The sequence below is a fragment of the Nonomuraea mesophila genome, assembly GCF_004352805.1.
Classification (GTDB): domain Bacteria; phylum Actinomycetota; class Actinomycetes; order Streptosporangiales; family Streptosporangiaceae; genus Nonomuraea; species Nonomuraea longispora.
The window spans coordinates 1-40555 of the sequence record NZ_SMLD01000083.1 but is presented as its reverse complement, the minus strand read 5'-3'; the positions used below and the strand labels follow the sequence as shown (position 1 = coordinate 40555).

Genomic DNA, 40555 nt, shown 5'->3' with positions numbered 1-40555 from the left:
GTGTGGGGGTCGGTGTGGGGTCACGGGCAACCTTTCGAACAAAGATGTCAAAAACATGGTGATCATCACATAAGAAGCCAATTAATGTAAAGATCGTTTCCAGTAACGGGAAGGGGGCCGTCCGCTAGGGAGCTGCCGTCCGTCTCGCTGCGTGGACAGGGGCATGTCCGTACATGAGGTGTCCAGGTGCCAGCGGGTTATGGATGTGGTCTCTGGCGACTGCCGGTGCGGGCCCGGCGGCGGCGTCTCACGTCACCCAGGTGGGGGTGAATGGCGATGACGGGCACTCAAGATCGTGACATGGTGTATCGGCGTTGTGGCTGTGTGGGCGCCGCGACGCGCAAGCGGTTGGGGAATCGCTGCGCCCGGCTGGCGGATCCCACGCATGGCAGCTGGTATTTCGCTGTCCAGGTGACGGATGTGTCCGGACGGCGGAAACGACTGCGCCGTGGCGGCTTTCCCACAGCCGTGGCGGCCCGGCAAGCCGCCCGTGACCTCACTCGGTCGCTGGAGGCGGCACCGGTGACCGGGTATTGCACGGTGGCCCAGTGGCTGCACTACTGGCTGTCGGTGGTTGAGCAGCGGATCCGGCCGACCACGTACAAGGCCTACCGTGATCACGTTCGGTTGTACCTGATACCGCATCTCGGCCTCGTGCCGCTTCGCCGGTTGTCGAGGCGGCACGTCGTCAGGATGTTCACCACGGTGGCCAGGCGCCGAACTCGGTACGGCAAGCCGATCAGCGCGGCCACTCTGGAAAGGATCCGGGCGACGCTGCGTGCTGCGTTGAACGAGGCCGTGCGCGAAGACGTGATCCGTGACAATCCGGCTCGCGGGCCACGGCTGCCGTCGCCACGTCACATCAGCCCTGTGGTGTGGACCCCGCGAAGGGTGGCCGCCTGGCGGCGGACCGGCGAGCACCCTGCCGTGGCAGTGTGGACCGTCGAGCAACTAACCGAGTTCCTCGCCTTCGTCCGTGATGACCGGTTGTTTGCGCTGTGGTGGCTGACTGCTCTACGAGGTCTGCGGCGTGCCGAGGTGGTCGGGTTGCGCTGGATCGATCTCGACACCGACCGGCGCGAACTCGCGATCGCTCGGCAGGTCGTCCACACCGACCATGGCCTGTTCCCATGCCCACCGAAAAGCGCCTCCAGCCAGCGTGGGATCGCTCTGGACCTCGACACCCTCCGGCTGCTGCACCACCAAGAACGAGCCCAGCGCGGCGAACTCGGCCACGATTGGTCGCCCTCGGCCGCGATGTTCACCCGCGAGAACGGCGAGGCGATCGATCCCAACTATCTCAGCTACCGCTTCCACAAGCTGGTCCTAGCCAGTGGCCTTCCCCCGGTGCGGCTGCACGACCTGAGGCATGGAGCGGCGACGCTGGCCCTGGCGGCAGGAGCGGACTTGCGTGTGGTGCAGGGCCTGCTCGGGCATGCCAGCATCGTCCTCACCGCCGACACCTACACCTCGGTGTTGCCGCAGCTGTATCACGACAGCGCCCGGGCCACCGCCCGGCTGGTCCTCCAAGCGGCTCGCAAGACGGCGCGGAAGGTCAACAACGCTCGCCCTGGTACGTGACTCACATGTGTCTCACTGTGACTCACGATCGGACGACTCGACTACAGAATCACGGGAAACCCCGGGTCGGAGTGGTAGGGCGCCCGGGGCTCGAACCCGGAACCTACGGATTAAAAGTCCGCAGCTCTGCCAATTGAGCTAACGCCCCCTTGCAACAGCAAGGGTACAGAGATTATCGCCCTGTCCGCGACGCCTGCATCACCGGTAGGCGGCGAGCCCGGTCAGTGCTTCCCCCAGCACCAGCGTGTGGATCTCCTGTGTACCCTCGTACGTCAGCACACTCTCCAGGTTGTTCATGTGCCTGATCACAGGGTACTCCAGGGTGATCCCGTTTCCGCCCAGGATGGAGCGGGCCTGGCGGGCGATGTCGAGGGCGGCGCGTACGTTGGCGAGCTTGCCGAAGCTGATCTGCCGGGGTTCGAGGTGGCCGGCGTCCTTGAGTTCACCCAGGTGCAGGGCGGTGAGCTGGGCCTGGGCGGCGCCCACGTACATCCAGGCGAGTTTTTCCTGCGTCAGCTGGAACGCGCCGATGGGTTTGTCGAACTGGACGCGGGTCTTGGCGTAGTCGACGGCCGCTTCGAGGCAGGCGCGGGCGGCGCCGACGACGCCCCAGACGATGCCGTAGCGGGCTTCCGACAGGCACGACAGCGGGCCCTTGAGGCCGGTGACTCCGGGCAGGGCGGCGGAGGCGGGCAGGCGGAGGTCGTCGAAGTAGAGGGAGGAGGTGACGGAGGCTCTCAGCGAGAGTTTTTTGTGGATCTCGGGGGCGCTGAAGCCGGGGGTGGAGGTGGGGACGACGAAGCCGCGGATGCCTTCGTCGGTCTGGGCCCAGACGACGGCGACGTCGGCGATGGAGCCGTTGGTGATCCACATCTTGGCGCCGTTCAGGATCCAGTCGGATCCGTCTTTCTTGGCGTACGTGCGCATGTTGGCGGGGTCGGAGCCGTGATCCGGTTCGGTGAGGCCGAAGCAGCCGATCGCCTCGCCGGCGGCCATCCGGGGCAGCCACTCCTGTTTCTGCTCGTCCGAGCCGTACCGCCAGATGGGGAACATCGCCAGCGAACCCTGGACGGACACGAACGACCTGAGCCCGGAGTCGCCGGCCTCCAGCTCGCGGCAGGCCACCCCGTATGACACGGCGTCCGTGCCGGCGCAGCCGTAGCCTTCCAGGTGCATGCCGAGCACGCCCAGCGACCCGAGCACGGGTGCGAGCTCGCGCGCGGGGAAGGTGGCCTCCTCGAACCAGTCGCCCACGTGCGGGAGGACGCGGTCGGACACGAAGGACTTGACCGTGTCGCGAATGAGCCGCTGATCTGCGGTGAGCCGGTCGTCCAGGCGCAGCAGGTCGTCCATCGCAAGGGTCCTCTCGTCGCGTAAGGGACTACCAGGGTTCATACCAGGGACAATCCCGATGTGCTAACACCGGCCCGCAGGGCAGTCTTGAGGCATGAGCGATTACGACAACGTCAAGAAGCTGCGCAGGACTCACAAAGGCCGGATCGTCGCGGGTGTCTGTGCGGGCGTCGGCGAGTATGTGGGGATCGACGCCAACATGGTACGGATCGCGCTGGCGATCGCGACGCTGTTCGGCGGGCTGGGCGTCGGCGTGTACGTGATCGGCTGGCTCCTGATCCCCGACGAGCAGGCCGAGACCTCGATCGTCCAGGACCTGGTCAACAAGCAGCAGAACCGCAGTACGAGTACGCACCACACCGACTGGAACAGCGGCGACCACAAGCCCCAGTCGTGATCATAAGGGTGCGCGGGCCTCATCAGGGGACTCGGTCCAGACCATGGCGAGCACGGCGGCGCTGATCAGCCCGGCGACCCCCGCCATCGCGACCACCGGCTCAGGGCCGAGTCTCTCCGCCGCGAACCCCCCGACCAGGATCCCGACCCCCTGTACGGCCATCAACCCCGACTGGACGAGGCCGAACGCCTGGGCACGCCGTTCGGCCGGTACGTTCTGCACGAAAGCGGCATTGGCCGCGAGCTGGTACGCCCCACCGATGCCCGACAACACCCATGCCGCGAGCACCACGGCGAGCGGTGGCCGCAGCGCGGTCACGATGAGGGGCGCGCAACTGAGCATGGCCATCCACCCCATGAGCCGCAGCCGCCGCGGCGGCGACACGAACCTGCTGAACAGGAACGCCCCCACGACCGTCCCGGTGGGCATGGCGGCCATGAGCAGCCCGGTGATCACGGGGATCGGCAGGGCGCCGGTGTGGAGGGTGGCCGCGTAGGGGACGGCGAGGCCCTCCGGCAGGATGTAGAAGCCGCACAGCCAGGCGAACAGGACGATCGTCCGCAGGTTCTTCGACCCGAAAACGAGCCGGGCCCCGGCTCTCGTCATGGTCCACAGGGACGGTTTGGCGTCGTCGTTGTGGGCGGCGGGGCGGCGGTGCACGCCGGTGACGAGGATCAACGCGGAGCCGAGGAACGTCGCGGCGTCGAGGGCGAGCGCGCGGTAGGGGCCCATGGCGGCGATCACCGCTCCGCCGGCCGCGAAACCGAGCATCTGCACGGCCTGGTTCGTCATGTTCTGCAGGGCCGAGCCGATGACGTACAGGTCGCCTTCGAGCACCTCGGGCAGCAGCGCCGCCCGCGCGGCCGAGAAGGGCGCGCTGAGCAGCACCACGATGAACACCAGCGCGCACAGCGCCCAGAACGGCACGCCGGGCACCGCCATCACGGCCACGAGCGAGGCCCTGATGAGGTCGCAGGTCAGCATGACGCCCCTGCGCGCGAAGCGGTCGGCCAGACCCGCCAGCAGCGGCCCGCCCACGATCGAGGGCAGGTAGGTCAGCGCGTAGACGGCAGCGGTGGCCAGCGCCGAGCCGGTGCGGTCGTAGACGAGCACCGCGAGCGCCACCTGGGCGAGCTGGTCCCCGAGGAGTGAGAGGCCCTGGCCGTACCAGAGGGCCCGAAACTCCTTGATCGCGATGACTTCTCGATATGTGGCTTGTTGTCCTTCGGCACGCCGATGCCGTCCTGGCAGCCGTCGCGCTCGCATGGCCCCCATTGGACTCCGCGGTGCCTGACTCACTGTGTTCGGTATGTCACCTAAGGTTGCCGAACACAATGGCAAGCCGCAACCCAAAGAAGTCAACCGGAAGCAAAGGGTTACCAGCCGAGCTCGTGCAGCCGCGCGTCGTCGATGCCGAAGTGGTGGCCGATCTCATGGACGACGGTGATGCGGACCTCCTCGATCACGTCCTCCTCTGTATCGCAGATCTGGCATATCGGATTGCGGTAGATCTCGATGCGGTCGGGAAGAACTGCCGAGTACCAGTCGCCACGTTCCGTCAGGGGGATGCCGGTGTACAGGCCGAGCAGGTTGGGCTCCGGCGGATCGTCGACGACGGTGACGACGATGTTGCTCATGGTGCCTGCGAGGTCTGAGGGGATCGTGTCCAATGCCTCGGCCACGAGTTCCTCGAACTTCTCCCGCGATACCTCGATCACACTTGCCATTGTGCCCCGCCTCTCAGGTATGCAAGAAACGGTATGAAGTTCGTCCAGTGGTCCAAGGCAGTCATCCGGTCGAGGATCTCGAAAGCCGCCGCGGTGCTCTTTGTCGCCGCGGTGGGCGCTTGGCTGGGCATTTTCTTCAGCGGCACCGTACGCGCCGAGATCGGTCCCGTGGAGACCGGCATGTCGCTGCGGCCGGCGTGGAGCGGCGAGACGGTCGTGGACGCCAGCCCGCTCGGCACGCTGACTTTCCGTACGCACGCGGCGCCGCTCAGGCTGCGCATCACCCTCGAGAACATCGACCAGGACCGCGCCCGCGCCCTCATCGAGGACCCCCGGCTGGCCGACCGCCTGCCGACGCTGATCGAGACCGACCTGCTGGACGGCGTGCGCGCGCTCGTCATCCGCTCGCTGCTGTGCGCGGGCGCGGGGGCGCTGCTGGCGGTCCTGATGGTGTTCAGGAGGCCGCGGGTGGCGCTGATGGGGCTGCTGGCCGCCTCGGTGGCGCTCGCCTGCACGGGAGCGCTCGCCGCGCTCACCTTCCGGCCCAACTCGCTCGTCGAGCCGCGCTATTCAGGCCTGGTCGCGGCGGCGCCGTCCCTGGTGGGCAGCGCGGAGTCGATCGTGACGCGGTTCGAGTCGTACAGGTCGCAGCTCACCAAACTCGTGACGAACGTCTCGAAGCTGTACGACACGGTCTCGACCCTGCCTCTGTACGACGCTGACCCGAAAACCATTCGTGTTCTCCACGTTTCGGATATCCATATCAATCCCATCGCCTGGAACGTCATCCGGTCGCTCAAGGACCAGTTCGCCGTGGACATGATCATCGACACGGGCGACATCTCCGACCATGGCACCAAGGCCGAGAACAAATTCGTCGACGAGATCGGCCGGCTCGAGCTCCCGTACGTCTTCGTCCGGGGCAACCACGACTCGATGACCACCCAGAAAGCGGTCGCCAAGCAGAAGAACGCCATCGTCCTCGACGACAAGGCCAAAACGGTCGAAGGGCTGAACATCTACGGCTTGGGCGATCCCCGCTTCACCCCGGACAAATCCGTACCCGTCTCCAACGAGCCCGGCACCCTCGACGAGTACGCCCGCTCCCACCTGCCCAACGTCGGCGAGCCGGACCTGATCGCCGTCCACGACCCCGACGTGGCCAAGGGCTTCTCCGGAGCCGCCCCCATGATCCTCGCCGGCCACACCCACGACCGCAGGACCACGATGTTCCGCTCCGGCACCCGCATGCTCGTCCAGGGCTCCACGGGAGGCGCCGGCCTGCGGGCGCTCGAACACGCCCAGCCGACCCCCGTCCAGGCCTCGGTCCTGTACTTCGACAAGGAGACGAAACGCCTGCAGGCCTGGGACGACATCACTCTCGGCGGGCTGGGGGAGCAGTCGGTTTACATCCAACGTCACGTGGAGTCCGACCCAGACCGTATGATTTCTCCAGAGCCAACGAACGCCCCGTCGCCAACGGGATCCGTCGATGGCACACAGACGCCGACCGCCGGTTCGCCGCTTTGGCATCAGGGGCAATCGTCCCCTATGCTTTAGAGGTCTCCGACGGAAGGCGACAGGGAATCCTGAGCCCCCATCGTCTAGCGGCCTAGGACACCGCCCTTTCAAGGCGGCGGCACGGGTTCGAATCCCGTTGGGGGCACAGCGAGCGCCTGGCAACACCGGAAAACGGCTGGTCGAGGATCACCGAAAAGCTGGTAAGCTAAGCGAGCGCAAACAGCAAGAAACGCAAGGTCCTGTAGAGCAGTTTGGAGTGCTCGCCACCCTGTCAAGGTGGAGGTCGCGGGTTCAAGTCCCGTCAGGACCGCTCTGGGTCAGGTAGCTCAGTTGGTACGAGCGTCCGCCTGAAAAGCGGAAGGTCGGCGGTTCGACCCCGCCCCTGACCACTTCATATGACCAGCAGGAACGCCCCGGACGGATCACCGTTCGGGGCTTTTTGATCTCCTGTGTACAGCAACGTCATAGAAGCATCCCAGACGATCACCCGCGCCTACGCCGTCGGCCGACCGGCGTCCCAGCGGCCCGGACGTGCGGACCGCTCCGTTGCTAGACGGAGGGCGGCACGTTCGGGCCGCCTCCACACCACCAGAAGGGCGATCATGCAGCCCTGGCCGTTGCGGCCCCACCGGCCCGGCATCGGCTGCCCGTTCAGGACGATCTGTGGGGTGATCATGGCGAGCATGAAACCCATCCAGTGCCGCTTCACGTCGAGGACGAGATGCGTCTGATCTCGCCGAGGCCGGCGGCTGGCCGGCTAGGGAACGCGTCGTCAGCCGGTCATGGGGTCCGGGTTGCCTGATGCGGCCCGCCGGAGCCGGGTTCGCCGGTGTTACGGGATGTGAGCTCGGCTCCGATCCTCGCCAGCTCGGCCCGCACGGATGGTGGGTCGATCACTTCGATCGCGGCGCCCCAGCCGGCGAGGGTGCGGGCGATGTCCAGCGGGGTCGGTGCGGCGAGGTGGACGCGGGCACGGCCGTGGTGGAGTGCGGCGTCCGTACGGCAGTGCCGGCCGAACTGGGTGCGCAGGACCGGTACGAACCTGGCCTCGATGAGGACGGTCGCCCAGGTGCGCGACCGCCGCTGCTCCACCTCGTCGACGACGTGATGCCAGGCGTCGTGGAGGGTGAAGTCGTCGGGGCGATCGGCGGGCTGGTCGGTCGGATCGGCTGTGATGATCCGGTCGACCCGAAAGGTGCGCTGCCCTCGTTCGGTTCCGGCGAGCAGGTTCCAGATGTCGTCCTTGTCGACGAGACCCCAGGGGTCGACCAGCCGTTCGGTCCGCTCTCGGGCGCCGTTCATGTAGACGAGCCGGACCTTGCACCGGCTGATGACGGCGGCCTGCAGCTGGTCGACCATCTGGGGGCGGTGGCGGGCACGGTCGCCCCACCGGACGGGGTCGATCATCGTGGCCCCGGCGGCGGCCTCGGCGGCGGCGCGGAAGGTTTGCGGCAGCGCCCGCAGAAGTTTGCGCAGCGCCGCCTTGGCCTCATCGGAGCCGGCCGCGGCCGGACCGACGAGCAGGAACAGTGCCTGGGCCTCGGTGGCGGAAAGGCCGGACAGGTCGGTGCGGGCACCGCCGAGCAGGGACCAACCTCCACCGCGTCCGGGCTGGGGATAGACCGGGATGCCCGCCGCGGACAGCGCCTCCAGGTCGCGGCGGGCGGTGGCGACCGACACCTCGAGCTCGTCGGCCAGCTCGGCGGCGGTCACCCTGCCGCGGGCTTGCATGATCAGCAGGGCGGCGACGAGGCGGTCAGCACGCATGTTGCTCCAGGAAAGTGCTCAGTTGGTGAGCACTTTAGGCGACAGACTCGTTCTCGTCACCGAGCGAAGGAAGGCGTAAGAGATGTTGCGAGGATTCGCCACGATCAGCTACTGGGCGGACGACCTGGAGGCGGCCACGCGGTGGTACACCGAACTGCTGGAGGTCGAGCCGTACTTCGTGCGCCCGATCGAGGGGCCGCCCGCCTACGTCGAGTTTCGCATCGGCGACCGCCAGGACGAACTGGGGCTGATCGACCGCCGGTACGCGCCGGCGGACGCGACTTGCGGTCCCGGCGGAGCCGTCATGCACTGGCACGTCGACGACGTCGAAGCGACGTTCCAGAAGCTCCTGTCGATGGGCGCCGAGGAGTACCAGCCGATCACTCCGAGGGGGTCGGGATTCGTGACCGCTTCTGTGGTCGACCCGTTCGGGAACGTGCTGGGCATCATGTACAACCCGCACTACCTGGAGGTCCTGGGGCGCTGACACACCCTCTGCCCGTGATCGTCCCCGCGGTAGGTCAGCCCATGGAAAGTGCCGTGATGAGGACCAGGAGGAGCAGGAGCAGCACGCCGCCGCCTCCCACCACCAGAAGGGCGATCATGCAGCCCTGGCCGTTCCAGGGTTGGGGGGCGGGGCCGAGGGCACCTCGGGAGTAGGCCCACACGGGGGCACGGTATTCGACCTCGTACGCCATCCCCGGCTGGAGCCAGACCGTCAGATCGGCGGGGCCGATCTGGGCGGGAAGCAGATAGGGCAGGTGGACGTGGACGTGGTGCTGCCCGGGAGGGAGGGGGATCACATTGCGGCCCCACTGGCCCGGCATCGGCCGCCCGTTCAGGACGATCCGCGGGGTGATCATGGCGAGCATGAACCCCATCCAGTGCCGCTTCACGTCGAGGACGAGATGCGCCTGAGCCCCTGGAGGGCCTGCCGGAGGACCGCCTGGGAACCCTGCGTGCGGGGCGGGCGGAGGTGGCTGGTTCCACGGGTTGTACGGGCCTGGCGCATGCATGGCGGCCATGTTAATGCGCTCTGATCTCCGTATGATCTCCCTTCGATAGGAGTGAAAATGATCCGCCGTGACGTGAGGAGCGCGGGCAGGCGGGTCCTGGTGTTGTCCGGGCCTCCGGCGGCGGGCAAGAGCACGTTGGGACGGCGGGTCGCAAGCACGCCCGACCGCTGCGCCTTCATCGACGTGGACGACGTGCGACAGCTCGTGCTCGCCGGGATGGCCGCTCCGTGGGACGGCGCCGAGGGGCGCAGGCAGCGGCGGCTCAGCGCGGTCAACGCGTGCGGCCTGGCGGGCAACTTCGTCGCCGCGGGCATGGACGTCGTGATCGCCGACGCGCTGAACGAGGAGACGCTCGCGGTGTACCGGGCGACTTTGAGGGACCTGCTGGTGGTGCGGCTGCGGGTGGCGTACGAGTGCGCGCGTGAGCGGGCCATGGGACGGCCGGTCCACCTCACCTGGGACGAGTTCGCGATGCTGCACCGGGAGCAGGAGTCGGTGGCCGGAGCGGATCTGTGGCTGGACACCACCGAACTGACCGTGGAGGAGGCGGCCGGGAGACTGCTGGCGTTGTGGGCGCCGGTGACATAGCCGTTTCGCAGGGCTGATCCGGACGATCAGCCGGCGCCCACGCCGGCCTTACGGTGGCCCGGACGTGCAGGCCGCTCCGTTGAGCTTGAAGACGGAGGGCAGCACGTTCGGGCCGCTGTAGTCGCCGACGAAGCCGATCGAGGTGGACGCGCCGGTGGCCAGCGTGCCGGCGCCGGGTTCGTTGACGACCTTGACCTCCCGCCCGTCCTCCGTCCACACGCCGCCCCAGCCACTGCCCAGGCTCTGCCACGACCTGGGCCAGGAGAAGGTCAGCGTCCAGCCGTTCACGGGGGCGCCGTCGTTGGTGATGTCGATGGCGCCGACGTAGCCGCTGGCCCAGTCGGACTGGACGCTCAGTCGCGCCGTGCAGGACCCGGTGGCCGGCGTCGTGGTGGTGAAGGTCAGTGGCGGTGACGACCAGGACAGGCCGCCCCCGCTGTCGCGGGCGATCACGTTGACGGTGTAGCGGGTGCCCGGTTCGAGGTTGTCCACGGTGAACGACGTGCCGCCGGTCTCGCCGAGCTGCTCGCTGACGGCTCCGTGCTGGCGGTGCAGCTCGTACTTGACGATGGGGCGCGAGCCCGGCGCGGCGCGCGGCCAGGTGATCGTGGCGGTGGTGGCGGTCACGTCCGAGGCGGCGGGCTGCCCGGGTGCGCCGGGACGACCGGCCTCGGACGTGGCCGGACGCAGGACGAGCGTGGTCAGCGAGAGCGGCGGGAGGGTCCGGGCGGTGGCGCTGCCGCTGGTCGAGGTGGTGATGGACGTGGCGCCGTTGGTGTGGGTCAGTACGGTGGCCGGCCCGGCGTCAGGGGTGTAGCCCTCGTAGTCGATGGTGACGGGCCGGGACGTGCCGGACGAGGTGTTGATCAGCAGGACGGCGAGCTCGCCGCCGGGGCGCCGGACGGCGTGCGCGGACACGGCCGGATCGCCGCTCGCGGCGCGTACGAACTGGTCGCCGGGCCGGGCGAACGCGCTCACCATCGTCAGCGCGTGGTAGGGCGCGAACGGCGTGTTCAGCGGCGGTTCGCAGACGCTGCCGTCGGCCGTGCACGCCGCGCTCGACAGCAGGCCGAAGTCGCCGTAGTCGGTGTGTCCCTCGACCTCGGTGACGGCGCCGATGCCGTTGCGGACGTTCCACCAGTCGACCGTGAACACCCCGTGGGCCAGCAGCGTCGCGTACGAGTCGGCGGCGGTCAGCGCGCCGGGCTGGGTGTTCGTGCCGTTGCTGCTCGACCCGGTGTTGAACTCGGTCATCGCGATGCCGATCCGGCCCGCGCGCGGGCCCACGTGCCTGGCGATCTGCTCGCGGGTGAGCCGGATCATGTCGGGTACGTGGCCCACCCGGTCGAGGGCGCCGGGGTACCAGTGCAGGACCACGAAGTCGATCTTGGAGCCGGCGGTCGACAGGACGACCTCGTTCCAGCTGCCGGCGTCGCCCTCGGCCACGATCGCGTCGGGCCAGCTGGCGGGCGTGGTCAGCACCGCGCCGACCTTGACGGACGGGTCGACGGCCTTCATGGCGTCGGCGTAGGCGACGACGTGACGGGCGTACTCGGCCGGGCTCTTGTCGGGGTGGTCGTCGGCCTCCCACGCGGCGCCGTAGTGGCCGTTGCCGTAGATCTCGTTCCCGATCTCCCAGTACGTGATGCCGTAGCCCTTGGTGACGTTGGCGTAGCGCACCCAGGCCGCGGCCTCCTCGGCCGTGCCCGTGCCGTAGTTGGCGGTCACCATCGCCTGGGCGCCGGTGCGCCGTACGCCGCTCATGAAGGTGTCGAAGTCAGTGCCGGGCGCGACGTAGCCGCCGGGGGCGGTGTGGTCGGCCCAGTGGTAGATGTCGGAGTAGGAGCCGCCGGGATAGCGCAGCAGCCCCACACCGGCGTCCCTGAGCAGGCCGGCGGTTTCGTCGGAGCCCAGGTGGGTGTCCCAGATGGCGTGGTTGGTGCCGATGCCTGTCTCGGGGACGGTGGCCAGGGCGGCGTGCGCGTTGACGGTCACCTCCACCGGGGCGGCGCCGGCGGCGTGGGCCGCGGGGATGTTGAGGGCGGTCAGCGTCAGCAGGAGCGCGGACGCGGCCCGCAGCAGGGTGGTCGGCATCGGTGCACCTCGCCCGTGGACAGTGGTCATCACTCGACGCCTCCTCCTGACCAGGAGGCAGCATGATCATGAGCGTCGGGCGGCGGGCTCGTCAACCGGCGATGAAACGTTCATCGCGCTCTGCGGCATATGTGGGCATATGTGCCTTTTGGTGTGCATGTCATCATGGGGGACATGCTGGAGGTTGCCGGGCTGGGCGAGGTGGAGGAACGGGCGTACCGGTTGCTCGTACGGGCCGGTGAGGCGGACCTGGCGGGGCTGGCCGAGGAACTGGACCTCACGCGGGAGGCCGCGGCCGCCGCGCTGGAGTCGATGGCGGGCATGGGGCTCGTCCGCGAGGTCGCGGGCAGCGCCGGGCGCAGGTTCGCACCGGTCGCGCCCGAGATCGCGCTCGGGCCGCGGCTGGTGCGCCGGCAGGAGACGATCGACTGGGCACGGCAGGCGGTCGACCAGCTCGCCGACGAATACCGCGCGAGCCTGCGCCGCAGCGACGCCGACCGGCTCATCGAGGTGCTGCCCAGCCGGGCCGCGCTGCGCGAGCAGGTACGCCACCTCCAGGACAGCGCCCGCGAGGAGGTCATGTACTTCTGCCGCGCCGGGCACGTCGTGATGCCCTCGACGGACAACACCGAGGAACTCGAGGCGCTCGGCCGCGGCGTGGCCTACCGGGTCATCTACGAGCGGGCCCTGCTGGAGGAGCCCGGCATGGTGGCCAACGTGGCCTTCGGCATCAAACTGGGCGAACAGGCGCGGGCCGTGCGTTCCCTGCCCGTGCGGATGATGATCGCCGACCGATCCACCGCCCTGCTGCCCCTCGTGCAGTACGCCGGCCGCATCACCGAGCCGACCGCCGCGCTCATACGGGGAAGCAGCCTGCTGGAGGCGCTCATCGCGTTGTTCGAGGCCCAGTGGGAGCGGGCCACGCCGATCAGGTTCCTGGAGGACGGCCAGGTCACCGACACCACGCCCGGCTGCCCGCTGGACGCCGACGAGCTCTACCTGCTCTCGCTGCTGGTCGCCGGGGTGCCGGAGAAGTCGATCGCCAGCCAGCTCGGGCTCAGCCTGCGTACGGTGCAGCGCCGCGTCTACCACCTGATGCGGCTCGCGGGCGCGCAGACCAGGATGCAACTGGCCTGGCATGCGGCCCGCGAGCGCTGGTTGTAGCTACTTCACCCCGTACGCCCGGGTGATGGTCTGCTCGAACCGCTCACCCGAGGCGCCGGTCGCGGTGACCCGCAGCGACACCCCGGTGTCCGTCCTGCGGTGGGAGACCAGCGCCTTGTACCGGCCCTGCCCCAGGGGGAGCAGCGCCAGCCTGCGCCAGGTCCTGCCGTCGTCGTACGACAGCTCCGCGGTCAGCTTCCTCGCCTCGCGGGCGGTGAAGCCCAGCGCGACCGGCAGCGTACGGTGCACCCTGCCCTCCAGGTCGGCGGGCACGTCGTAGTCCACGCCGAGCAGCGGCAGCCGCCGCGTGCCCTCCTGCCGGGCGGACCTGAACGTCCACGCGCTCTCCGTGGCCGTCGCGTAGCGCCACTCCTCCGAGGTGCGCGTCGTGGACAGCTCCAGGCGGTACTCGGCGTCGGCCTGGACGGCGGCGATGTCGCCCCGCAGGTTCTTGCGCTCCTCGACGAGTTCGCCGTCGCGGTAGACCTTGGCCGCGGTGGTGTCCTTGTCGTTGCTGTCGCCCGCGTAGCCGACGTGGCCGTCGGCGTCCACGAACTCCGGCACCCGCACCGACAGGACGTCGCCCGTGCGCGTGGCCTCCGTGGCGGCCGGGCGTACGACGGGGGCGAACCACCGTTCCCTGGCGATCTCGCCCGCCCGGTACGTCCTCGGCCGGTCGGTCAGGCCGCCGCGCAGCCGGCTCGACGACTCCCACGTGAGCGTGTGCTGGACCACGTGCTGCCACTGGGTGTCGCCGGAGCTGACGTACTCGGCCCTGCGCAGCGGCGTGCGCACCACGCGCTGGGTCTCCATCTGCCGGCCCAGGTCGTACGTCTGCCACGGCCGCCACCCGAACCGCTGGTCCTTGCCGTACGAGCCGCCGCCGGAGTCCTGGTAGCTCGTGTCGATCCTGGCGGTGTTGCGCCAGTTGACCTCGTGGACGATCCGGTCGGGCACCCGGCCGGAGGAGACCTGCATGACCTCGTACAGGTAGGGGGTCGCGAACTGGCCGGTCACGTCGAGCGTGGCACGGCCTGCGCGGGCCTTGTCGAGCAGCACCTGGCCGCGGTCGTGCGTGATCATGAGCGTGGGCAGCGGGTCGCGCTCGCCCACCGGCGTCCACGGCTGCCACATGGCCCGGCCGTCGGGCCCGACCACGACCACCGCCGCCGCGCCGGCCGCGGCGATGTCCTTCAGCTTGCCCGTCCAGTCGCCGAACGTCGCGCTGGTGATGACGACCGCCCTGCCCTTGACGTCGATCCCGCTCACGTCGCCCGTGCCGCCGTCGACCAGCTTCCAGCGCTTCCTGCCGTCGATCTCCGGCGAGCGGATCGTGGGACGCACCACCAGCGCGTCGCGGCCCAGCCGGGCGCTGACCCTGGGCGCCGCGAGCTGCCAGCGCGAGGAGAACTCGAAGGTGCCGTTGCGCACCGGTGCGGTGGGGGTGACCGCGAGCCCGTCGACCGAGGGGAAGTTCATCGCGCTCGACGTGATCTTGCGGGAGCCGTACGTGCGGTGGGTGAAGTAGGTGGAGATGCCCTCCTGCATCACCTCCTGTGAGGTCTTGATCTCGATCGGCACGGCGGTCCTGGCGTCGAGCACGACCTCCATGTCCGAGGTGACCGGCAGTTCGGGGTTGACGACGAGGGAGTCGACGGGCAGCTCGTCGTGCGTCTCGCCCATGATCGCCTGCATGTGGTACGTGCCCTCCGGCACCTCCACGGTCCAGCCCTCGTCCTCGCGCAGGATGAAACCGTAGGCGTCGTCCCTGGCGGCGGCGCCGTACACCGCGATCATGGGCACGCGGGCGGGGCTGCCGTCCCGTTCGATGCCGGTGAAGTGCACCTTGTGCATCTCGCCGCGCCGGGTCAGCGCGATCGTGGTGTGCGCGGCCACCGAGCCGTCGGCCGTGGTGGCGGTGACGTGGCCGACGTGCCTGCCGTGCACGAGCCTGGCCAGGTCCACGGTGGTCTCGACCGTGGCGCTCGCCCCGGCGTCCACGGTGAGGGTCGTCGCCGACAGGTTCACGGCGCCCTCTCCGGGGGCGTCGCCGTCCAGGTTGCCCAGGCTCGCGGCGACGGTCAGCGCGACCGGCTCCTGGCCGGTGTTGGTGTAGGTGATGGTGCCGCCGGGGGTGTCGGTGCCGCCGTCCTCGAACACCCCCATGCTGAGCGAGGCGGTGGCCGTGACCGCCTGCCGTACGGCGCGGGCCACGTCGAGCCGGCCGCCACCCTGCTCGTACGGCGTCTGCCCCTCGACGGTCTTCGCCGTCGACACCAGCGCGTCCTTGAGCTGCCCGGCCTTCCACTCGGGATGGCGCTGCGCCAGCACGGCCGCCGCGCCCGCCACATGCGGGGTGGCCATCGACGTGCCCGACAGCTTCGAGTAGCGGTCGTCGACGGGCGTCCCCAGCTCGGTGCCCGCCGCCCGCGCGGCGACGATGTCCACGCCCGGGGCGGTGATGTCCGGCTTGAGCGCCTCGTCCAGGCGCGGGCCGCGGCTGGAGAACGGCGCCAGCGCGTCGTTCGCGTCCACCGCCCCGACGGTCAGCGCGGAGTCGGCGGCTCCAGGCGAGCCCACCGTGTAGTCGTCGCCCTCGTTGCCCGCCGCGATGACGAAGAGGCTGCCGGTCTCCTCCGTCAGCACGTCCACCGCCTTGCTGAGCGGGTCGGTGCCGTCGGTGGGGCCGCCGCCGAGGCTCAGGTTGACGATGTCGGCCCCGCTCTCCCTGGCGGCCCACTCCATGCCCGCGAGCACCTGCGACTCGGCGCCGCGGCCGTCGGAGTCCAGCACCTTGCCGATGACCAGCTCCGCGCCGGGTGCGACGCCCTTGCGCCGCCCGCCGGACGCCTCGCCGGTGCCCGCCACGGTGGCGGCGACGTGCGTGCCGTGGCCGTGCTCGTCCTCGGCCGAGGGGTCGTCGGTGAAGTTGCGGGTCTCGGTGACCTTGGAGGCGACGTCGGGGTGGGTCTCGTCGATCCCGGTGTCGAGGACGGCGACCTTCACGCCCTTGCCGTCGTACCCGTCCTGCCAGGCCTGCGGCGCCCCCACCTGCGGGATGCTGTGCTCCAGCGACGCGGTGACCTTCCCGTCGAGCCAGATCTTGGCCAGCCCGTCGCGCAGCCGCGGCTCGTCACCGGAGCGCTCGGCTCCCCAGAGCACGGGCAGCGCGTCCTTGTCCGCCCGCAGGGCACGCGCGTTGACGCTCTTCAGCGTGACGGCCTGCCGGTTCTCCTTGTACGCGAGGATCAGCGGCAGGACGTCGCTGCTCTCGTCGTCGTACCCCTGCTCGATCAGGCCGCTGACCGAGAACAGCCGTTCGTCCATGAGCCCCCGCGAGAGGTAGGGGACCATGTCGGCGGGGGTGACCACCAGGTCCCCGTTCTCCTCCTTGGTGAAGAACCTGACGTCCTCGCGGCCCTTGCCGGGTCGTACGGTCGCCGCGCGCTTGCCGCCCGCGAATTCCTGGACCGTCACCACGTCACCGGTGATCAGCGTCACCCGGTGGGGGTCTGAACCCGGTGCCGGCTCCGCGGCGTGCGCGGGCACCGGTACGGCAATCATCGCCAATCCCGCGCCGATGGCGGCCAGGCGGGTGATCCATCGCATGAACGAACCGATCTGTCTGTGGGGGGGTGGCCCAGGCTTCACTCGTTCAAGAGAATGGAGCATCGTGCCTGCTCATAGGGGCTGGTTCGGGTGAGCAAACAACGACATGTCGTGAAAACGACAGCCGGTCAGGAACACTCCGTGCCACGCGGCGGGAGCTTTCCCGTGGTGACGTACGCGCTGACGTGACCGATGACGCAGGCGTTGGCCATCGCGGCGAACAGGTTGTGTCCAGGACCGTCGAACTTGATCATCCGGCTGCCCCTGACCTGCTCGACGAGCCGCGACGTCGGAGCATAGTCCAGCCACGTGCCCGCCCCCAGCATCGGCGGCAGTTTCCCGGGCAGCGGCGACGGCGGGTTGGCGACCTGCGCGGGCCAGCCCGCGCAGGTGAGCGGGGCGTGCCAGGCCAGCGGGAACGCCGCCCCCGTGTTGGGAGCGACCTGGCGCAGCCGCCTGACCGTGCGCGCCAGGCTGCGCCGGCTCTCGGTCCGCGGGAAGTCGAGGCACTCCTTCACGCCGCCGCCCATGATGCCCGGGTACGGGTCCTGCCCGCCGGGGGCGAACCCGGAGGCGTCGCCACCCTCCGCCACCCTGATCGCCGCGAGCAGGGCGTCCCACTCGGCGGGGCCGCGTACCGCCTTCTGACTGCCGAGCGCGCGCAACTGCGTGCCGTCGTAGCGGGCGTCCACCTCCGGTGCGGGGATCGGCTCCTTGGCGGCCCTGGCGACCAGCCTGCGCCAGCGCTGCTCCATGCCCTTGGGCGCCCAGGCGAAGAAGCGGTCCATCTGGCGTTCGCGGTCGCGGGCCATGGCGGTGAGCTCACGCTCCCAGTTCCCGGCGCTGTGGTTGCCGGTGCCGTCGACGTACATCGTGCGCACCCGTGCGGGGAACTGCCGGGCGTACGCCTGGGCGATGGTCCCGCCGTACGAGGTGCCGATGAAGTTCATCCGGTCCTCGCCCAATGCCCGCCGGATGGCCTCGGCGTCGCGGGCGTCGCTCGCGGAGTCCATGTGGTCGAAGAGTGCGGGGTCCGTGTCGCGGCATCGGTCGCCTCTGGCCTTGTTCGTGGCGGCGAGCCGGTCGAGCCCGGCCTGGTCACGCGGGAAGGCGGGGGTGCGCAGCGGGCCCCAGTCGCACTGGAGCACCGGCGTGCTGAGCCCGGGGTAGCCGCGCGGGTCCCACGTCACGACGTCCATCGACTGCCGGATCTTCGTGAAGATCTTCGCCACGGACCGCATGATGGCGATCTGGTCGCCCTGCGGACCACCGAAGTTGACCATCACGGTGCCCTTCTTCTTCCCGGTCGCGGGCAGGCGGGCCACCTTGAGCGTGAGCTTCCTGTCGCTGCCGGGAGCGAGCGCGACGGGCACGTCCGCGCATCGGAGCTCGGAGGCGGTGTCCCCGGGGCAGGCCGCCCACGTGAGGTCGGGCGCGGACGGGGTGGGTGTGGTGAGCACGGTCAGTGCCAGGAATGTTCGGATCACGCGGGCACGCTACGGAGCGGCCGGCCCGCCCGTCTGCCGCCGGAAGTCGCGGGAAACTGTTCTCCAAAGTTGACCCGGGCCGTGAGTAGGGTGAGGCGTATGGCCTGGGTTGTGGCGGTCGCGGCCGCCGATACGGCGCTGTTGTGGCTGGACCGGGCGGAGGGCTGGGCGCTGGCCGTGTACGCCGTGGCGACCGCCCTCGCCATGGCGGTGTCCCCGCGCAGGCCGCTCGCCGCGTTCCTGGTCGCTCTGACCCTGGCCCTGCAGACCGGCGGCTCGTACGCGTTGCTCGTCTGCACTGGCTACCAGGCCGGTCACGGCATCTCCGCGCGGCGGGACATGATCCTGGCGTCCCTCGCGAGCGTCGTCCACCTCGGGGTGCTCCTGACGATCGCGCAGCGGGCCTCGCTCGCGGCCGAGCCGTTCGTGGTACTGGCCCGCGTCGTGGTCCTGACCGCGCTGCCCGTCCTGGCCGGCCGCTACCTCGCCCGGCAGCGCGAGCACCAGCGCAGGGAACGGGAGCTCACCGCCGAGCGTGAGCGGCTGCGCGAACGGCTGCGCATCGCCCGCGACATGCACGACTCGCTCGGCCACCTCCTCGGCCTGGTCTCGGTGCAGGCGGCCGCGCTGGAGGTCGCCGACCTGCCGGCCGAGCAGCGCGGCGCCGTACGCGGGCTGGCGGGCACGGCCCGCACGGCGATGGCGGAGTTGCACGAGGTGGTCGGCGCGCTGCGCCACGCGGACCGGCCGGGCCTGACGGGCATCGACGAACTGGTGGCCAGGGCCAGAGCGGCAGGTCTCACGGTGACGGTCGAACGTACGGGCTCGGCCGCGCCGTTCGCGGAACCGGACGCCGGGCACGCCGCCCACCAGGTCGTCCAGGAAGGCCTGACGAACGCCGCCAAACACGCACCCGGCGCGCCCATCCGCGTGTCGCTCGACTGGCAGCCGGACGCCCTCCTCGTGGGCGTGGCCAACCCGGCCTCCGGCCCCGCCACGTCCGCGGCGCCCGGCCGGCCAGGAGGCGCCGGGCTGGCCGGCCTGTCCGAACGGGTGCGCGCGGCGGGCGGGCTGCTGCGCGTGCACGCGCAGCCGTACGAGTTCCGGCTGGTCGCGATGTTGCCGCTGGCGCAGGACACGGTGGGGGCGCCGGCATGATCAGCGTGCTGGTCGCCGACGACGAGCCGCTCATCACGGCCGGCATCCGCGCCGTCCTTGAGTCGGCGGGCGACATCGAGGTGGTGGAGTGCGTGGGCGACGGGCGGGCGGCCGTGCTCGCCGTGCGCCGCCGGCACGTGGACGTGGCGCTGCTCGACATCGCGATGCCGGTGCTCGACGGGCTGGCCGCGGCGGTGGAAATGGGGGAGACGCGGGTCGTTGTGCTGACCGCGTTCGGGGACGAGGAGAACGTACGGCGGGCGCTCCAGCGAAACGTTTCCGGATTTATTCTCAAAAACTGTGAGCCAGCGGAATTGATGAGGGCCGTCCGGGCCGTGCACGCGGGGCAGGCGTACCTGTCGCCCGAGGTCACCCGGCAGGTGCTCGGCATGGTCTCCTTCGGCGCGGGCGAACGCGGCCGCGACGCCGGGCGGTTGCTGGCCGCACTCACCCCGCGCGAGCTGGACGTGCTCCGGCAGGTGGCGGAGGGGTTGTCGAACGCCGAGGTCGGCAGGCGCGTCCACATGAGCGAGGCGACGGTCAAGACTTACGTCAGCCGCATCCTGACCAAGCTCGGCTGCGCCAACCGGGTCCAGGCGGCCCTGCTGCTCCGCGACGCCGCCCTCTAATGTTTCATCACTATTGCGGTGATTTCCGGCTCGCCATTCTCCGTCCCGGGGAAAACGCGGAAAATGCTGACCACATGTGCATCGCGTCTGGTGGCGAACCTGTTCCTCACGTTCCAGAGAATCTGGCAGAGTTCCTTCATGGCCTTCGATCACAATGATCACTATCACGGGATGCTCCTTCGGCTGGTCCCCCGTGAGAGCCGCACCGCGCTCGACGTCGGCTGCGGCACGGGACGCTTCGCACGGCGGCTCGCGGAGTTCGACATCGAGGTCGACGCCGTCGACCCGTCGGCTCAGGTGATCGAGTCCGCCGTCGCGGCGTCGCCGGGTCGCGGGGGGCCGCGGTTCCGCTGTGCCGACATCACGGAGACCGAGCTGCCCAAGGACCACTACGACTACATCTCGTGCCTGGCGAGCATCCATCACGTGCCGTTCGGCACGGTCGCCACGCTGCGCGACGCGCTCGCTCCCGGCGGCGTGCTCGCCATCCTGGGCTGCTACCGCGAGTCCACGCCCGCCGACCTGGCCTGGAGCCTGGCCGCCGTCCCCGCGAACCTGGTGGCCAGGCTCGCCATGACCGGCCGGGGCGAGCCGTCGCCCGCGCCCGTCGCGCAGCCCCGGATGACGCTGACCGAGATCCGCCAGGAGGCCGGCGTGCTGCTGCCCGGCTTCCGCCTGCGGCGGCTGCTGTTCTGGAGATACCTGCTCGCCTACCGCAAACCCTGACCTCGCCGGGTGGTTGGATGGCCGCTCATGGACCTTCTTCTCCACCGGCTGCGCGCGGCCGGGTTCGACGCGGTCACGGCGGAGGCCGCGCACGGCGGGGTAGTGGCGCTGGCCGGGCTGGCGACCCTGCGCGACGGCTCCCGCGTGTTCGCCAAGACGTTGCGCGCCGGTGCCGATGACCTGTTCGAGGTCGAGGCGGAGGGGTTGCGCGCGCTGAGCGTCGCCGGCCTCACCACGCCCGAGGTGCTGGCGGTGACGCCGCGGCTGCTCGTGCTGGAGCCGTTACCGCCGCGCCGCGACGACGACGAGCGGTTCTGGGAACAACTGGCCCGCGACGTCGCCCACCTGCACACGACCACGCGCGGCGACCGGTTCGGCTGGCACCGGGACGGCTGGCTCGGGCGCCTGCGGCAGGACAACACGTGGCACTCCGACGGTCACGCCTTCCTCGCGCAGCGCCGCATCCTGCGCTGGCTCCCCGAACCACTGGTGGAAGCCGCTTTCGACGCCGCGGAACGGCGCGCGCTCGAACGCCTCTGCGCCGCGCTGCCCGAGCTGCTGCCGCCCCGGCCGCCGGTGCTGACACACGGCGACCTGTGGCGCGAGAACATCCTGTCCGGCCGGGCCGGCGGCGCCGCGCTGATCGACCCCGCCGTCTCCTACAGCTGGGCGGAGGCCGACCTCAGCATGTTGTGGTGCTCGCCGCGCCCGCCCGACTCCGACCGCTTCTTCGAGGTGTACGCGGACGCGGCGGGTCTCGAGGCAGGCTGGCGCGACCGGCTGCCCCTGTTCCACCTGCGGGAGCTGCTGAGCAGCATCGCGCACGACGACTACGCCGCCGAGTGCGCAGAGGCCGTACGCGAGATCATCGCGCCGTTCGCCTAGCGGCGGCTCACTTCGCCGGCCGCCGGACCGTCGTGGCCAGCAGGAGCAGCAGCGCGCTCTGGGCGAGCATGCCGGGCGCGAGCGGAGGCGCGTTCCCGACCGACTTCGTCAGCGCCGACCACCACTGCGCCGGCGCCGACATGGAGTCCCATGCGGGGTCCATCGCGCCCATGCCGTGGTTGACGGACACGTGGGTGAACACGCCGTACGCCGCCGCGAGCAGCACGACCAGCGCGAGCACGCGGACCACGGTGCGCGTGCCGGTGGAGTCGCTGATCGCGACCAGCAGCAGCGCGACCGTCAGCAGCGTCAGCGTCACCCACGGGATCAGCTGCGTGGGGCTGCCCCAGTGGCGTTCGAAGGCGAGCTCGGCTGCCGCGCCCGCGATGCCGATCGCGACCAGGGCGAGCAGGCCGAGTCTGAGCATCGAGGATCCGGCAGGGGCACGCCGGCGGTGGGCCGACTGCACAGTGGTGTCTTCGGCGGGGGTGAAGGTCATACGGGACACCGTCCGATGCGAAGGAGTCTTCGGTCGACTCCAAACTCCCCAGGCATCCTGGGAGAAAAATGGATGGTTTCTGAAGATCTGGTGAGAAATGCCGCCGGGCCGGGCCGATCGGTACGGCGGCCCGCCGTACCGATCCTTGGCGGACCTACATGTTGATCATGTGTCCGGCGAGGCCGTGCACGGCCTCCTTGACCGCCTCGCCGAGCGTCGGGTGCGCGTGCACGTTGCGCGCCACCTCGTGCACCGTCAGGTCCCACTGCTGGGCCAGGGTGAGCTCGGGCAGCAACTCGGTCACGTCGGGCCCGATCAGGTGGGCGCCGATCAGCTCGCCGTGCGTGTTGTCACTGATGATCTTGACGAAGCCGGCGCTGTCGCCCAGCCCGTGCGCCTTGCCGTTCGCCGTGAACGGGAACTTCGAGACCTTCACGTCGTAGCCCAGCTCGCGCGCCTGCGCCTCGGTGTAGCCGAAGCTCGCCACCTGCGGCTGGCAGTAGGTCGCCCGCGGGATCATCACGTAGTCGAGCTCCATGGTCTCCGCGTCGCCGATCGTCTCGGCCGCGATGATGCCCATGGACTCGGCGGCGTGCGCCAGCATCAGCTTGGCGGTGACGTCGCCGATGGCGAAGATGTGCGGCACGTTCGTCCGGCAGCGCCCGTCGACGGCGATCGCTCCCCGGTCGGTCAGCGCCACACCCGTCTTCTCCAGCCCGTAGCCGTCGACGCGGGGCTGGAAGCCGATGGCCTGCATGACCTTGTCGGCCTCCAGCACCTGCGTCTGGCCGCCCTTGGTGACGGTGACCTTGACCGAGGAGCCGTCGTCCTCGATGCCGTCGACGCGGGTGGAGGTCATCACCTCGATGCCGAGCCGCTTGTACCGCTTGGCCAGCTCGGCCGACACCTCTTCGTCCTCCAGCGGCACGACCCGGTCGAGGAACTCGACGATCGTCACCTTGACGCCGTAGTTGTGCAGCACGTACGCGAACTCCACCCCGATCGCGCCCGCGCCCGCGATGATGATGCTGCCCGGCAGCTTCTCGGTCTGGATCTGCTCCTCGTACGTCACCACGCGCTCCGACAGCTGCGTGCCCGGGATGAGCCTGGTGGTGGCCCCGGCCGCGATGATGCAGTGGGAGAAGGTGATGGTCTCGCCGTTCACCTGGAGGGTGTTGGCGTCGAGGAACGTGCCGCGGCCGTCATATTCCGTGATGGCGTTCTTCTTCATCAGGTAGTGGACGCCCTTGACCCGCCCGTCCGCCACCTTGCGGCTGCGCTGGAAGGCCGCGCCGTAGTCGAAGCTGACCTCGCCGCTGATGCCGAAGGTCTTGGCCTCGTGGTTGAAGATGTGGGCGAGCTCCGCGTTGCGCAGCAGCGCCTTGGAGGGGATGCAGCCCACGTTCAGGCAGACGCCACCCCAGTATTTCTCCTCGACGACCGCGGTCCGCAGTCCGAGCTGGGCGGCGCGGACGGCGGCCGTATATCCTCCTGGACCCGCGCCGAGAACGACGACGTCATAGTGAGTGCTCATGAGTCGGACGATACCGTCCGGCCGCGGGCACCCCACACGTCAGACCTCCACGTTGTACGGCAGGGCGAGCTCATCGGCGGGAACTCCCCGGATGCCCCAGTTGACCTTGGGCATCTCGATGATGGTGATCTCGACGTCTTCAGGATCATAGCCGGATCGGGCGTAGAGCTCCCGGATCAGCGCCCGCTTGGCGTCGTCACTGCGGCCGGTGAAGCAGATCACCTCGATGATGAGATAGCTCTCACCGCGCTGCGGGCAGACGAAGTCGTCGGCGTCCAGCAGCAGGAACCGGTGGAACCTCTTGTTCTCGGGCAGCCCCCAGGCGCTCACCAGACACGACTGGATCAGATCCGACACCTCTTGCTGCCGGCCCGCCCACACGTCCCTGCGCCCGTACACCTTCACCTGTGCCATGGGGGCCAATATAGAAGTGTGATCCGCATACTCCTCGCCGACGACGAAGCCATGATCAGGGCGGGTGTCCGGGCGATCCTCGCCTCCGACCCGTCGCTCGAGGTGGTGGCCGAGGCCGCCGACGGCAGGCAGGCCGTCGACCTGGCCATCGGCCACCGGCCCGACGTGGTGCTGCTCGACATCCGGATGCCCCGGCTCGACGGGCTGGCCGCCGCGGCCGAGCTGCGCAAGGTGGCGCCCGGCGCGGCCGTGGTGATGCTCACCACGTTCGGCGAGGACGACTACATCGCCAAGGCGCTCGACGTGGGAGCCGCCGGGTTCCTGCTCAAGGCGGGGGACCCGCGCGAGCTGATCGCCGGGATCCACGCGGTGGCCGAGGGGGCGGCATACCTGTCGCCCAAGGTCGCCCAGCGGGTGATCACCCAGCTGTCGGGCGGCCGGATGGCGAAGGGCGCGGCGGCGCGTGAGCGCGTCGAGAGCCTCACCGACCGGGAGCGGGAGGTGCTCGCCCTGCTCGGAGCCGGCCTGTCCAACGCCGAGATCGCCCGCAGGCTGCACATCGTGGAGGGCACGGTGAAGGCGTACGTGAGCGCCATCCTCACCCGGCTCGACGTCCGCAACCGGGTGCAGGCCGCGATCATCGCCTACGAGGCCGGATTGGTAGCCTGACCCGTGATGTATCGCCTCGTGTTCACGCAGGTCTTGCGACGTTTCGACGCCGAGGCCGTGCACCACCTCACCGTGAGCGCCCTCGCGCTCCTCGCGCGGCTGCCGCTGCTCAAGCGGCTGCTGCACCGGGCGTTCGCGCCGCACGACCCCGCCCTGCGGGTGACCGCGTTCGGGGTGCACTTCCCCGGCCCGCTCGGGCTGGCCGCCGGGTTCGACAAGGACGCCGCGTGCGCCGAGGGCGTCGCCGCGCTCGGCTTCGGGCACGTCGAGGTCGGCACCATCACCGCGCACGGGCAGCCGGGCAACCCGCGACCGCGCCTGTTCAGGCTGGTGCGCGAGCGGGCGGTGATCAACCGGATGGGCTTCAACAACGCCGGAGCCGCGGCCGCGGCCCGCCGGTTGCGCCGCACGCGCGGCGTCCCCGTCGTCATCGGGGTGAACATCGGCAAGACCAAGGTGGTGCCCGAGTCCGAGGCGGTGTCCGACTACGTCGCCGCGGCCGAGCAGCTCGCCCCCATGGCCGACTACCTGGTGGTCAACGTCAGCTCGCCCAACACCCCCGGCCTGCGCAACCTGCAGGCGGTCGAGCTGCTGCGGCCGCTGCTGACCGCGGTCAAGCAGGTTGCCGACGGCCAACCGCGCCGCACCCCGCTGCTGGTCAAGATCGCGCCCGACCTCGCCGACGAGGACGTCGACGCGGTCGCCGACCTGGCGGTGGAGCTCGGCCTCGACGGGATCATCGCGACCAACACCACGATCAGGCACGGCGGCGAGAGCGGCGGGTTGTCGGGCCGCCCGCTCAAGGCCCGCTCGCTGGAGGTGCTGCGGCGACTGCGGGCCAAGGTCGGCGACCGCCTCACGCTGGTGTCGGCGGGCGGCGTCGAGGACGCCGACGACGTCTGGGAGCGCATCCTGGCCGGCGCGACTCTGGTGCAGGGCTACACCGGCTGGATCTACGGCGGGCCGCTGTGGGCCTCCCACATCCACCGGCAGCTCTCCCGCCGGGTGCGCCGCCACGGCATGACCTCGATCGCCGAGGCCGTCGGCCGCACCGCCTGACGGGGGCCGGCCGCGCTCATCCGGCGGGCCAGCCCTGCTCGGCGCCGCCGGTGCACTTCCACTGCACGGCGGTCTTGCCCGGCGTCGCCTTGCCGTGGCCGATGGCCAGGCACCGGCCGGTGCCGCTGTTGACCAGCAGGTCCCCTTGAAGGACCAGCGCTGCTGCGGGAAGTCGTTGCAGTGCCACTGGGCGGCCTTGGCGCCGGGTGTGCGGTCGCCGTCCCTGACGACTGTCTGCTTCGGGGTGGGCCGCCTGGTGCTGGCCCGCTGGGTGCGGGTCACGGTCACCTGGGTCGGGGGCATCACGGCGACGGTCCTCTCCGGGGCGAGGTCGAGGAGGAGCGCCTCACCGTGTACGCCCCGGAGGACCGGGTGGTGCTGGCGGAGGCGGCTCAGGACGGCGAGAACGGGGTCCTCGCCCTGGCCGGCCTCGACCCGGGCGGCCTGCGCGACCGCCTGCACGCGCTGCTGACGACGTGAGGACACCGCTGGGTGAGCGCGATCTCCTAAAGTGGGACGGTGATCCTCCAGGTATCGCTCCCAGGCGGCGTCGTCCTGCGCCCGGCCACCGACCGTGACGCCGAGCCGCTGCTGAACGCCTACCTCCGCAACCGCGACCACCTGCGGCCATGGGAGCCGCGCAGGCCGGCGGAGTTCTACACCCTCCCCGGCCAGCTCCACCGGCTGAAGGACCTGCTGGCCCAGCAGCGCGAGGGCCGGGCGATGCCGTGGCTGCTCACCGACGGCGAGCGGGTCGTGGGCCGCATGACGCTCAACAACATCGTCCGCGGCCCGTGGCTCAACGCCGACCTCGGATACTGGATCGACGCCGGCTACGCGGGCCGCGGCCTGACCACCCACGCCGTCATGGAGGTGTGCCGGATGGCCGACCAGGACCTCGGCCTGCACCGGGTCGCGGCGAGCACCCTGGTCGGCAACGCGGCCTCGCAGGCCGTGCTCCGCAAGGCCGGTTTCGAACTCGTCGGCACCGCGCCGCACTACCTGGAGATCGACGGGCGCTGGCAGGACCACCGGCTCTTCCAGCGCATCCTCAACGACCGCCCGGCTTTGTGAGCGCCCCGATGCCCGCCGACCCGGCGACGCTCACAGGCTGGGCCGGGTCGACTCCGGGTCATGCGTCATGGCCTCGATGCGCGCCATCCGCTCGGACATCGGCATCCGGCTCGGCCGGTGCGGGAGCCGCCGCTGCCACGGGTGCGGCCCCGCGAGCGGCCGGTATTCCACCCCGATGGCGTCCAGCCGGCCCAGGTGCCGCTCCAGCCGGCCCGTGAAGCCGTCGGCGGTCCCGCCCGACCAGGCCACCTCGGCGAGGGCGCAGGCCCGCGGCCACAGCTTGTAGTCGGCCGTACGGGCGTCGGGCACCCGCTCGCTCCAGAGCTGCGCCTGCGCCCCCAGGACCCGGGCCCGCTCGTCGTCCGTCCAGTCGCCGGGCGCCGGACGGAAGGCGGCGACGTCCTCGACGGTGATGGTGTCGCCGATGGCCCTCGGCTCGTCGGGGGAACCCGACTCGGCGTAGTCGAGGTACAGCGGGAACACGGGGGTCGCGACCACGTCGTGCCCCGCGGCGGCGGCCCGGCGGCCCACGCCCATGCCGCGCCACGGCATGACGATCGTGTCCTGGCGCAGCCCGCCGCCGACGAACGCCTCGTCCCACACCACGGTCCGCGCGCCCCGCTCGGCCAGCGCGTCGGCCAGCCGCCGCAGGAACCACGCCTGCAGCTCGACGGACGTGGAAAGGCCGAGGGAGTCACGGTAGGCGGTGATCTCCGCGGAGGCGCCCCAGTGGTCCAGCACCACCTCGTCGCCGCCGATGTGCACGTAGGGGGTCTCGCCCAGCGCTCCGATCAGCTCGTCGAAGATCGTGGTGAGGAACTCCACGGTCGGCGGCAGCGGCGACAGGATCGCGGGGGAGATGCCCCACCGGTCGAGCACGTCGTAACGCTCACCCGTGGCCCCCAGCGACGGGTAGGCGGCCAGGATCGCCGAGGCGTGACCGGGCACGTCGATCTCGGGCACGACCGTGACGCACCTGGCGCGGGCGTAGGCGCCGATCTCGGCCAGGTCGTCGAGCGTGTAGTAGCCGCCGTGCGGGACGTCGTCGTATTCCGCCGGCTCGTCGTGGGCGTGGACCGCCGTACGCGGCCGGTGCGAGGAGACCTCGTGCAGCAGCGGGTAGGCCCGGCTCTCCACCCGCCACCCCTGGTCGTCGACCAGGTGCAGGTGCAGCCGGTTGAGCTTGTGCACCGCCATGAGGTCGATCAGGCGGAGCAACTCCCGCTTGGGGAAGAAATGCCGGGCCACGTCGAGGTGCAGCCCGCGCCAGGGGAAACGCGGCGCGTCCTCGATGCGCACCCCCGGGACGGGCCACGACGCCTGCTCGGAGAACCGGTAGGAAAGGTCGGGCAGCAACTGGTGCAACGACTGCGCGGCGTAGAACGCGCCCGCACGCCCGCCGGCCACGATCTCGACACCCCTGGACCCGGTCGTCAGCCGGTAGGCCTCCTCGCCGAGCGCGGCGTCCTGCCGGACGTCGATCTCACCCGCGTCACCCGGCCGCAGGTCGAGCACGGGAAGGGCAAGGCGTACGGCGTCGGCCAGGTCGCCGGAGACCGTGGCGCCCGTGGCCAGTTCGCAGGAAACGGAGAGATCACTGTGCAGCGTAGGGTGAGGAATCATGCTTTGAGATAGTGCTGCAAACCGTTGGCCAAAGCCAGCGCGATCTTCTGCCGGAACTTCGCGCGCCTGAACTTGGCCGCCTCGGCGGCGTTGCGCATGTTGCCGCACTCCACGAAGATCTTCGGCACCGTCGACAGGTTGAGCCCGCCGAGGTCGCTGCGGTAGTCGAGCGCCTTCTTGCCGATGTAGGTGGAGTAGGGCAGGCCCGTGCCCTTGGCGAAGGCGTCGCGTACGGCGATGCCGAGCCTGCTCGAAGGGCCGACCACCTTGTCGACCGGACCGTTGATCTTCTTCGGCATGATGACGTGGAAGCCGTGGTTGCCGGGCGCGGACCCGTCGGCGTGCACGGAGATCGCGGCGTCCGCCTTCGCCTTGTTGCCGATGGCGGCGCGACGGGTGATGCAGGGACCGACTCCGTCGTTGTCGGGCCTGGTCAGCTTGACCGTGGCGCCGCGCCTTTCGAGGATCTTGACCATCCGGGTGGACACGTCCCAGGTGAAAGCGGCTTCGCTGTAGCCGCTGTTGGTGGCGGTGCCGGTGGTGTCGCAGGCCTTCTTCTTGGTCAGCACGTCGACCTGGCGGTTGATCTGCTTGGGGGCGCGGTAGTTGCCGCCGTTGTGCCCCGGGTCGATGACGATGACCTTCCCGTCGAGCGGCCGTGCCTCCCGCGCCCGCTCGGCGCTGCTTCCCGCGGTTCCTGACGGCCCGGCGGTCTCGGCGGGATCGAAGGTCTTGGCCGGCGCGCTGGAGGACGCACCCTCCTTCGTGCTCGTGGTGGCGGCCTGACCTGCTGCGGCGTCACCGGTGCCGGTGGCGCCACACGCGGAGGCGATCAGGCCGCAGACGGCGAGGACCGTGACGGGAAGAGCACGCATGCCGTCCAACTTACGTGAAGCCCGCGCCCGGGACGGCCGATATGCCGAGTACGGCGCCCGCGTGCCGCGTCCTCGCCGGGCGTGCTCTCACCAGACGCGCTCGCCGACCTCCTGCCGTTCGAGCAGGGCGGCGAGTTCCCGCGCGTCCTCGGCGTCCAGACCGAGCACGACGCGGGGACGGCCCCACGGGTGGTCGAGCGAGTGGGCGACGTAGCTGGCGACCGACTCGGCGGTGGCGTCGGCGCCCCGCCCGCGGCCCGTTCTCCAGTGGCCCCAGGCGCGTTCGAGCTCCGCCGCGGCGCGCTGGGCGCAGGACACCAGTTCCGGATCACGCATGACTGTTCCCCCGGATCAGACGGTGACCGGATCGAACCGGCCACTCTTAGCATGACGCTGACGAGTAAACCGGCGCGTCGGCGCGCCGCCACGCGGCTTGACCCAGGTTTGGGCAACAGGAGACCTGCCGCGGCTCCGGGTCGCCGCGGCAGGTCCCCGTTCGCCTCAGGCGGGGCCCGTGCTCCGTCGCACGATCAGTTCGGAGCGCACCTCCCGCAGGCGGGAGCTCTTGGCGGGGTCTCCGATGCGGTCGCTGAGCAGGGCCGCCGCCGACCTGCCCATGGCACGGCGGGGCTGGTCGACCGAGGTCAGCGAGATGTGGCGGGAGGCCGCGAGGTGCGTGTTGTCGTAGCCGACGACCGACAGGTCCTTGGGCACGCGCAGGCCCAGGTCCGCGGCGGCCGACAGCACACCGAGCGCGACCGCGTCGCTGGCCGCGAAGATCGCCGTGGGCCTGGGGTCGCGGGTCAGGAGGGCGAACGCCGCCTCTCTGCCGCTGTCCTCGGTCGCGTCCGCGGCTTCGACCATGATGTACGGCGCCAGCGAGTGCCTGCGCATCGCGACGAGGTAACCCTCGCAGCGCGACGAGCGGGGGCCCTCGATGTGCGCGATCCGCTTGTGGCCGAGCTCGACCAGGTGGTCGATGGCCAGGCGGGCGCCGAGCTGGTCGTCGTCGACCACGATGTCGACGCCGTCGAGCTCGATGTCACGTTCCCCGACGACGACCGTGGGCGTGTAGGAGGTCGCCTCGATCAGCGTCTCGCTGGTCGGCGCGATGCCCAGCAGGACCAGCCCGTCGACTCTGAGCTCGAGGAAGGCCTCCACGGCCTCGTCCTCGAACGCCGGATCCCACTGGCTGTTCCCGATCAGCATGCGCAGACCGTCGCCGTGCAGGCTCTCCTGCAGTCCGTCGAGGAACTCGGCGTAGAAAGGGTTGTGCAGGTTGGCGACGAGCGCCCCCACCAGGTGGGTACGCCCTTCGACCAGGCTTCGCGCGACCGCGTTGGGCCGGTAGCCGAGTTCACGTGCGGCCTGCAGCACGGCCTGGCGCCGGTGCTCGCTCACGTGCGGGGATCCGCGCAGCACGAGTGAGACCAGCGATTTCGAGACGCCGGCTCGTTCGGCGACGTTGCGGATGGTGGGTCTTGGCCGAGGCAGGGTATCTACCTCTCTGAGCTCGGCGATGGATGACGTGTTGACGGGCGGTCCTGACATGTGTCTCCCCCGCGATGCGGATATGGGCACCTGTCTGACCAAACGATCGAGTTAGCCGCAGGGTACGGCCTCCGTTACAGAGAGCCCGATATTGGCCGAATCAGCGCCGCCATCGGCGGGGGCACAGGTCGGATACTGTGCAGGTGTGACACCAGGTAGGTCGGCCGAGAAGGCGCGTCCGGCTCGGCGCAGGCTCAGCGTCGACCGGCGGCGTGAGGAGCTCATGGCGGCGGCTCTGGAGCTGTTCAGCACGCGCGACGCGGAAGACGTCTCGATCGACGACGTGGCGGCGGCAGCGGGGGCTTCGCGGGCCCTGGTCTACCACTATTTCGGCGGCAAACAGGAGCTCTACGTGGCCGCGCTGAGGAGCGCGGCGGAGCAGCTGGAGTCCCGGCTGCGGCCGCATGACGGCGGCAGGCCGCTCGACGAGCTGGCCTCCGGGCTCACACGGTATTTCGACTTCGTCGAGGAGCATGCGGCCGGGTTCGCCGCGCTCCTGCGCGGCGGTCCCGCCAATCGGGCGGGCGAGGTGGGCGAGATCGTCGACGGCGTGCGCCGGCGCCTGTTCCGCCTCATCCAGAAGCAGATGCGCGTCGAGGAGCCCAGCCCGGTGCTGCGCACGACCCTGAGGTCGTGGATCGCCTCCGTGGAGACGGCCGGCCTCGACTGGCTCGAGCACCGCGACGTGGAGCGAGCGACGCTTGAGAAGATGCTGATCGATCACATGGTCGCGCTGCTCGGTGTCGCCGCGAGCTATGACGGCGACGTCGCCAGGCTGCTGGAGCGGCTGGCGTAAAGGGCGGGGGACGAAAACGGGGAAGAGTGGCGCCGGGCGGGCGGCGCCAACTTCCCATGCGACGTCACGTCGTCACACGGTGGACCGGGCCTCGTTGCGCGCCTGATCCACCCTCAACCCCCTGAGGTCCGTGACGACCCTCTCGGCTACTCCGAGCGCTGCTGCGGGATGCCCGCGAGCAGTGCGCGGACCTCGGTCTCCCGGTAACGCCGATGACCGCCGAGGGTACGAATCGACGTCAACTTGCCCGCCTTGGCCCACCGCGTAACGGTCTTGGGGTCGACCCTGAACATGGTCGCGACCTCAGCGGGCGTGAGCAGCGGCTCGGCCTCGGGTGTACGAGCTGACATTTGTGCGGCCTCTCCTCCGTGTGGACCGGCTTAGCGATCCTGTGACTGCCTTTGCGCGTGTCACGGATGTCCCCCTATGGCGCAGAGCGTGCGGCTTTTCTGAGCCATATGCGGCATCACCCGATGTGACCATACCGCCACGCAGAGCGATTGGCGAGCCCTTCTTTGACCCAACTGCCCGCCCCCGTGGCCATGTCACGCTCGGTGATTCTAGCGACACGGTTCGTGGTATCGCAGTGAAAACGGCAAACTACTCAGTTCGCAGAAGAGAGCAGCCGTGAGACGTGACCTACTCATGCAGGTCAGACGGCCGTATTGGGGTTCAGTTGGCAGATTCCAGTTGTTGCATTGACTTCCACCGCAGGATGACCCTCTGATACATGGCGTAGGCAAGTTCTTCTTGACCCGTGTCCAGGCCCGTGAGGGCCGCGGACAGCTCCGCGACCGACTGGTCCGCCTGCAGCGCGTCGTCGTCCATGAGGTGCACGAGGCCGCCGTAGTCGAGCTCCACCAGCGAGTGGGGGTGGAACTCCTCCAGCCACCTCGCGACGTCCTCGACGTCGAAGTTGGAGGCGACGTCGCCCAGATGCCGGCGCAGCACGTTGAGCGCCCGCGCCGCCCGCCGCCTGGCCTGCGCCATGGAGGTGACGTAGATGAGATTACGCCCCGTAGTCGTCGTCACGTCCTGCCCCGGGGCGGCGGCGCCGAGCACCAGCCAGCGCTCGTTGCCGTCGAACGGCACGAACCACGCCGGCGGCACGTGCCACGCCGTCGTGCGGATGTGGGTGCGCAGAGCGGACGATCCTGCCCTGCGCTTGTAGCGATCGAAGTCGTCGGCCGTCTGCTCGGCGATCGCCTTGGGCACGAGATGCTCCATCAGCTTCGCCGGTGTGGCGCCGCGCAGCCTTGAGAAGGCCAGCCACGACCGCAGACGGGTCTGCCAGGGGCAAACGTAGAGGCGGTCCTCAACGCGCCGCAGATAGGCGTTGGGGCTCTCCTGGGCGGGAACGGGCTGAGGAGGCGTGCCGAGCAGACGCAGGACCGACTCGCCGTGCTCCGCGTTGAGCGCGGTCGCGCGGCGCGGGCGGTCACGTGAGTCGGCGTAGTCGGCCCACACCTTGCGCTCGGGCTCGGCGAACGCGGTCAGTGGCTCATAGACGCGGAGGTAGGCGGCATAGGGCAGCACGGAGGCATCGTGTCACGAAGCGAACCCGCGCGCACTGTCGAGACTAGGCTATGAGGCGATCTCCGCCGCGAAGGTGCGGTGGACCGGACAGGGAGTCACTACCGTGACCGACGTCTTCGGAACGTCCCACAAGGACGTGCACGAGCAGGTCGTCTTCTGCGCCGACGAGCAGAGCGGCCTGCGTGCCATCATCGCCATCCACAACACGGCGCTGGGCCCGGCGCTGGGAGGCACCCGCTTCTATCCGTACGAGAGCGAGCAGGCGGCCCTGGCCGACGTGCTCAACCTCGCCAAGGGCATGTCCTACAAGAATGCGCTGGCCGGCCTCGATCTCGGCGGCGGCAAGGCCGTCATCATCGGCGACCCGGCGCGCGACAAGAGCGAGGCGCTGCTGCGCGCCTACGGCAGGTTCGTCGAGTCGCTCGGCGGACGCTACATCACCGCCTGCGACGTGGGCACCTACAGCGAGGACATGGACGTCATCGCCCGTGAGTCGGGTCACGTGACCGGCCGCACGCTGGCCCACGGCGGGGCCGGCGACTCGTCCATCCTGACGGCCTTCGGCGTGTTCCAGGGCATGCGTGCCTCGGCCGAGCGCGTCTACGGCACGCCGTCGCTCCACGGCAGGAGGGTCGGCGTCGAAGGGGTCGGCAAGGTGGGTCACCGCCTGGTCGAGCTCCTGCGCGAGGACGGCGCCGAGGTCGTGATCTGCGACGTCGACCCCAAGGCGGTCGAGCGCGTGCGCTTGCGCCGTCCCGAGGTCGACGTGGTGGCCGACGCGCGGGCCCTGGCCCGCTGTGACATCGACGTCTTCGCGCCCTGCGCGCTGGGCGGGGTGCTCGACGACGACATGGTCGCGGAACTCCGCGCGAAGATCGTCTGCGGAGCGGCCAACAACCAGCTCGCGCATTCCGGCGTGGAAAAACAACTCGCCGAACGTGAGATCCTGTACGCGCCCGACTACGTCGTCAACTCCGGCGGCGTGATCCAGGTCGCCGACGAGATCGAGGGTTTCGACATGGAACGGGCACGGTCCAAGGCCACCCAGATCTATGACACAACGCTGAAAATTTTCGCGATAGCGGCCGACGAGGGCGTTCCTCCCGCTGTTGCAGCAGATAGGCTGGCGGAGCGCAGAATGTCGGAAGTCGGGCGGATACGGGCCATTTGGCTGGGCCAGTGACGCCCCGCGCCCATACGACGTACCGAGCTGGGCACAAAACAGGTACGGTAATAGGCGAACGATAGGCTGACGCCCGGAGTCAGGCGGCGTCAGTGTGTGGTGCGTTAGCGACGAGGGGTCGGGGACGACCCCACACGAGGGGGTCGAGCCAATGGGGCGCGGCCGAGCAAAGGCCAAACAGGTCAAGGTTGCTCGCCAGCTGAAGTACAACAGCGGTGGCACGGATCTTGACCGTCTTCGCGACGAACTCGGGGTCGGAGACTCCAGCCGCAACGACGACGCCGACGACCTCAACGATGAGCTGGCGGATCGCTATGCCGATTACGCCGATGACTATGGCGCGGGAGACGACGACGACGGCCGTGCCGGTCGCCGATAGCCGTTCTCCCGGGTGACGGGGCGGAGGACCGGCGCACACCCCGGATCCTCGCCCGCACTCGTCGGGCCCCACGGGCAACCGTGGGGCTTTCGTCACGTGGGCCGTTTTTTCGCGGCCCGCTCGTTGAGGGCGCCGGGTCGCCGGCGTTCCGCACGACCGGCGCCGAGGTCCGGGCACGAAGCGGCTAATGCGTCATCGGCGGGGCCATACCATTAGCGCATGCATCTGCTGACGGGCGAGCCTCTGGCACTCGACCTGGTCAACACGCGCTTTTGCCTCCCGTCCCACGTCGCTCACGACGCTCTGGCCACCGCGCAGGGCCTTGACGCCTGGCTCGCGAAGCAGGCCGGCCGGCTGACCCCGCCGGACGTCTCACCCGGCCCCGATGACCTGGCCGCCGTCCGTGACCTGCGCGGCCACGTCGAGCGGGCCCTGGAGGCGGCACGCCAGGCCACACCCCCGCCGCCCGAGGCGATCGCCGAGCTCAACCATGCGCTTCGCGCCGCCCCCGCCTATCCCTGCCTCGACGTGCGGGGCGCGGTGTTGCGGCGCGGCACGGCGCGCGACGGCACACCGCTCGACCGGCTGCTGGCCGAGCTGGCCGAGGCCGCCGTGGCCCTGCTCACCGACCCCGACGTGGGCAAGGTGCGCGGCTGCGAAGGGCCGGGATGCCGTCTGCTCTTCCTCCCGGCCCATCCGCGGCGGCGCTGGTGCTCGCCCGACCTGTGCGGCAACCGTGTCCGCGTGGCCCGCTATTACCGGCGGCGCAAGTGACCGGTCAGCGGTAGCGCGCCCGGCCCTCGCCGGGCACGACCTCGCCCAGCACCCAGGCGTCGAGGCCACGGGCCGCCAGCACCCTGAGGGCCTCGTCGGCCGCGTCGGCGGCCACCACGGCGGCCATGCCGACCCCGAGGTTGAACGTACGGTCCATGTCGTGCTGCGCGATCGAGCCGAGGCCCGCCAGCACCCCGAACACCGCCGGCGGCGTCCACGACGAGCGGTCGAGCAGCGCGTCGAGGTGAGCGGGCAGCGACCGGGACAGGTTGTTCTCGATGCCGCCGCCCGTGATGTGGGCGTAGGCGTGCACCTCGGCCGCGCGCGCCAGCTCCAGGCAGTCGAGTGAGTAGACGCGGGTGGGCTCCAGCAGTTCCTCGCCCAGCGGCCGGCCCAGCTCGGGCAGCTCGGTGTCGAGGGAGAGCGAGGCCTCGCGCAGCACGTGGCGCACCAGCGAGTAGCCGTTGGAGTGCATGCCCGAGGACGCCAGCCCGAGCACCACGTCACCGGCGCGCACTCGCGAGGGGCCGAGCAGGTCGGCGGCCTCGACGACGCCAGTGCCGGCGCCCGCAACATCGTATTCGTCCGGCCCCATCGCGCCCGGGTGCTCGGCGGTCTCGCCGCCCACCAGCGCGGCCCCGGCCAGCCGGCAGCCCTCGGCCACCCCGCCGACGATCTCGGCGACGCGCTCGGGCACCACCTTGCCGCAGGCGATGTAGTCGGTCATGAACAGCGGCTCGGCCCCGCAGACCACAAGGTCGTCGAGGACCATGCCGACCAGGTCGATGCCGATCGTGTCGTGCTTGCCGTAGCGCTGGGCGATCATGACCTTGGTGCCGACGCCGTCGGTGGAGGAGGCCAGCAGCGGCCGCCGGTAGCGCAGCAGGGCCGAGGCGTCGAAAAGGCCCGCGAAGCCGCTGGCGTCGTCGACCACCTCGGGCCGGCGGGCCCGCGCCACCTTGTCCTTCATCAGCGTGACGGCCAGGTCACCGGCCTCGATGTCGACCCCGGCGGCCTCGTAGGTGCTCATGCCTTGCTCTCCAGGACGTACTTGCCCACGTTGTCCTCGTCGATGGGGATCGGGTAGGAGCCGGTGAAGCACGCCATGCAGAGGCGGTCGGCGGGAATGGTGGTGGCCCTGGTCAGGCCCTCCAGCGAGATGTAGCCGAGCGAGTCGGCGCCCAGCGAGGCGCGGATCTCCTCGACCGTCAGCGAGCCCGCGATCAGCTCGGCCCTGGTGGCGAAGTCGATGCCGTAGAAGCACGGCCAGGCCACGGGCGGCGAGGAGATGCGTACGTGCACCTCCTTCGCGCCGGCCTCGCGCAACATCTTGACGATGGCGCGCTGGGTGTTGCCGCGCACGATCGAGTCGTCCACCACGACCAGGCGCTTGCCCTCCACGACTTCGCGCAGCGGGTTGAGCTTGAGCCGGATGCCGAGCTGGCGGATGGTCTGCGAGGGCTCGATGAACGTGCGGCCGACGTAGGAGTTCTTCACCAGGCCCTGGCCGTAGGGGATGCCGCTCTCCTGCGCGTAGCCGACGGCGGCCGGCGTGCCCGACTCGGGCGTGGGGATGACCAGGTCGGCCTCCACCGGGTGCTCGCGGGCCAGCACGCGGCCCACCTCGACCCTGGTGACCTGGACGCCGCGACCGGCGATGGTGGTGTCGGGGCGGGCGAGGTAGACGTACTCGAACAGGCAGCCCTTCGGCTCGGCCAGGGCGAACCTGCGCGAGCGCACGCCGCGCTCGTCGATGGTGAGCAGCTCGCCAGGCTCGATCTCGCGGACGAACGTGGCGCCCACGATGTCGAGCGCCGCCGTCTCGGAGGCGACCACCCAGCCCCGCTCCAGGCGGCCCAGGACCATCGGGCGCACCCCCTGCGGGTCGCGGGCGGCGTAGAGCGTCGTCTCGTCCATGAAGACCAGCGAGTAGGCGCCCTTGACCTGCGGGAGCAGCTCGGCGGCGGCCTCCTCGACCGTGCGCGTGCGGTCCTGGGCGAGCAGCGAGGTCAGCACCTCCGTGTCGGTGGTCGCCCTGGTGGAGCCGGGGTCGAGGCGCTGCGCCAGCTCCGGCGTGTTGATCAGGTTGCCGTTGTGGGCGAGCGCGAGGCCGCCGACCTCCGTGGAGCTCAGCGTGGGCTGCGCGTTCTCCCACACGCTGGAGCCGGTGGTGGAGTAGCGGCAGTGGCCGATGGCCAGGTGGCCGCGCAAGGTGCCCAGCACCGACTCGTCGAAGACCTGGGCGACCAGGCCCATGTCTTTGTACACGAGGATGCGGCTGCCCTCGCTGACCGCGATGCCCGCGGACTCCTGGCCGCGGTGTTGCAGCGCGTAGAGCCCGTAGTAGGTGAGTTTGGAAACTTCCTCGCCTGGCGCCCAGACGCCGAAGACGCCACAGGCGTCTTTGGGAGCTTGGTCTCGGGGGTCCAGGTCATGGCCGAGCCGGCCGTCGCCCTTCAGCACATGCCTCAGTCTAGGTCGGCGGCTTCCGTGCTCGCACACCCGGGTCGGAGGTCAGACGATGTGGACTGACCTGCCCGCATTCGAGCCGTCGCGGATGATCTCTCCGGTGAGGTTGCGGTTGTCCGCCGAACCGAGGAAGACGATGAGCGCCGCCAGGTCGTCCGCCGTGCTCAGCCTGCGGGAGGGGGTCATGGACGCGACCTCGTCGAACACGTGCTGCGGGATCGGGTGCCGGCCGCCGGTGATGGTGAGCCCGGCCACGGCCACGTTGACCAGGACGCCGTCACCGCCCGCCTCCCACGCCAGGGCGCGGGCCATGCCGTGCAGGGCCATCTTCGCGGTGCCGTACGGGCCGGGGCCCGGCTGCCCCTCCTCGGCCGCCCCCGAGGAGACCAGGACGATCCGGCCGAACTTGCTGCGCCGCATCCCCGGCAGCACCGCCTGGATCAGCAGGGCGTTGCCGACCACGTTGGCGTGCAGCGCGGCGGACCACTCCGCGGCCGGCACGTCCTCGAACGCCATGCTGCCGGGCATGACGGTGCCCCAGCGCACGGCGTTCGCCACGAGCGCGTCCACCGGCCCGGCCGCGGCGACGGCCGGCGCGACCGTCGCGTGGTCCTCCAGATCGAGGTGTACGGCCGCCGCCTGGCCGCCCTCCTCCTCGATCCGCGCGACCACCTCGGCGGCGCGCTCCGCCCCCGTGTTGTATGTGATCGTGACCCGCGCGCCGGCACGGGCGTAGGCGAGTGCGGTGGCGGCGCCGATGCCGGACGAGCCGCCGGTGACCAGAGCGTGCATGGGAGCCCTTCCTCTAGTTAGCCGACTAATTAGCCAGCTAACTAGAAAAGGGGTTCGGTCGCAAGGCGGTTTCGCCCGCGGTGAAACGTCAGGGCATGGCGCGGCGGATCAGCTGCGCGAGCAGGTCGCGCTCGCCGGGCTCGAACCCGCGCAGAAGATCCTGGTCCATCGTCGTCCAGATCTCCTCCACGGGTTCGCGCAGCGCCTTGCCCGCGTCGGTCAGCTGCACCCGGCTCACCCGCGGCCGATCGGGATCGGGAACCCGGTAGACGAAGCCCGTACGCTCCAGGCGCTGGAGCGTCTTGGTGACGGTCGGAGGCTCGACACCGAGCCGGGCGATCAGCTCGCCCTGCGTCAGGCCGTCCTCCTTCCACAGCTGGTTGAGGAGCATCTCCTGCCCGACGTGGAGGCCGAGCGGGGCCAGCGCGGCGGCCATCCGGTTGCGTTGCGTCTTCACGACCTTGATCAGCGCATACGACAGGGTCTCGTCCAGCATCCTCCCATCTTGCCCGCGGCCAGGACCTTTGGCGCATGGTGACCCAAGCATGAGCGGCCTCTTACCGTGTCGCGCGGTTTAGGCGTCGCCCTGCGCGAAAGGGTGAAGTATCCGGCATGTAGACCCGTCGGGAGACGCAGACGTGACCACACCTGGGGACCCGGACGAAACCCGCCGCGGGCAGGATCCGCGCGAAGGCCGCCCGGAAGAGGACGCGCCCCGCCACGAGCCCGAGTGGTGGCGCGAGGGTGCGCTGGACGAAGAGGAACGGGGCCCCGTGCTCCGGCCGTACGAGCCGGGGCCCACGGGCGGCGACCGGCCACCGGAGGAGTGGTCCGCGGGCGGCGCAGCCCCGGACCCCGCCGGTCCTACGGGCGGCGCAGCCCCGGACCCCGCCGGTCCTACGGGCGGCGCAGCCCCGGACCCCGCCGGTCCTACGGGCGGCGCCCCGGGCCCGGCCGGTCCTGCGGGCGCGGAGCGGGGTGGAGGCGCCGGGGCGCCGGATGAGGGTGCTGGCGGGGAGGGCGAGGAGCCGATCGCTCCCGCGCCGCCCATCGTGCCGCGCCCGGACGTGCCGCCCCCGCACGAGCCGGTCGGCGAACCTCGTCATCCCGACCTGCCCACCTCACCGGAGGTACCGCAGCCGACGGGGAGTGACGCCGAGGAGACCCAGGCGTTCCCGATCCCCGGGAGCACTCCGCCGTACCCGGGCTGGTCGTCCACCCCGGCAGAGGGGGAGCGGCCGGGTAGACCCGCGCCGTCGCGCTACGAGCAGAGCGACCAGCCGCGCTCCGGCGGTTACGGCGGCCAGGAGGGTCAAGGCGGCGTGGGTGGCGCTGGTCAGGGTGGCCAGGAGGAGCGGGGCGACCTCGAGCAGAGCTACCAGGAAGGGTGGCAGAGCCGGCAGGGGCCGCCGGGCGAGGAAAGGCGGCAGGGCCCGGAAGGGCGGCAGGGCCAGGAAGGGCGGCAGGGCCCGGAAGGGCGGCAGGGCCAGGAAGCCTGGCCGGCTCAGGCTCAGGAAGGCCGGCAGGGCCCGGAAGGATGGCAGGGCCAGGAGGGGTGGCAGGGTCAGGAAGGGTGGCAGGGTCAGGAAGGGTGGCAGGGCTCGGAGGGGCGGCAGGGGGCGAACC

40 protein-coding genes, 4 tRNA genes and 1 pseudogene are annotated in these 40555 nt (G+C 70.4%); 22 read left to right on the top strand and 23 right to left on the bottom strand.

Annotation, left to right across the window (positions count from 1 at the left end; translation table 11 throughout):
* Positions 1–270 precede the first annotated feature (270 nt).
* Positions 271–1581 carry a site-specific integrase gene (locus E1295_RS27555; RefSeq protein ID WP_220448912.1) on the top strand — a complete coding sequence of 437 codons (1311 nt, stop codon included), beginning with the start codon at positions 271–273 and terminating at the stop codon, positions 1579–1581.
* A 72-nt stretch (positions 1582–1653) separates the two neighbouring features.
* On the opposite strand, the gene E1295_RS27550 is transcribed toward E1295_RS27555, so the two are convergent.
* Positions 1654–1729 (bottom strand) — tRNA-Lys (locus E1295_RS27550).
* A gap of 50 nt (positions 1730–1779) precedes the next feature.
* Positions 1780–2934, bottom strand: coding sequence for an acyl-CoA dehydrogenase family protein (locus tag E1295_RS27545; RefSeq protein ID WP_132634148.1), 1155 nt, complete (start codon positions 2932–2934; stop codon positions 1780–1782).
* Positions 2935–3028: 94 nt separating this feature from the next.
* On the opposite strand from E1295_RS27545, the gene E1295_RS27540 reads away from it, so the two are divergent.
* Positions 3029–3331 carry a PspC domain-containing protein gene (locus tag E1295_RS27540; RefSeq protein WP_132634146.1) on the top strand — a complete coding sequence of 101 codons (303 nt, stop codon included), beginning with the start codon at positions 3029–3031 and terminating at the stop codon, positions 3329–3331.
* Here the strand turns inward: E1295_RS27540 and E1295_RS27535 are convergent, their stop codons facing one another.
* Together E1295_RS27535 and E1295_RS27530 are read right to left on the bottom strand one after the other, a co-directional pair.
* Positions 3332–4597: an MFS transporter gene (locus E1295_RS27535; RefSeq protein ID WP_342775910.1), complete on the bottom strand. Its 1266-nt coding sequence runs from the start codon at positions 4595–4597 to the stop codon at positions 3332–3334.
* A 110-nt stretch (positions 4598–4707) separates the two neighbouring features.
* A complete protein-coding gene (locus E1295_RS27530; protein ID WP_425465370.1) occupies positions 4708–5058 on the bottom strand; it encodes a metallopeptidase family protein in 351 nt (116 codons plus the stop codon).
* A gap of 33 nt (positions 5059–5091) precedes the next feature.
* Here E1295_RS27530 and E1295_RS27525 point away from each other — a divergent pair, with 33 nt between their 5' ends.
* The 4 genes from E1295_RS27525 (at position 5092) to E1295_RS27510 (ending at position 6968) form a co-directional block, all read left to right on the top strand.
* Entirely contained in the window at positions 5092–6618 is a 1527-nt protein-coding gene (locus tag E1295_RS27525) for a metallophosphoesterase family protein (RefSeq protein WP_132634140.1), read from the top strand.
* 33 nt (positions 6619–6651) lie between these two features.
* A tRNA-Glu gene (locus E1295_RS27520) sits at positions 6652–6724 on the top strand.
* Between the two features lie 90 nt (positions 6725–6814).
* Positions 6815–6889, top strand: a tRNA-Asp gene (locus tag E1295_RS27515).
* Positions 6890–6894: 5 nt separating this feature from the next.
* Positions 6895–6968: transfer RNA gene (locus E1295_RS27510), tRNA-Phe, on the top strand.
* 391 nt (positions 6969–7359) lie between these two features.
* Here E1295_RS27510 and E1295_RS27505 read toward each other — a convergent pair.
* Positions 7360–8346, bottom strand: a complete 987-nt coding sequence (locus E1295_RS27505) for a helix-turn-helix transcriptional regulator (RefSeq protein ID WP_132634138.1) — start codon at positions 8344–8346, stop codon at positions 7360–7362.
* Between the two features lie 82 nt (positions 8347–8428).
* On the opposite strand from E1295_RS27505, the gene E1295_RS27500 reads away from it, so the two are divergent.
* The gene (locus tag E1295_RS27500; RefSeq protein WP_132634136.1) at positions 8429–8833 is read left to right on the top strand and encodes a VOC family protein; all 405 of its coding nucleotides are present in this window, start codon (positions 8429–8431) and stop codon (positions 8831–8833) included.
* Positions 8834–8867: 34 nt separating this feature from the next.
* Here E1295_RS27500 and E1295_RS27495 read toward each other — a convergent pair whose 3' ends face one another.
* Positions 8868–9242, bottom strand: a complete 375-nt coding sequence (locus tag E1295_RS27495) for a hypothetical protein (protein ID WP_220448911.1) — start codon at positions 9240–9242, stop codon at positions 8868–8870.
* A gap of 177 nt (positions 9243–9419) precedes the next feature.
* On the opposite strand from E1295_RS27495, the gene E1295_RS27490 reads away from it, so the two are divergent.
* Positions 9420–9950, top strand: a complete 531-nt coding sequence (locus tag E1295_RS27490) for a phosphotransferase-like protein (protein ID WP_132634134.1) — start codon at positions 9420–9422, stop codon at positions 9948–9950.
* A gap of 48 nt (positions 9951–9998) precedes the next feature.
* Here E1295_RS27490 and E1295_RS27485 read toward each other — a convergent pair whose 3' ends face one another.
* Positions 9999–12044 carry a cellulose binding domain-containing protein gene (locus E1295_RS27485; protein WP_132634132.1) on the bottom strand — a complete coding sequence of 682 codons (2046 nt, stop codon included), beginning with the start codon at positions 12042–12044 and terminating at the stop codon, positions 9999–10001.
* Between the two features lie 174 nt (positions 12045–12218).
* Between E1295_RS27485 and E1295_RS27480 the strand changes: the two genes are divergently transcribed.
* A complete protein-coding gene (locus tag E1295_RS27480; RefSeq protein ID WP_132634130.1) occupies positions 12219–13208 on the top strand; it encodes a helix-turn-helix domain-containing protein in 990 nt (329 codons plus the stop codon).
* On the opposite strand, the gene E1295_RS27475 is transcribed toward E1295_RS27480, so the two are convergent.
* Together E1295_RS27475 and E1295_RS27470 are read right to left on the bottom strand one after the other, a co-directional pair.
* Complete coding sequence (locus E1295_RS27475) at positions 13209–16817, bottom strand: S8 family peptidase (protein ID WP_132634128.1); 3609 nt, start codon at positions 16815–16817, stop codon at positions 13209–13211.
* Between the two features lie 128 nt (positions 16818–16945).
* Positions 16946–18304 carry an alpha/beta fold hydrolase gene (locus E1295_RS27470; protein WP_132634126.1) on the bottom strand — a complete coding sequence of 453 codons (1359 nt, stop codon included), beginning with the start codon at positions 18302–18304 and terminating at the stop codon, positions 16946–16948.
* 99 nt (positions 18305–18403) lie between these two features.
* Between E1295_RS27470 and E1295_RS27465 the strand changes: the two genes are divergently transcribed.
* From E1295_RS27465 to E1295_RS27450, 4 genes are all read left to right on the top strand, one after another.
* Positions 18404–19462, top strand: a complete 1059-nt coding sequence (locus tag E1295_RS27465) for a sensor histidine kinase (RefSeq protein WP_132634124.1) — start codon at positions 18404–18406, stop codon at positions 19460–19462.
* On the top strand, positions 19459–20091 hold the full coding sequence (locus E1295_RS27460; protein WP_132634122.1) for a response regulator: 633 nt from the start codon (positions 19459–19461) through the stop codon (positions 20089–20091). Before E1295_RS27465 ends, E1295_RS27460 begins: the two co-directional genes overlap by 4 nt.
* 171 nt (positions 20092–20262) lie before the next feature.
* Positions 20263–20817, top strand: a complete 555-nt coding sequence (locus tag E1295_RS27455; protein ID WP_281284774.1) for a class I SAM-dependent methyltransferase — start codon at positions 20263–20265, stop codon at positions 20815–20817.
* A 27-nt stretch (positions 20818–20844) separates the two neighbouring features.
* Entirely contained in the window at positions 20845–21702 is an 858-nt protein-coding gene (locus E1295_RS27450; RefSeq protein WP_132634118.1) for a fructosamine kinase family protein, read from the top strand.
* A 7-nt stretch (positions 21703–21709) separates the two neighbouring features.
* Here the strand turns inward: E1295_RS27450 and E1295_RS27445 are convergent, their stop codons facing one another.
* From E1295_RS27445 to E1295_RS27435, 3 genes are all read right to left on the bottom strand, one after another.
* Positions 21710–22201: a hypothetical protein gene (locus E1295_RS27445; RefSeq protein ID WP_246080411.1), complete on the bottom strand. Its 492-nt coding sequence runs from the start codon at positions 22199–22201 to the stop codon at positions 21710–21712.
* Between the two features lie 154 nt (positions 22202–22355).
* The gene (gene lpdA, locus E1295_RS27440; RefSeq protein ID WP_132634116.1) at positions 22356–23735 is read right to left on the bottom strand and encodes a dihydrolipoyl dehydrogenase; all 1380 of its coding nucleotides are present in this window, start codon (positions 23733–23735) and stop codon (positions 22356–22358) included.
* Between the two features lie 39 nt (positions 23736–23774).
* On the bottom strand, positions 23775–24149 hold the full coding sequence (locus tag E1295_RS27435; protein WP_132634114.1) for a tautomerase family protein: 375 nt from the start codon (positions 24147–24149) through the stop codon (positions 23775–23777).
* An 18-nt stretch (positions 24150–24167) separates the two neighbouring features.
* Between E1295_RS27435 and E1295_RS27430 the strand changes: the two genes are divergently transcribed.
* Entirely contained in the window at positions 24168–24818 is a 651-nt protein-coding gene (locus tag E1295_RS27430; protein ID WP_132634112.1) for a response regulator, read from the top strand.
* 6 nt (positions 24819–24824) lie between these two features.
* Positions 24825–25877, top strand: a complete 1053-nt coding sequence (locus tag E1295_RS27425; RefSeq protein WP_132634110.1) for a quinone-dependent dihydroorotate dehydrogenase — start codon at positions 24825–24827, stop codon at positions 25875–25877.
* 16 nt (positions 25878–25893) lie between these two features.
* Here E1295_RS27425 and E1295_RS49000 read toward each other — a convergent pair whose 3' ends face one another.
* The gene (locus E1295_RS49000) at positions 25894–26064 is read right to left on the bottom strand and encodes an RICIN domain-containing protein (RefSeq protein WP_166427437.1); all 171 of its coding nucleotides are present in this window, start codon (positions 26062–26064) and stop codon (positions 25894–25896) included.
* A gap of 164 nt (positions 26065–26228) precedes the next feature.
* On the opposite strand from E1295_RS49000, the gene E1295_RS51955 reads away from it, so the two are divergent.
* A complete protein-coding gene (locus E1295_RS51955) occupies positions 26229–26357 on the top strand; it encodes a hypothetical protein (RefSeq protein ID WP_281284773.1) in 129 nt (42 codons plus the stop codon).
* Positions 26358–26396: 39 nt separating this feature from the next.
* Positions 26397–26951 carry a GNAT family N-acetyltransferase gene (locus E1295_RS27420; RefSeq protein ID WP_132634108.1) on the top strand — a complete coding sequence of 185 codons (555 nt, stop codon included), beginning with the start codon at positions 26397–26399 and terminating at the stop codon, positions 26949–26951.
* Between the two features lie 30 nt (positions 26952–26981).
* Here E1295_RS27420 and E1295_RS27415 read toward each other — a convergent pair whose 3' ends face one another.
* The 4 genes from E1295_RS27415 to E1295_RS27400 all read right to left on the bottom strand — a co-directional run bounded on the left by E1295_RS27415 (position 26982) and on the right by E1295_RS27400 (position 31000).
* Positions 26982–28574 carry a beta-N-acetylhexosaminidase gene (locus E1295_RS27415; protein ID WP_132634106.1) on the bottom strand — a complete coding sequence of 531 codons (1593 nt, stop codon included), beginning with the start codon at positions 28572–28574 and terminating at the stop codon, positions 26982–26984.
* Positions 28571–29449, bottom strand: a complete 879-nt coding sequence (locus E1295_RS27410) for an N-acetylmuramoyl-L-alanine amidase (RefSeq protein WP_132634104.1) — start codon at positions 29447–29449, stop codon at positions 28571–28573. Before E1295_RS27410 ends, E1295_RS27415 begins: the two co-directional genes overlap by 4 nt.
* A gap of 87 nt (positions 29450–29536) precedes the next feature.
* Positions 29537–29785, bottom strand: a complete 249-nt coding sequence (locus tag E1295_RS27405; protein WP_132508352.1) for a hypothetical protein — start codon at positions 29783–29785, stop codon at positions 29537–29539.
* Positions 29786–29950: 165 nt separating this feature from the next.
* Complete coding sequence (locus tag E1295_RS27400) at positions 29951–31000, bottom strand: LacI family DNA-binding transcriptional regulator (protein WP_246080409.1); 1050 nt, start codon at positions 30998–31000, stop codon at positions 29951–29953.
* Between the two features lie 145 nt (positions 31001–31145).
* Here E1295_RS27400 and E1295_RS27395 point away from each other — a divergent pair, with 145 nt between their 5' ends.
* Positions 31146–31796: a TetR/AcrR family transcriptional regulator gene (locus E1295_RS27395; protein WP_246080407.1), complete on the top strand. Its 651-nt coding sequence runs from the start codon at positions 31146–31148 to the stop codon at positions 31794–31796.
* Positions 31797–31942: 146 nt separating this feature from the next.
* On the opposite strand, the gene bldC is transcribed toward E1295_RS27395, so the two are convergent.
* Positions 31943–32146 carry a developmental transcriptional regulator BldC gene (gene bldC / locus E1295_RS27390; RefSeq protein ID WP_013133571.1) on the bottom strand — a complete coding sequence of 68 codons (204 nt, stop codon included), beginning with the start codon at positions 32144–32146 and terminating at the stop codon, positions 31943–31945.
* Positions 32147–32468: 322 nt separating this feature from the next.
* Entirely contained in the window at positions 32469–33332 is an 864-nt protein-coding gene (locus E1295_RS27385) for a DUF8083 family protein (RefSeq protein ID WP_132634102.1), read from the bottom strand.
* A gap of 103 nt (positions 33333–33435) precedes the next feature.
* Between E1295_RS27385 and E1295_RS27380 the strand changes: the two genes are divergently transcribed.
* The 3 genes from E1295_RS27380 (at position 33436) to E1295_RS27370 (ending at position 35668) form a co-directional block, all read left to right on the top strand.
* Positions 33436–34515 carry a Glu/Leu/Phe/Val family dehydrogenase gene (locus E1295_RS27380; protein ID WP_132634100.1) on the top strand — a complete coding sequence of 360 codons (1080 nt, stop codon included), beginning with the start codon at positions 33436–33438 and terminating at the stop codon, positions 34513–34515.
* A gap of 151 nt (positions 34516–34666) precedes the next feature.
* A complete protein-coding gene (locus E1295_RS27375; RefSeq protein ID WP_132508344.1) occupies positions 34667–34894 on the top strand; it encodes a DUF3073 domain-containing protein in 228 nt (75 codons plus the stop codon).
* 219 nt (positions 34895–35113) lie between these two features.
* Positions 35114–35668 carry a CGNR zinc finger domain-containing protein gene (locus E1295_RS27370; protein WP_132634098.1) on the top strand — a complete coding sequence of 185 codons (555 nt, stop codon included), beginning with the start codon at positions 35114–35116 and terminating at the stop codon, positions 35666–35668.
* A 4-nt stretch (positions 35669–35672) separates the two neighbouring features.
* On the opposite strand, the gene purM is transcribed toward E1295_RS27370, so the two are convergent.
* From purM to E1295_RS27350, 4 genes are all read right to left on the bottom strand, one after another.
* Positions 35673–36698, bottom strand: coding sequence for a phosphoribosylformylglycinamidine cyclo-ligase (purM, locus tag E1295_RS27365; protein ID WP_132634096.1), 1026 nt, complete (start codon positions 36696–36698; stop codon positions 35673–35675).
* A complete protein-coding gene (gene purF / locus E1295_RS27360) occupies positions 36695–38131 on the bottom strand; it encodes an amidophosphoribosyltransferase (RefSeq protein WP_132634094.1) in 1437 nt (478 codons plus the stop codon). Before purF ends, purM begins: the two co-directional genes overlap by 4 nt.
* A 51-nt stretch (positions 38132–38182) precedes the next feature.
* Positions 38183–38929, bottom strand: a complete 747-nt coding sequence (locus tag E1295_RS27355; RefSeq protein WP_132634092.1) for an SDR family NAD(P)-dependent oxidoreductase — start codon at positions 38927–38929, stop codon at positions 38183–38185.
* A gap of 88 nt (positions 38930–39017) precedes the next feature.
* Positions 39018–39425, bottom strand: a complete 408-nt coding sequence (locus E1295_RS27350; protein WP_166427436.1) for a MarR family winged helix-turn-helix transcriptional regulator — start codon at positions 39423–39425, stop codon at positions 39018–39020.
* A gap of 142 nt (positions 39426–39567) precedes the next feature.
* Between E1295_RS27350 and E1295_RS27345 the strand changes: the two are divergent.
* A pseudogene (locus E1295_RS27345) lies at positions 39568–40555 on the top strand (hypothetical protein); the annotation flags it as partial.

Excerpts from the sequence above, each read along its gene's own strand:
- E1295_RS27400 (WP_246080409.1), bottom strand. The coding sequence starts at position 31,000 with ATGTCAGGACCGCCCGTCAACACGTCATCCATCGCCGAGCTCAGAGAG.
- E1295_RS27435 (WP_132634114.1), bottom strand. The coding sequence starts at position 24,149 with ATGGCACAGGTGAAGGTGTACGGGCGCAGGGACGTGTGGGCGGGCCGG.
- E1295_RS27445 (WP_246080411.1), bottom strand. The coding sequence starts at position 22,201 with ATGACCTTCACCCCCGCCGAAGACACCACTGTGCAGTCGGCCCACCGC.
- E1295_RS27475 (WP_132634128.1), bottom strand. The coding sequence starts at position 16,817 with ATGCGATGGATCACCCGCCTGGCCGCCATCGGCGCGGGATTGGCGATG.
- E1295_RS27490 (WP_132634134.1), top strand. The coding sequence starts at position 9,420 with ATGATCCGCCGTGACGTGAGGAGCGCGGGCAGGCGGGTCCTGGTGTTG.
- purM (WP_132634096.1), bottom strand. The coding sequence starts at position 36,698 with ATGAGCACCTACGAGGCCGCCGGGGTCGACATCGAGGCCGGTGACCTG.
- E1295_RS27410 (WP_132634104.1), bottom strand. The coding sequence starts at position 29,449 with ATGCGTGCTCTTCCCGTCACGGTCCTCGCCGTCTGCGGCCTGATCGCC.
- E1295_RS27465 (WP_132634124.1), top strand. The coding sequence starts at position 18,404 with ATGGCCTGGGTTGTGGCGGTCGCGGCCGCCGATACGGCGCTGTTGTGG.
- E1295_RS27460 (WP_132634122.1), top strand. The coding sequence starts at position 19,459 with ATGATCAGCGTGCTGGTCGCCGACGACGAGCCGCTCATCACGGCCGGC.
- bldC (WP_013133571.1), bottom strand. The coding sequence starts at position 32,146 with ATGTCAGCTCGTACACCCGAGGCCGAGCCGCTGCTCACGCCCGCTGAG.
- E1295_RS27530 (WP_425465370.1), bottom strand. The coding sequence starts at position 5,058 with ATGGCAAGTGTGATCGAGGTATCGCGGGAGAAGTTCGAGGAACTCGTG.
- E1295_RS27535 (WP_342775910.1), bottom strand. The coding sequence starts at position 4,597 with ATGCGAGCGCGACGGCTGCCAGGACGGCATCGGCGTGCCGAAGGACAA.
- E1295_RS27500 (WP_132634136.1), top strand. The coding sequence starts at position 8,429 with ATGTTGCGAGGATTCGCCACGATCAGCTACTGGGCGGACGACCTGGAG.
- E1295_RS27555 (WP_220448912.1), top strand. The coding sequence starts at position 271 with ATGGCGATGACGGGCACTCAAGATCGTGACATGGTGTATCGGCGTTGT.
- E1295_RS27415 (WP_132634106.1), bottom strand. The coding sequence starts at position 28,574 with ATGATTCCTCACCCTACGCTGCACAGTGATCTCTCCGTTTCCTGCGAA.
- E1295_RS27485 (WP_132634132.1), bottom strand. The coding sequence starts at position 12,044 with ATGCCGACCACCCTGCTGCGGGCCGCGTCCGCGCTCCTGCTGACGCTG.
- E1295_RS27375 (WP_132508344.1), top strand. The coding sequence starts at position 34,667 with ATGGGGCGCGGCCGAGCAAAGGCCAAACAGGTCAAGGTTGCTCGCCAG.
- E1295_RS27350 (WP_166427436.1), bottom strand. The coding sequence starts at position 39,425 with ATGCTGGACGAGACCCTGTCGTATGCGCTGATCAAGGTCGTGAAGACG.
- E1295_RS27545 (WP_132634148.1), bottom strand. The coding sequence starts at position 2,934 with ATGGACGACCTGCTGCGCCTGGACGACCGGCTCACCGCAGATCAGCGG.
- E1295_RS27355 (WP_132634092.1), bottom strand. The coding sequence starts at position 38,929 with ATGCACGCTCTGGTCACCGGCGGCTCGTCCGGCATCGGCGCCGCCACC.
- E1295_RS27505 (WP_132634138.1), bottom strand. The coding sequence starts at position 8,346 with ATGCGTGCTGACCGCCTCGTCGCCGCCCTGCTGATCATGCAAGCCCGC.
- E1295_RS27540 (WP_132634146.1), top strand. The coding sequence starts at position 3,029 with ATGAGCGATTACGACAACGTCAAGAAGCTGCGCAGGACTCACAAAGGC.
- E1295_RS27525 (WP_132634140.1), top strand. The coding sequence starts at position 5,092 with ATGAAGTTCGTCCAGTGGTCCAAGGCAGTCATCCGGTCGAGGATCTCG.
- E1295_RS27450 (WP_132634118.1), top strand. The coding sequence starts at position 20,845 with ATGGACCTTCTTCTCCACCGGCTGCGCGCGGCCGGGTTCGACGCGGTC.
- E1295_RS27480 (WP_132634130.1), top strand. The coding sequence starts at position 12,219 with ATGCTGGAGGTTGCCGGGCTGGGCGAGGTGGAGGAACGGGCGTACCGG.
- E1295_RS27370 (WP_132634098.1), top strand. The coding sequence starts at position 35,114 with ATGCATCTGCTGACGGGCGAGCCTCTGGCACTCGACCTGGTCAACACG.
- E1295_RS27455 (WP_281284774.1), top strand. The coding sequence starts at position 20,263 with ATGCTCCTTCGGCTGGTCCCCCGTGAGAGCCGCACCGCGCTCGACGTC.
- E1295_RS27425 (WP_132634110.1), top strand. The coding sequence starts at position 24,825 with ATGTATCGCCTCGTGTTCACGCAGGTCTTGCGACGTTTCGACGCCGAG.
- E1295_RS27405 (WP_132508352.1), bottom strand. The coding sequence starts at position 29,785 with ATGCGTGATCCGGAACTGGTGTCCTGCGCCCAGCGCGCCGCGGCGGAG.
- lpdA (WP_132634116.1), bottom strand. The coding sequence starts at position 23,735 with ATGAGCACTCACTATGACGTCGTCGTTCTCGGCGCGGGTCCAGGAGGA.